This window comes from Runella salmonicolor, assembly GCF_024158025.1.
In the GTDB taxonomy this organism is placed as follows: domain Bacteria; phylum Bacteroidota; class Bacteroidia; order Cytophagales; family Spirosomataceae; genus Runella; species Runella salmonicolor.
In genome coordinates, this window is record NZ_JAMZEL010000007.1 from 230686 (window position 1) to 288356 (window position 57671).

At 43.8% G+C, this 57671-nt stretch carries 46 protein-coding genes (2 of these 46 only partly in view); 31 read left to right on the forward strand and 15 right to left on the reverse strand.

Going from position 1 to position 57671, the window contains the following annotated elements; genetic code table 11:
* The 10 genes from ftsA to NCI00_RS17750 all read left to right on the forward strand — a co-directional run.
* Positions 1 to 756, forward strand: the 3' portion of a protein-coding gene (gene ftsA, locus NCI00_RS17705; protein WP_166558260.1) for a cell division protein FtsA. 600 nt of this gene lie to the left of the window's left edge; 756 of the gene's 1356 nt are visible here — the last part of the coding sequence; its start codon lies off the left edge, out of view; its stop codon occupies positions 754 to 756.
* Positions 757 to 805: 49 nt separating this feature from the next.
* Positions 806 to 2308, forward strand: a complete 1503-nt coding sequence (ftsZ, locus tag NCI00_RS17710) for a cell division protein FtsZ (RefSeq protein WP_253529695.1) — start codon at positions 806 to 808, stop codon at positions 2306 to 2308.
* A 7-nt stretch (positions 2309 to 2315) separates the two neighbouring features.
* Entirely contained in the window at positions 2316 to 3017 is a 702-nt protein-coding gene (locus NCI00_RS17715; protein WP_253529697.1) for a DNA alkylation repair protein, read from the forward strand.
* Between the two features lie 141 nt (positions 3018 to 3158).
* A complete protein-coding gene (accD, locus tag NCI00_RS17720; protein WP_253529699.1) occupies positions 3159 to 4001 on the forward strand; it encodes an acetyl-CoA carboxylase, carboxyltransferase subunit beta in 843 nt (280 codons plus the stop codon).
* 82 nt (positions 4002 to 4083) lie between these two features.
* Positions 4084 to 5055 (forward strand): radical SAM protein, encoded by a 972-nt coding sequence (locus NCI00_RS17725; protein WP_253529703.1) that lies wholly within the window; start codon positions 4084 to 4086, stop codon positions 5053 to 5055.
* 101 nt (positions 5056 to 5156) lie between these two features.
* Positions 5157 to 5570, forward strand: coding sequence for an rRNA maturation RNase YbeY (ybeY, locus tag NCI00_RS17730; protein ID WP_253529705.1), 414 nt, complete (start codon positions 5157 to 5159; stop codon positions 5568 to 5570).
* A 108-nt stretch (positions 5571 to 5678) separates the two neighbouring features.
* Positions 5679 to 7541 carry a tRNA uridine-5-carboxymethylaminomethyl(34) synthesis enzyme MnmG gene (gene mnmG, locus NCI00_RS17735; protein WP_253529707.1) on the forward strand — a complete coding sequence of 621 codons (1863 nt, stop codon included), beginning with the start codon at positions 5679 to 5681 and terminating at the stop codon, positions 7539 to 7541.
* A 236-nt stretch (positions 7542 to 7777) separates the two neighbouring features.
* Entirely contained in the window at positions 7778 to 9403 is a 1626-nt protein-coding gene (locus tag NCI00_RS17740) for an Ig-like domain-containing domain (protein ID WP_253529709.1), read from the forward strand.
* A 558-nt stretch (positions 9404 to 9961) separates the two neighbouring features.
* The gene (locus tag NCI00_RS17745) at positions 9962 to 11800 is read left to right on the forward strand and encodes a tetratricopeptide repeat protein (RefSeq protein WP_253529711.1); all 1839 of its coding nucleotides are present in this window, start codon (positions 9962 to 9964) and stop codon (positions 11798 to 11800) included.
* A 40-nt stretch (positions 11801 to 11840) separates the two neighbouring features.
* The gene (locus tag NCI00_RS17750) at positions 11841 to 12362 is read left to right on the forward strand and encodes a phosphoglycerate mutase family protein (protein WP_253529713.1); all 522 of its coding nucleotides are present in this window, start codon (positions 11841 to 11843) and stop codon (positions 12360 to 12362) included.
* 32 nt (positions 12363 to 12394) lie between these two features.
* On the opposite strand, the gene mraY is transcribed toward NCI00_RS17750, so the two are convergent.
* The 3 genes from mraY to NCI00_RS17765 all read right to left on the reverse strand — a co-directional run bounded on the left by mraY (position 12395) and on the right by NCI00_RS17765 (position 16399).
* Positions 12395 to 13609, reverse strand: coding sequence for a phospho-N-acetylmuramoyl-pentapeptide-transferase (gene mraY, locus NCI00_RS17755; protein WP_114068227.1), 1215 nt, complete (start codon positions 13607 to 13609; stop codon positions 12395 to 12397).
* Positions 13610 to 13709: 100 nt separating this feature from the next.
* Positions 13710 to 14225: a hypothetical protein gene (locus tag NCI00_RS17760; RefSeq protein ID WP_253529715.1), complete on the reverse strand. Its 516-nt coding sequence runs from the start codon at positions 14223 to 14225 to the stop codon at positions 13710 to 13712.
* Between the two features lie 104 nt (positions 14226 to 14329).
* On the reverse strand, positions 14330 to 16399 hold the full coding sequence (locus NCI00_RS17765) for a ComEA family DNA-binding protein (protein ID WP_253529719.1): 2070 nt from the start codon (positions 16397 to 16399) through the stop codon (positions 14330 to 14332).
* A 243-nt stretch (positions 16400 to 16642) separates the two neighbouring features.
* Here NCI00_RS17765 and NCI00_RS17770 point away from each other — a divergent pair, with 243 nt between their 5' ends.
* Positions 16643 to 19216: a phosphoenolpyruvate carboxylase gene (locus NCI00_RS17770; RefSeq protein ID WP_253529720.1), complete on the forward strand. Its 2574-nt coding sequence runs from the start codon at positions 16643 to 16645 to the stop codon at positions 19214 to 19216.
* A gap of 100 nt (positions 19217 to 19316) precedes the next feature.
* Here NCI00_RS17770 and NCI00_RS17775 read toward each other — a convergent pair whose 3' ends face one another.
* The 5 genes from NCI00_RS17775 to asnS form a co-directional block, all read right to left on the reverse strand.
* Positions 19317 to 21065: a family 43 glycosylhydrolase gene (locus NCI00_RS17775; protein WP_253529721.1), complete on the reverse strand. Its 1749-nt coding sequence runs from the start codon at positions 21063 to 21065 to the stop codon at positions 19317 to 19319.
* A 29-nt stretch (positions 21066 to 21094) separates the two neighbouring features.
* Positions 21095 to 22015, reverse strand: a complete 921-nt coding sequence (locus NCI00_RS17780; protein WP_166558250.1) for an aspartate carbamoyltransferase catalytic subunit — start codon at positions 22013 to 22015, stop codon at positions 21095 to 21097.
* An 87-nt stretch (positions 22016 to 22102) separates the two neighbouring features.
* A complete protein-coding gene (locus tag NCI00_RS17785; RefSeq protein WP_253529722.1) occupies positions 22103 to 22966 on the reverse strand; it encodes a bestrophin family protein in 864 nt (287 codons plus the stop codon).
* A 46-nt stretch (positions 22967 to 23012) separates the two neighbouring features.
* Complete coding sequence (locus tag NCI00_RS17790; protein WP_114068221.1) at positions 23013 to 23333, reverse strand: DUF3467 domain-containing protein; 321 nt, start codon at positions 23331 to 23333, stop codon at positions 23013 to 23015.
* A gap of 95 nt (positions 23334 to 23428) precedes the next feature.
* The gene (gene asnS / locus NCI00_RS17795; RefSeq protein WP_253529723.1) at positions 23429 to 24880 is read right to left on the reverse strand and encodes an asparagine--tRNA ligase; all 1452 of its coding nucleotides are present in this window, start codon (positions 24878 to 24880) and stop codon (positions 23429 to 23431) included.
* A 221-nt stretch (positions 24881 to 25101) separates the two neighbouring features.
* On the opposite strand from asnS, the gene NCI00_RS17800 reads away from it, so the two are divergent.
* Positions 25102 to 25749: a response regulator gene (locus tag NCI00_RS17800; RefSeq protein ID WP_166558247.1), complete on the forward strand. Its 648-nt coding sequence runs from the start codon at positions 25102 to 25104 to the stop codon at positions 25747 to 25749.
* Here the strand turns inward: NCI00_RS17800 and NCI00_RS17805 are convergent.
* Both NCI00_RS17805 and NCI00_RS17810 read right to left on the reverse strand, forming a co-directional pair.
* Positions 25746 to 27563, reverse strand: coding sequence for a tetratricopeptide repeat-containing sensor histidine kinase (locus NCI00_RS17805; protein ID WP_253529724.1), 1818 nt, complete (start codon positions 27561 to 27563; stop codon positions 25746 to 25748). The genes NCI00_RS17800 and NCI00_RS17805 overlap by 4 nt on opposite strands.
* Positions 27560 to 29605 (reverse strand): tetratricopeptide repeat-containing sensor histidine kinase, encoded by a 2046-nt coding sequence (locus tag NCI00_RS17810; RefSeq protein ID WP_253529725.1) that lies wholly within the window; start codon positions 29603 to 29605, stop codon positions 27560 to 27562. Before NCI00_RS17810 ends, NCI00_RS17805 begins: the two co-directional genes overlap by 4 nt.
* A gap of 269 nt (positions 29606 to 29874) precedes the next feature.
* On the opposite strand from NCI00_RS17810, the gene NCI00_RS17815 reads away from it, so the two are divergent.
* The 11 genes from NCI00_RS17815 to NCI00_RS17865 all read left to right on the forward strand — a co-directional run bounded on the left by NCI00_RS17815 (position 29875) and on the right by NCI00_RS17865 (position 41144).
* The gene (locus NCI00_RS17815) at positions 29875 to 30948 is read left to right on the forward strand and encodes an MFS transporter (protein ID WP_253529726.1); all 1074 of its coding nucleotides are present in this window, start codon (positions 29875 to 29877) and stop codon (positions 30946 to 30948) included.
* Positions 30945 to 31130 (forward strand): hypothetical protein, encoded by a 186-nt coding sequence (locus NCI00_RS17820; RefSeq protein WP_253529727.1) that lies wholly within the window; start codon positions 30945 to 30947, stop codon positions 31128 to 31130. Before NCI00_RS17815 ends, NCI00_RS17820 begins: the two co-directional genes overlap by 4 nt.
* Before the next feature lie 61 nt (positions 31131 to 31191).
* Entirely contained in the window at positions 31192 to 31371 is a 180-nt protein-coding gene (locus NCI00_RS17825) for a hypothetical protein (RefSeq protein WP_253529730.1), read from the forward strand.
* Between the two features lies 1 nt (position 31372).
* A complete protein-coding gene (locus tag NCI00_RS17830; protein ID WP_253529733.1) occupies positions 31373 to 31678 on the forward strand; it encodes a hypothetical protein in 306 nt (101 codons plus the stop codon).
* Between the two features lie 143 nt (positions 31679 to 31821).
* The gene (locus NCI00_RS17835) at positions 31822 to 33141 is read left to right on the forward strand and encodes a hypothetical protein (RefSeq protein WP_253529736.1); all 1320 of its coding nucleotides are present in this window, start codon (positions 31822 to 31824) and stop codon (positions 33139 to 33141) included.
* Positions 33142 to 33193: 52 nt separating this feature from the next.
* Positions 33194 to 34999: an ABC transporter ATP-binding protein gene (locus NCI00_RS17840; protein ID WP_253529738.1), complete on the forward strand. Its 1806-nt coding sequence runs from the start codon at positions 33194 to 33196 to the stop codon at positions 34997 to 34999.
* Between the two features lie 193 nt (positions 35000 to 35192).
* Positions 35193 to 36881 (forward strand): trypsin-like peptidase domain-containing protein, encoded by a 1689-nt coding sequence (locus NCI00_RS17845; protein ID WP_253529740.1) that lies wholly within the window; start codon positions 35193 to 35195, stop codon positions 36879 to 36881.
* 91 nt (positions 36882 to 36972) lie between these two features.
* Positions 36973 to 37857 carry a serine/threonine protein kinase gene (locus tag NCI00_RS17850; RefSeq protein WP_253529742.1) on the forward strand — a complete coding sequence of 295 codons (885 nt, stop codon included), beginning with the start codon at positions 36973 to 36975 and terminating at the stop codon, positions 37855 to 37857.
* Positions 37833 to 38729 (forward strand): Stp1/IreP family PP2C-type Ser/Thr phosphatase, encoded by an 897-nt coding sequence (locus NCI00_RS17855; protein ID WP_253529744.1) that lies wholly within the window; start codon positions 37833 to 37835, stop codon positions 38727 to 38729. The genes NCI00_RS17850 and NCI00_RS17855 overlap by 25 nt, the downstream gene beginning before the upstream one ends.
* Before the next feature lie 33 nt (positions 38730 to 38762).
* Positions 38763 to 40517, forward strand: coding sequence for a serine/threonine protein kinase (locus NCI00_RS17860; protein WP_253529746.1), 1755 nt, complete (start codon positions 38763 to 38765; stop codon positions 40515 to 40517).
* Positions 40518 to 40529: 12 nt separating this feature from the next.
* Entirely contained in the window at positions 40530 to 41144 is a 615-nt protein-coding gene (locus NCI00_RS17865; RefSeq protein WP_253529748.1) for an outer membrane beta-barrel protein, read from the forward strand.
* A gap of 90 nt (positions 41145 to 41234) precedes the next feature.
* On the opposite strand, the gene NCI00_RS17870 is transcribed toward NCI00_RS17865, so the two are convergent.
* A complete protein-coding gene (locus tag NCI00_RS17870; RefSeq protein ID WP_253529749.1) occupies positions 41235 to 41936 on the reverse strand; it encodes an SGNH/GDSL hydrolase family protein in 702 nt (233 codons plus the stop codon).
* 53 nt (positions 41937 to 41989) lie between these two features.
* Here NCI00_RS17870 and aat point away from each other — a divergent pair, with 53 nt between their 5' ends.
* The 6 genes from aat (at position 41990) to NCI00_RS17900 (ending at position 48592) form a co-directional block, all read left to right on the forward strand.
* Entirely contained in the window at positions 41990 to 42625 is a 636-nt protein-coding gene (aat, locus tag NCI00_RS17875) for a leucyl/phenylalanyl-tRNA--protein transferase (RefSeq protein ID WP_166558232.1), read from the forward strand.
* A 144-nt stretch (positions 42626 to 42769) separates the two neighbouring features.
* Positions 42770 to 43258, forward strand: coding sequence for a (2Fe-2S)-binding protein (locus tag NCI00_RS17880; RefSeq protein WP_114068204.1), 489 nt, complete (start codon positions 42770 to 42772; stop codon positions 43256 to 43258).
* A 55-nt stretch (positions 43259 to 43313) separates the two neighbouring features.
* Positions 43314 to 45467 (forward strand): xanthine dehydrogenase family protein molybdopterin-binding subunit, encoded by a 2154-nt coding sequence (locus NCI00_RS17885; RefSeq protein WP_253529750.1) that lies wholly within the window; start codon positions 43314 to 43316, stop codon positions 45465 to 45467.
* Between the two features lie 191 nt (positions 45468 to 45658).
* Positions 45659 to 47452 carry an acyl-CoA dehydrogenase gene (locus NCI00_RS17890; protein ID WP_253529751.1) on the forward strand — a complete coding sequence of 598 codons (1794 nt, stop codon included), beginning with the start codon at positions 45659 to 45661 and terminating at the stop codon, positions 47450 to 47452.
* 136 nt (positions 47453 to 47588) lie between these two features.
* On the forward strand, positions 47589 to 48104 hold the full coding sequence (locus NCI00_RS17895; protein WP_253529752.1) for a uridine kinase family protein: 516 nt from the start codon (positions 47589 to 47591) through the stop codon (positions 48102 to 48104).
* An 83-nt stretch (positions 48105 to 48187) separates the two neighbouring features.
* Positions 48188 to 48592 (forward strand): Hsp20/alpha crystallin family protein, encoded by a 405-nt coding sequence (locus NCI00_RS17900; RefSeq protein WP_253529753.1) that lies wholly within the window; start codon positions 48188 to 48190, stop codon positions 48590 to 48592.
* 55 nt (positions 48593 to 48647) lie between these two features.
* On the opposite strand, the gene NCI00_RS17905 is transcribed toward NCI00_RS17900, so the two are convergent.
* Positions 48648 to 50213 carry an OmpA family protein gene (locus tag NCI00_RS17905; RefSeq protein WP_253529754.1) on the reverse strand — a complete coding sequence of 522 codons (1566 nt, stop codon included), beginning with the start codon at positions 50211 to 50213 and terminating at the stop codon, positions 48648 to 48650.
* 163 nt (positions 50214 to 50376) lie between these two features.
* On the opposite strand from NCI00_RS17905, the gene NCI00_RS17910 reads away from it, so the two are divergent.
* Complete coding sequence (locus NCI00_RS17910) at positions 50377 to 52134, forward strand: VRR-NUC domain-containing protein (RefSeq protein WP_253529755.1); 1758 nt, start codon at positions 50377 to 50379, stop codon at positions 52132 to 52134.
* 58 nt (positions 52135 to 52192) lie between these two features.
* On the opposite strand, the gene NCI00_RS17915 is transcribed toward NCI00_RS17910, so the two are convergent.
* From NCI00_RS17915 to prfA, 3 genes are all read right to left on the reverse strand, one after another.
* Entirely contained in the window at positions 52193 to 53317 is a 1125-nt protein-coding gene (locus tag NCI00_RS17915; protein WP_253529757.1) for an acyltransferase family protein, read from the reverse strand.
* A gap of 94 nt (positions 53318 to 53411) precedes the next feature.
* Positions 53412 to 53840: a (4Fe-4S)-binding protein gene (locus NCI00_RS17920; RefSeq protein WP_253529758.1), complete on the reverse strand. Its 429-nt coding sequence runs from the start codon at positions 53838 to 53840 to the stop codon at positions 53412 to 53414.
* 85 nt (positions 53841 to 53925) lie between these two features.
* Complete coding sequence (prfA, locus tag NCI00_RS17925; protein WP_253529760.1) at positions 53926 to 55002, reverse strand: peptide chain release factor 1; 1077 nt, start codon at positions 55000 to 55002, stop codon at positions 53926 to 53928.
* 283 nt (positions 55003 to 55285) lie between these two features.
* On the opposite strand from prfA, the gene NCI00_RS17930 reads away from it, so the two are divergent.
* Positions 55286 to 57671, forward strand: the 5' portion of a protein-coding gene (locus tag NCI00_RS17930; RefSeq protein WP_253529762.1) for a 3-hydroxyacyl-CoA dehydrogenase/enoyl-CoA hydratase family protein. 17 nt of this gene lie beyond the right edge of the window; the window shows 2386 of its 2403 coding nt (coding positions 1–2386); its start codon is at positions 55286 to 55288; the stop codon falls past the right edge of the window.

Consider the following 57671-nt stretch of genomic DNA (forward strand, 5'->3'; position numbering starts at 1 on the left):
GGTCTGGCTGTTCTGACAGAAGACCATAAAAATTTAGGGGTCGTGTTGGTAGATATTGGCGGCGGTACTACAGATATTGCCATTTATCACGAAGGTCTATTGCGCCACACGGTTGTTCTTCCTTTTGGCGGCAACCATATTACGAATGATATTCGGGAAGGCTGCCATCTGACACAGGAAAGTGCCGAAGAAGCAAAAACCACGTTGAGCGAAACAAATCCCAACGCCTGTAGCCTGAATACCCTGTTAGTAGTTCCCACTGCCGACGGTATTCCGCCGATTGAGATTGTAGCACGAAACATTGTTCTTATTGCACGGGCTCGTCTACGTGAAATCGCGGCTTTGGTCTTTGCTGAAGTAAAAAAAGCTGGCTACGAACATAAGTTGAGAGCAGGCGTCGTTTTGACTGGTGGTACTGCAAAAATCAACGGAATTGATTCTATTTTCAGAGAAGTGACAGGAATGTACGTCCAAATTGGAAAACCACAGAATTTAGAGCGAATCAACGGCCCATTACATGATTCGTTAATGAATGACCCTGCTTTTGCCACCGCCCTTGGATTGGCATGGTCGAGTATCAAACCGTTAGATAAAAGAGTGGTAAAAAGAAGTAAAACAGAGAAAGAACAAGAAAAAAAGAAAACAGGAGGGCTTTGGGGTAGTTTTGGAATTAAAGACCTGAAAATCAAGGATGTAGGCACATTTATATGGAAAGGTCTAATGCAAGATGATATGGCGGGGAAAGATTCTTACTAACACCAAAAATTTAATTTCGACCTCACCAATTGTTTCTCATTAAAAAATTATGGTTTTTGCAAGAAAAAACGTTTTTGACCACGGCTACGAGTACGTCATGGAAAATTCAAAACATTCAGAAGACGCACCGATTATCAAAGTAATTGGGGTAGGTGGGGGAGGTAGCAACGCCGTAAACCACATGCATGTGAAGGGTATTAAGGATGTCGGCTTTGTGGTATGCAATACCGACAAACAAGCCCTCATGCGCAGCACCATTGAAAATAAAATTCAATTGGGCGCTGACTTGCTGAAGGGACTCGGAGCGGGAACTGATTCAGCTACTGGACGAAAAGCGGCCGAAGAAAGCATTGAATACATCCGACAACTAATGCAACCACCCACTCAGATGGTATTTATTACCGCAGGGATGGGTGGTGGTACAGGTACAGGAGCTGCCCCTGTTATTGCGCAAGTAGCCAAAGAAATGGGTATGCTTACCGTGGCAGTTGTCACGGCTCCTTATAGCCACGAAGGGCGCAGTAAAAAGAACCAAGCACTTGAAGGAATCAATGCTCTAAAAAAGCACTGTGACACAGTTCTTGTCATTTTGAACGATGAATTAGCTAAGTTATACGGAAAATTGCCCATTTTACGGGCCTATGAGCACGCTGATAATATTTTATCTAATGCCGTGAAAAGCATTGCGGAGATTATCACGGTTCATGGGAGTGTAAACTCCGACTTCATGGACGTGAAAAAAGTACTTGAAAATGCAGGTACTTCGGTGATGAGTTCGGCTTCGGCCTCGGGCGAAAACCGTGCAGAATTGGCAATTGAAGCGGCTTTAAACTCTCCATTGCTCAATAACCGAGATATTCGCGGCGCTCAAAAAATTCTTATCACCCTTGCTTCAAGTACGGATGAAGAATACATGGCTACCCTTGATGAGCAAATGGCCATCACAAATTACATCGAAAGTCTCATTGGTGATGAAGCTGATATGTGTAAAGTGGGGGTTATTTTTGATGACACCCTCAAAGAACAACTCCTTGTTACGGTCATAGCCGCAGGCTTTGAAGACTCACATTTGCCTTTTAACTACGATTCTACAGGTTTTAAATCCATAAAAAAAGAGACTCCTCCAGTTGCGGAGCCTCCCAAACCGCCCGTTTCTGGAGTTGTAATAGACCGCCCTCAAGAAGGTACGTTGGAGACATCTACCCCAACAACGGCTTTTAATCCACCAGCGCCACCCAAACAAGAAATTAAGGTTGAAGTGAAGCCAACTGTTTCTCAAACGGTTGATTCGCCAGTGGTGCAAGAACCAAGCAAGCCTGAATACCAAGAAACGAATCAAGCCGCTAGTAAGCAACCTTTTATTGACAATCCAGAGCCACACGAGGATCCTTCTATTTTGCGGCAACTTGTTCAGGATATTACTAAAGGTAAGTATTCTGCAAGCGAACTCGAAAGGCCTGCTTATTTGCGTCAAAACGTGGTTTTACATCATAAACCCGCGCTACCTGAAGAAGCTTTTATTCCCATTAAATTGGACAAGCATAAGCGTTAAGAACTCCATGCTTTCACAAATAAAAAAAGATTTACAACAACTAGGCAGCCCCGAAAAGGCTGCCTTTCTTTGTCGCTTTTTCAAAACGGGAAAAGGCCAGTATGGCGAAGGGGATGTATTTATGGGAATTACAATGCCCGAAATCAGAGAAATCGTAAAAAAATACCCCACCCTAACCATCGAAGAATGGACAGAACTGCTTCACAGCCCTTACCATGAATTTCGAATGGCGGCATTGATTGGGCTCATGAAACGGTTTCAAAAGTCAAAAAAGGACGAAACAGCCCAACATATTATTTTTGAAATCTATTTATCAAACCTCGATTACATCAATAATTGGGATTTGGTTGATGTCACTTGTCGAGATATTATTGGAGCTTATCTGTTAAATAAAGACAGGAGCATTTTATACGATTTAGCTCAGCATCCCCACCTTTGGGCCCAACGCGTAGCGATTGTGTCAACTTGGTATTTTATTTCACGAAATCAATTTTCCGATACGATTCGAATTGCCGAAATTCTTCTTACGCATACCCATGACCTTATTCATAAGGCCGTAGGCTGGATGCTTCGGGAAGTGGGTAAACGTGATGAATTAGTGCTGGAAGAGTTTTTGGATACCCATGTAAAACAAATGCCCCGTACCGCTTTGCGCTACGCAATTGAGCGTTTTCCAGAATCCAAACGCAAGTATTATTTAACTCTTTGATGCATAGATAAATTTCTTAGTATCTTTGAGGCCGCTTTTGCGGCAGTTTTTGCGTTATTCGTTATTATTTTGCTGTAAATGAAGCATTTAACACCTCTAACGCTAGACTGTATATTTTAAACTGTTAACTGCTGACTTTTTATGTCTTGGTTTACCAGAAAAGAGAGAGGCATTCAAACGCCCACAGAAATGAAACGCGAAGCCCCTGACGGGCTTTGGTACCAGTGTCCTAGTTGCAAGCATGTGATGCATACACGAGAGCATAAACTCAATGCATACACCTGCGTAAAATGCAATTATCACGAAAAAATCGGTTCAGAAGCGTACTTCAGTATCTTATTTGACGAAGCCGAATACACTGAACTCGATGCCGATATGATTTCAGGAGATCCTCTTGAATTTGAAGACACTAAAAAATATCCGGACCGTATTCGTGATACTGTTAAAAAAACGGGCCTGAAAGATGCTGTACGTACCGCCTACGGCAAAATGGACGATATTGACATTGTGGTAAGCTGTATGGACTTTAACTTTATAGGCGGCTCAATGGGCTCGGTTGTAGGGGAGAAGATTGCGCGCGGAATCGACCATGCATTACAAAACAGAAAGCCGTTTCTGATGATTTCACGGTCGGGAGGTGCGCGGATGATGGAAGCAGGATATTCATTGATGCAAATGGCCAAAACATCAGCTAAATTGGCGCTGTTGTCAGAAGCCAAACTACCGTATATTTCTCTATTGACCGACCCCACAACGGGGGGAGTGACGGCTTCTTACGCCATGTTAGGTGATTTTAACATCGCAGAACCAGGTGCTCTTATCGGTTTTGCTGGTCCGCGTGTTATTCGTGAAACCATCGGAAAAGATCTTCCTAAAGGGTTTCAAAGCGCTGAATTTGTATTGGAGCACGGCTTTTTAGACTTTATTGTTGATCGAAAAGATTTAAAAGATAAATTGGCAAGTCTGTTGCGAATGCTGCAATAATTGATTTTTATGCCAAAGGCCGCAATAACAGAAGATGTAGTTGCGGCCTTTTTGCTTTTTATGCACTTTTTCATTTGAAATCATGCGCCTTGTTTCCCATCCTGTTTTATGCAATTACTACGTGACGTACCGTTGTAACGCCACCTGTAGCTTTTGTGATATATGGGAAAGACCATCGCCTTATGTTACGTTAGAAAATGCCAAAGCCAATTTTGAAGCGCTCAAAAAACTTGGGGTAAAGGTGGTTGATTTTACGGGAGGGGAGCCTCTTCTCCACCGTCAATTGGATGAGCTTCTCAGAGCCGCAAAAAAAGCAGGGTTATTAACTACCGTCACCTCCAACGGGTTGCTTTATCCCAAATACGCTCATAAACTGCGCGGACTGATTGACATGCTCCATTTTTCACTCGACTCCCCTGATCAGGAAGAGCATGATTCATCAAGAGGGGTAAAGTGCTTTGATAAAGTGATGGAGTCTATTCAAATTGCAAAATCATTGAATGAGCGTCCAGATATTTTATTTACGGTTTTTGAAAACAATATCCATCAAATTGAGCAGTTGTGGAAAGACATTTGTCTGCCCAATGATTTGGTATTGATATTGAATCCTGTTTTTGAATATAACAATGTGGGTTCTCAATTATCCTCTTCGGCGCTGCAAGAATTACGAAACTGGGGTAAAAAGCGCAATATTTATTTAAATGACGCTTTTATTCAACTCAGGATTGACGGGGGCAACCACGTGGATAATCCAGTCTGCCTAGCTGGCAGCACAACCATTGTCATTTCTCCCGAAAATAAGCTGGTGCTTCCCTGCTATCATTTAGGGTTAAAAGAATTCCCTATCGAAAATCAATTGGAAGAACTGTACCGGTCAGAAGAAGTTCAAAAATTGATTGCTCTTGAAGGCCGTCTTCCTGCTTGTGAAGGTTGTGCCATCAACTGCTACATGCAGCCTTCCTTTGCCGTAGAAATCAACAAATACTGGTGGAAAGCCCTTCCGAGTACGCTTAAATACAACTTCATCAAAGGTACCTGGAAACAGTTATTTTGAATCTTACCGTTCAGTTCCCTAATTTTGCAAATCTTTACTGGTTTTCAGGTAGTTATTAATTAAATATCTGGAAGTCATTTCTTCTATTTTACCTACATAAAATGATTCAATTTTTTATTGAAGATGTGGACTTTAAAGTTCCACAATCCCGCAAAACCAAATCTTGGCTTCAGAGCATCATTAAAGCAGAGGGCTTTTCGCTGAACCAACTCAACTATATTTTTTGTTCTGATGAATACCTTCTTAACGTAAATCGACAATACCTTGACCATGACTTTTATACCGATATTATCACTTTTGATAATAGCGAAGAAGAGGCGGTTGTCGAAGGAGATATATTCATTAGCATAGACCGAGTAAAAGACAATGCTCAAGAACTCAATAAGCCTTTCGAAGAAGAGCTTCGCCGTGTTTTAGCGCATGGCATTTTACATTTAGTTGGTTATGATGACAAGGAGGATGAACAGGAACATGAAATGAGAGCAAAAGAAGATTTTTACCTAACTTCCCCATAACTTACTATATATCAATACAATAACAAATGCTTCACGTGGAACGTTTTGACGATTTTCACAAAAACACGTGAAACAAACAAAAATCACAACATTTAAAACGAAAAATACATGTTTCCAAAATATGATGTTATTGTGGTTGGGGCAGGCCATGCAGGATGTGAAGCGGCGGCAGCAGCAGCAAACATGGGGTCCAAAGTTTTGCTCATTACAATGAACATGCACACTATTGCGCAAATGTCATGTAACCCCGCAATGGGGGGCGTTGCCAAGGGACAAATCGTAAGAGAAATAGATGCACTTGGTGGACAGTCTGGAATCATCAGCGACAAAACAATGATTCAATTCAGAATGCTCAACCGTTCAAAGGGGCCCGCTATGTGGTCGCCAAGATGCCAAAGCGATCGTATGCGTTTTGCAGAAGAATGGCGAATGACACTTGAACAAACGCCCAATGTGGATTTTTGGCAAGACACCGTTCGTGAACTTATTGTCAAAAATGGGGTAGTAGCAGGAATAAAAACAAGCCTCGGAATGGAAATCCAAAGCAAATCAGTAGTCTTGACAAATGGTACTTTTTTGAATGGATTGATCCATATTGGAGAAAAAAACTTTGGGGGTGGAAGGGTAGGTGAGAAGTCAGCAACAGGAATAACGGAGCAATTGATTGAATTAGGCTTTGAATCGGGGCGAATGAAAACAGGAACACCACCACGCATTGATGGGCGCTCGTTGGATTATACCCGTATGGAAGAGCAGCCTGGGGACGAGAATCCCGCTAAATTTTCGTACACCACCACCCCAAAACTTGAACACCAACGAAGCTGTTGGATTACCTACACCAACGAAGAAGTTCACGCTGCGTTACGCACAGGGTTTGACAAATCACCCATGTTTTCGGGTCGTATCAAAGGCTTGGGACCTCGTTACTGTCCATCGGTTGAAGATAAAATCAACCGATTTGCCGACAAAGACAGACATCAGATTTTTGTGGAACCAGAAGGATGGAACACCGTTGAAATTTACGTGAACGGTTTTTCTACATCTCTTCCAGAGGATGTTCAATACAAGGCACTACGATTGATTCCTGGGTTTGAGAATGCAAAAATGTTTCGTCCTGGCTACGCCATAGAATACGATTATTTCCCACCTACTCAGTTAAAATTAACCCTCGAAACCCACCTTATCAAGAATCTGTTTTTTGCAGGACAAATCAACGGAACAACGGGTTATGAAGAAGCTGCATGTCAAGGATTAATTGCGGGTATAAACGCTCATCAAAATACTCATGAGTTGGAGCCATTCGTTTTAAAACGCTCAGAAGCCTACATTGGCGTATTGGTAGACGACCTCGTCAATAAAGGGACCGACGAGCCTTATCGGATGTTTACTTCAAGAGCAGAATACCGTACTCTTTTACGGCAAGATAATGCAGACATTCGTCTTACAGAAAAGGGGTATAAACTCGGACTCGCGGCTGAATCCCGTCTCCAACGCGTTCGTGAAAAAGTGGCTAATACTGAGTTGATTTTAAAAGAACTCAAAACCATCAAAGCCCAACCCGAAGAAATAAACGAACAACTAGCGCAATTGGGCACTGCAACAATTCGGGAAAAACAACCCTTATATCAGTTGCTAAAACGACCCGATATTGAGATAGATGACATCAAGAATCTAAGGGGCTCCTTTGCAGGTTTCCTGAATCAATTCGATGAAGAAGCCTTGGAGCAAGCTATGATTACGGTGAAATACGAAAGCTACATTGAGAAAGAATACCTCATGGTAGAAAAGATGAATAGATTAGAGGACCTTGAAATCATCCCAAATTTTGACTACGACCGCGTATCGGCTCTGTCATTTGAAGGGCGTCAAAAACTCAAAAGCCTCCGTCCAGGTACGCTTGGGCAAGCATCCAGAATAAGCGGCGTCAGTCCGTCGGATGTATCAGTATTGATGATTTACTTGGGAAGATAAATACAGACATGTCGTTAAAAGATGTTAATAAAAGGTGGCCTTGACGGCCACCTTTTATTTTTGCAATACACCCCTAAATTTAACTTGAGGATTTAAAAGATGTTAATTTGCAAAGGCTTTAAAACCATTCATTCGTTGTATCAAAACAATCACACTTGTATAACATAAAAAAACTGTCTGCTAAAAGCATGATAAAGATAACTTACAAACCAGTTCTACATTCTCGCCATCACCTAATGAGAAATTTTCCATTCTACATTATACTCTATATCTTGGTAACCTCCTGCGCTCAGCCCATTTCTCCTACGGGAGGAAAGAGGGACACCGTACCACCAAACCTTATATCAAGCATCCCCGACAATAAGCAAACAAATTACAAAGGGCGTACAGTTGACTTAGAGTTTGACGAATACATTGTCGCGGAAAATTTACAGCAAAAACTCCTAATTACTCCCGATGCAGGGGAGTATGATTTTAAGGCTAGGCCAACGGGACTACAAATCAAATTTAAAAAATCACTTGACACGGCCACCACTTATTCCCTTTCCTTTGGCGATGCCATCAAAGATTTCAGCGAAAAAAATCCAGCCCGAAACCTTCGCGTTGTATTCAGTACGGGTGTAGGTATTGACTCTGCATCTGTCGGTGGGCAGGTAAAAGATTTACTCTCGGATAAGCCATTATTGGATGTATTGGTAGGCCTGTACCCAAATTCAGACACCCTGAATATTGAAAAAATGAAGCCAAGCTACTTCACACGTTCGGATAGCGCAGGCCGATACAGCATTGAAAATATTCGCCCGAATAAGTACAAACTATTTGCTTTTGACGATAAAAACCGCTCTTTAAGCTATAATCCAAGGGCCGAAAAAATCGCGTATTTAAGGGATAGCATCACAATTGTTGACTCTACGCAAATCTCAGGCGTTTCATTAAGGCTGTTTATGGCCAATAATACCCCCGCAAAAGTGCGAAATACGCAGCCTAGGGCCAATTATTACTCCATAAACTACGATAAAGGATTCCTTGAATACAAAGTAAAATTTAACAATCCAGAAGACTCAATTCCGCACTTTCAGGCGGGGACTAACGAGTTGAAGTTCTATAATACAAAGAATCGCAAGGACACCCTTGTAGCCAAAATAACGATTGTGGATTCCGTAGGATTGACCTTTGAACATACCCAAAAAATAAAATTTAGGGAAGCTAGGGGAGGAGGGAAGAACGCCGATACCAACCGTGAACCCTTTGAGATGAAGACAAATTTTCCCGATAACGGCGAAATAGAGCCTCGAAATTTTGCGCTAAAATTAACCTTTAATAAACCCGTAGCCGAAGCAAGGCTTAATCAAATACAGATTATTAGCGATAGCACAAAAGCCGAAGTTATCAAAATTACGGATTTTACATGGGCCAATAATCACGCTATTCTTTCACTTTCTCGACCTATTCTAGCCCGTCGAGAACTCAAAGTAATCATTCCCAAAGCCACTTTTTTTAGCGTAGAAAACGATACAATCCCTGCTAAAATTTATAAGCTCCCCATCATGGATGAAGAAAACTACGGCACATTGGAAGGTGAAATAAAAGGGGCTAAAAGTAAGTTTATCGTTGAACTGCTCGACGATAAGTTTGAAGTAGTTAAGTCAATCAGTAACAAAACTCCTTATGTTTTTTCCTATCTAAAACCCGCTACGTACACGCTGCGCATTATTGTGGATGAAAATGGAAACGGACAATGGGATACGGGTGATGTAAAAGCCAATAAACTAGCCGAACCAGTGTTTTTTCACAACGAAGCCGTTAAAGTGAAGAAAAACTTTGTAATGAGTGGTATAGACATCGACTTATCCACAAAATAATCCACATCATTCACACTCTGTGGAAAAGCTATTATATAGTTTGGTTCACTTTTTGACATAATGTAAAAAGTAGCTAGGTAGGTTTTAGGTTGTGAAACACCGATTTCACAAAAAACAGAATTGTGAGGAAAAGATGTGAATAAGTATGTGGATAACCAATAAAGATGTTTATAGGTAAGTGGATAAGTGGTGGAAAAACGTGTAGATAACATTTGGATAATGTGGAGAACTATTTATCAACAATACAAATGTGGGAATGTACCCCGATTTCCCACATCATTTCAAGCCGTTTTAAACATGTTAAAATGTGGAAAAATAATCATCCACAACGTGAACAAAATTATCCACAATCCACGACAAATTGTGAATAGTTGCAGATATGCCTGAAAAACAGTAATTTCAGTTGTGGATAAAAATAAAACGACGTGGATAAACCTACTACTTATACACATTTACGTTTTAACAATAAGTGGATAACGCGGGGATAACTTTCTTATCCACTTATCCCCGGTGCTAATGGATTATAATAGTTTAAAAATTAAATATATTATTATTAAAATGGGTGCAAGAAAAATGTGTACAACTCCGTATCGTTTGTGGATACTGTTTATTGGGGTCATTTTACTTTTGGTGTCTACACAAAGCCACGCCCAAAGTGATGCCGACTTAGCAGATGCATACTTTCAAAAAGGTGAGTGTGAAAAAGTAGCCCCACTCTATCAAAAAGTTTTGCGAAAAGATTTCAACAAAATCTATTTGCGGAGGTATGTGGGTTGTATGGTCAAACTCAAAAGTTTTGACGAAGCTGAAAAATTCTTTAAACGTCAGCAGAAATCGGATGAAAATGTGGGATACCTCTATACACTTTACTGGGGGCGAATGTTGGAGCAGATGGGGCAAGCAGCGCCCGCCGCTCAAAAATACCAAGAGAGTATTGCCCAAATACCTCCAAAAGATTTGAATGCATTCAAAGAATTAGCTGATGAATTTAGAGAAATAGATAATACGGATGCCGCCATCAACTCTCTGTTGAAAGCTAGAGATGTGGCCAAAAATGATAATTTGTTTAAAATGGAATTGGCGGCTTTGTACGCTCAAACTGGAAAAACAGAGCAGATGATTGAAGAATTGCTGAGCTTGGGCGTGGCGATTCAAAGCAAGGAAGTGATTCAAAACTATTTTCAAGATTTTCTGCGGGAAGAAAAAGATCAGGCAAAATTTGAAAAGATTCTGTACGAAAAAATCCAACGCCAGCCCAACGAGCCTTTCTTTGCCGAAATGCTGATTTGGTTTTTGACCCAAAAAAAACAGTTCAGTAAAGCTTTCATTCAAGAAAGGGCGTTGGATAGACGGTTTAAATACAACGGGACAAAAGTATTTGATTTAGGAAATTTGGCGCTACAAAACAAAGATTACCCGGCAGCCATTCAGTCTTTTGAATATGTCGTGAAAGATTATCCACAAGGACAACTCTATCCTTATGCCCGACGGATGATGATTGTGGCGCGAGAAGAACAAGTAAAAAATACATTTCCCGTGGAAATTACGTCGGTGAGACGCTTGATTGAAGATTATAAAAAGTTGTTGGGAGAACTTGGCCAAAACAACCGTACGCTTGAAGCGATGCGAAGTATGGCAAGTCTGTACGCTTTTTACTTGAATGAAAAAGATAGCGCCACCGTCATCTTGCAGAATGCCGTGAAAATAGGCCGGGCAGAAAGCGATTTTGTGGATAAATGCAAATTGGACTTGGGTGATATTTTTCTCTTAAAAAATGAACCATGGGAGTCGACACTGTTGTATTCGCAAGTTGAAAAATCGCAGAAAGAAACCCCGCTTGGCTACGAAGCCAAACTCCGCAATGCCCGACAATTTTATTATACAGGTGATTTTGAGTTATCAAAAGCCTTATTGGACATCCTGAAAATGGCCACAACGAGAGAAATTGCCAACGACGCAGGAGCACTGAGCTTATTGATTCAGGATAACACGGGTTTAGATACCTCAGAAGACGCGATGAAGGAATATGCAGCCATCGACTTGCTTCTTTATCAAAATCAAACACAGCTAGCGCTAGACCGCTTAGACGGGATGTTTGTAAGGTACAAAGATCACCCGCTTGCCGATGAAATTCTGTGGCTGAAAGCTCGGACCTACGCTAAAATGGGAGAAAATCAAAAAGCAGTGGATAACTTGCAGGTAATTGTGGATAAGTTTTCGACCGACATCTTGGGCGATGATGCCCTTTTTATGATGGCAGAATTGTATCAGAATCGCTTTAAAGACAAAGACAAGTCAATGGAGTTGTACCAGAAAATGCTCGAAAAATACCCCGCAAGTATCTATGCTGCCGATGCTAGAAAACGTTTCAGACAACTGCGTGGCGATACGCTTTAAAAATCGGTAATAAAAGATAGAGCAATCAATTTAGGGTGAAATGGCAAAAGTATCGTTAAAGGAAATATTGTTGGCAATCGGCATAATAGCCAGCTTGAATTCATGCTATACCTCAAAAATTTATATCGTACGCCATGCCGAGCGATTAGACGACAGCGCAGATACGCCATTGTCAGAAGGTGGACATCAGCGTGCAAAGGCATTGTCGGATAGCCTGTACAACAAAGGAATTGACTACATTTTTGTTAGTAAATACCAACGAAATCGCCAAACAGCACAACCTTTAACGGAACGTTTGGGGAAACAATATGAGATTTATGAACCCAAACCTGTCAGTGTCATTGTAGAACGGTTGGAAAAAATAAAAGGGAAAAATACCTTGGTTGTCGGCCACAGCGACACCATTTTAGAAATAGCACAAGGATTAGGTACGAAGCCGTCTATTCCTAAAATTGCACATGAAGATTATGATAATTTGTTGGTGGTGACAGTCAACAAAGGGGTGTTCGGAAAGAAAGTTACTTTGCAAGAAAAAACGTACGGCCAAAAAACACTTCCGTGAATTTTGGCCGTAAATATTTGATAATGAGTCGGTTATCTTAGTTTTAGAGTAACTAATGTAGCAATTGCTAAAATAATACCTACAATCCAGAAACGGGCCACAATTTTGGCTTCATGATAACCTTTTTTCTGAAAATGGTGGTGCAAAGGTGACATCAGAAAAATACGTTTGCCTTCTCCGAACTTCTTCTTGGTATACTTGAAATAACTCACCTGTAAAATAACGGAGACAAGTTCGACCAGAAAGATGCCGCACATGATAGGAATTAATAATTCCTTGCGCACAGCCAGTGATATAACCGCAATCACTCCCCCAAGCATCAAACTACCCGTATCTCCCATAAAAACCTGTGCAGGGTAAGAGTTATACCACAAAAAGCCCACACAAGCCCCCACAAACGCCGCAATAAATATAACCAACTCACCAGAGTTGGGAATGTACATGATATTGAGGTACTGCGAGAATTTGGCGTTTCCAGAGATGTAGGCTAAAACTCCAAGTGTCAGGGCAATAATGATGGATGTTCCTGCCGCCAAACCATCAATTCCATCCGTAATATTTGCCCCATTTGATACCGCTGTAATGATAAAAACGGCTACAATGGTATAAATTATCCATGTATAACTATCTGGTAATAAGCCGAATAATAGTGAGGAGTAATCAAACTCGTTGTTTTTTATAAAAGGTAAAGTAGTGATTGTCGGATTGATGACATCTGTATAACGCTGTACTTCACCAATGGCCGAACTGATAAGTGGCTTATCGTATTGCCTGATTTTAACATGTTGATTGAAAGATAAAGTAATCCCGACAATTAGCCCCAATCCTACCTGACCTACAACTTTAAACTTGCCTTGTAGCCCCTCTTTATTATTTTTAAATTTCTTTATGTAATCGTCCAAGAAACCAATAAGGCCAGTCCAAACGGCGGTAATCAGCAGGAGAACAATGTATACATTGGATAATTTGGCAAACAATAAGGCAGGAATAAGCAAGGAAGCCAAGATAATAAACCCGCCCATGGTAGGAGTCCCTTTTTTTTCCATTTGACCTTGAAGGCCCAAATCGCGGATTGTCTCCCCAATTTGTTGGTTGCGGAGAAAATTAATGATACGTCCCCCAAAAATCGCGGCAATCAATAATGAGGTGATGGTAGCACCAAGGGCTCTAAATGAAATATATTGGAAAACTCCGGCACCTGGGAAGTTGAATTCTTTGTCTAAATAAGAAAATAGGTAGTAAAGCATGATAGAATTTGTTTAGGCGTAAAGCCAAAATTGCCTATACGTGGCACGTTGGTGGCAAGTATAGGCAATTTTACTAAAATTCTAAAAAAAGAATGTGGAATTAATCATTTAAATGAAAAGCCCACTTTACTTCGTCGTAGTTACCCATATTCACTGGTATTTTCTTTGCTAATGAATTAGGAATCAGTACATAGCGATATTTTTGTTCTTCTGCGGGTGTAAATTTTCCTTTCAGTCCAATCGTTACTATACGCAGTTGGGAGGATTTAGGAACGGTATAGTCATAGCGTATTTCGGCGGTTGAGGTGTTTGTTGTAAATGGTAAAGGGCGGATGTTATCACCAATTTTTGAATAGACATATAACTGACTTTTTTCTAGTAGGTCATTGGTAAGTCGGTATTGATTAATTTCACAGGCTCTTGCGGGAAGTCCAAAAACACTGGTTGCAACCCATTGATCTGCGGCCACCCACTCAGAGGTAATAATATTAAAATTATCGAAATTGGCGAGTTGAGGGGGCGGTTGTACTTCATTAAAACTGGTACAATTAAGAACCCAAGCTAAAGACACTGAAATGGTTAAAGTTAAAACTGCAAATTTATATATATGCTTCATACGAGTGGGAAACTGATGATAAACAAGTACTTAGGTTTATAACCTTAGCGAAAAGGGTCTATCAAAAGTTATGCCAATCTTGAAGTAGATACCAGATTGCTTTTTTAAAAGCGGTGCCTGACCTGTAATTTTAGTTCTGAACGATGTGAAGCATCGATTTCATCAACATAAGAACTCAGTGTTTTTTGATTGGGCATATCGGTACGTGCAAATCGAATCCAAATATCGGTGCGAGCATGGGGAGTGTATCTAATAAGGAGAAAATTACGGAAACCATAGTCATAATAAGCAGGCATAGAAACGGCATAAAGTACGTCACGCTCAACGGCATATTGCCTAGAATCATAACTGTCGGTATTATAAATTGACAATCGAAGCAATGCCGAAATCTTGCCGAAATCAGCGTTTATTTCTTGTAACATCATCCAGCCTTTGTCTACTTTGAAATCTTTGTAGGCAAATGTGCTTCCTTGAAGACGGGTTCGAAAAGACCAAATTTTAGAGGCGTTGTACTCAGTATTCAAGATAAGTTGATGTCGATTAGTGTTGGTTACGAATTTCTGTTTGGATAGTTTAGAGGCAATATTGTGTTCTTTTTGTTCTTGTCGATAAATAGCGTAAAAAGCCCATTTTTTGCTGGGAGTCCATGTTCCCTGCACTAAAAAATCATAGCCGTAGGTGGGTTTCTTATCCACTAAATATCGAAACCACGGAAATCGATAAACATCAACATAAGCCCCAGCTTTAAGTTTCTTATGAATTGTATACTTACCGCCGATGTATACACCAGTTTCGTTGCTGTTACGGCTGCTTTCGCTAAACGCGTTTGAATAGAAGCTATGAAAGTTTTTATCAAAATGTCGAAATAAAAACGTCGCATCCCAACGTTTGCTAATACTGGCCAGAAGTCCTGCCACTGCCCCTACCCCGCCGCTTTGGGAACGTGCAACCTCGGCAAAAAGATTATAATTATGCCAAAGATAGTTGCCATGAACACCCGTTAAGAGATTCTGTATTCCTTTAAATTCATACTCATTCCGAACCGCCACTGCACGTTGAAGCGGCTGGCTAAAGTGGGTAAAAAGCATCGTACCGCCAATTTCTCCGCGAGGAAATTGATACAGTAAATGCGCTCCCGCATTTTGTTCAACGACATTGGCGCGGATGGCCAGCTCATTTGGAATACGGTGTAAACCATCAGTTTGTAAAGTACTGATTACCTCCTCGCCCGTCAAGTCGTTGGAAATACTTACGCTGCCGCTTCGACGTACTCTCGAATACAAAGCCGTTAATTGAAGCCTTTTGGTCAATGTATACGTGAAGGAAGTACCTCGAAAAAAGCCTGATTCTGTAACAGAAGAATAGGGCCGCGCACCTGTGGTAGGTCGTCGAATGGTATAAACGGTTTCCATGCCTTTTCCCAAAGAAAAACCCGCTGAGAAAATTAGTCCTTGCCCGATTTGTAGTTGATAATCACCGACAACGAGGTTTTTGATACGTCCTCTATTTTGTATTTGTGCATGAAAAGAGATAAAATCTGGCCCGTAACGGTGTTGAGAAGGTTGCCATCGAAAGGCTTCACCTTCATCTTTTTCCAGGGTAAAACCAAGACTAAAATTTCTACTTTTGCTATACCGATACCGGGCGTACCATTGTGTAGAACTTCCTTCAAAGCGTTGAGGCACCCCATCCCGCGAAATTGGAACATCGTTGGTAAAACCCCGTTTTTGTTCCAATGATTGTTCGGTTCTAATTAATAAATAGTGGTCGGTTGGATTCGTCAAATCGTTCCATAACAGTTTATTGTCAGGAATGACCGTAACAAAGGGCAGTATTTTATAAATCGTTGGCAAGTCGAATGTAGGAATGGCTTGCAACTCATAAATGGAGACCAACTTCCCTAATTGCTCACGATAGGCAAAAAAGCTATTTATTTGACGTTCATTAAGAAGATAAGTCGAGGATAAGTCGTCTCTGGTGCAGGTATTAAGGTCAAGCGGAGTGGTATATAGTTGAATCAGATTTTCGTATACTTCATTGTAGTTTAGGTCTTCTGACTGAATCGGAAGCAAATTTTGAACCACTGAATTAGGGTCAATTTCTCGTCGACGAAACTCCTGGGCGTGTGTTTGAGATGTTGAATAAGTAAAAAATAGTATGCTAACAATTGGCATACATAAATAGCTTACAATCAATCTATTGGTTACAAATAGGGCCATAAGCTAACAAATTGTAGTGAATAGACTCAATGCCTGTACATTCTCCTGCTTTGTTATTTGGAAGCTATTTTAGCCTGAAAGTCACGCTAATACTGGTTAATTATAAATATGTAAGCGATATTTAAGGTGTTTTCTTGAAAATGTACAATTTTTTTTCTTTCTTCGCTTCTCATTACCCACCTTAATAAATAACCCACAATGCCAAACGTTTATCAAGACGCTGTTGTAACGAAGTATAATATCTTCAACAGCTTGTTCCTGAGTCTACCGTTTCATGACATTTTTCGAACAGGAACACTCTTACCACTGCTTGTTCAGGCCAGCGAAGAGGGATTTGAAGCAGGAAACAGCCCGCAACAAATCATTGAGTCTTTTTTTGAAGAATATACCGAACATGCAACCGAGCACGAAAGGCGAGATATGCTTTTCAATTTTATCAAATTTATTGAGCGTCAGGTAGTTTTGTTTGATTCTGTAGAAGACGCTGGTTTTGACCAAACGCACGATTTGAATGGCCCAGGCTCCATTACGCAACTTCTGAACCGTGTAGACAGTGATGACCTGCGTGAAAAACTGCTCAAAAAATTGGATGATTTTTGCGTGAGAATCGTTTTGACGGCCCACCCTACCCAGTTTTATCCAGGAAAAGTATTGGGTATTATCACCGATTTAGAGGAAGCCATCAAGGACAATGATTTTGTAACGGTCAATAATTTGCTCCTTCAATTGGGCAAGACAGGGTTTATCAATAAAAATAAACCGACGCCTTTTGATGAAGCCTTGACGTTGGGATGGTTTTTGGAGAATGTGTTCTACGAAGCGATTCCCGCCATTATGAAAAAACTATTGAAAGGGCTTAATTTCCCCATCAATAAATGGCAGCACACTGAGCTTTTCCGGTTAGGTTTTTGGCCGGGTGGAGACCGTGATGGCAACCCGTTTGTCACTTCTGATGTGACCTTGCAAGTAGCCGACCGCCTGCGACAGATTCTGCTTAAATGTTATTGGCGTGATATAAAATACCTAAAGCGCCGGTTAACTTTTGATGGTGTGGAGGATTTTATTGCTACCGCAGAGAGAAAAGTTAATAATGCTATTTATTATCCTGAGCAGGAACATTATGCCACCGCCGAAGAATTGCTCAGTGATTTACAACAAGCCAGAGAAGTTCTGGTAAAACACCACGACAGCTTCTTTGTGGATTCGCTTGATGATACCATTCTAAAAATTAAACTGTTTGGATTCTTTTTTGCGAGTTTAGATATTCGTCAAGTAAGCCCAAAACATTCTTTGGCGTGGGAAGAAGTATTGACCAAAATTGAGAAACAGGTACCCGTATTTACGTATACCGATTATCAAAGTTGGGACGAAAAACGTAAAATAGACTTTTTGCTTTCGTTGCAGGTAGAGTTGACTGAGTCTGATTTCCATGACCCTATCACGCAGGATATTTACGGTTCAATGTTAGCGATTCGTGAAATACAGCGCCGCAACGGAGAATCAGGGGCACATCGTTATGTAATCAGTAACTGCGCCAGTGCTTTAAACGTGGTAGAAGTATTGGCGTTGATGAAAAACGTCTGGAAAACGACCGAAATCGGTGTTGACATTGTTCCGTTGTTTGAAACTGTCGACGATTTGGCGGGCGCGGCCGATGTAATGAAGCAATTGTTTGAGAACAAATATTACCGTGAACACTTGGCCCGACGTGGAAATCAGCAAACCATCATGGTTGGATTTTCGGACGGAACGAAAGACGGAGGCTACCTGCGCGCTAACTGGTCAATTTTTACGGCTAAAGAACAATTGACCAAAATCTCGCGTGAGTACGACGTCAAAGTTACCTTCTTCGACGGTCGCGGAGGCCCTCCAGGCCGTGGGGGTGGAAACAACCATGCATTCTATGCGTCGTTGGGTAAAGACATCGAAGACAAAGAAATTCAGCTGACCGTTCAGGGACAAACCATTAGTTCAAATTATGGAACTGTTCCAACAGCTATGTACAATCTGGAGCGATTGTTTACGGCGGGGCTTGAAAATCATCTTTTTATGGCTAAAAACACCAAAGACCAGCTTTCTGATGCCGATAAGGCCCTAATGGAAGAACTGGCTAACGTGGCGTATGAAGCCTACTTAGGATTGAAAAACCATAAGACGTTTGTACCGTATTTGGAGAAAATAACGCCGCTTCGTTTTTACGGACAAACCAAAATTGGGAGCCGCCCCGATAAACGCGGCAGTGGCGGTGGACTCAAATTTGAGGATTTACGGGCTATTCCGTTTGTAGGCTCATGGGCACAAATGAAGCAAAATGTTCCAGGTTTTTACGGATTTGGTTCTGCCCTCGAAACATTGAAGAAAAACGGTAAAATGGACGCGTTAAAGAAGTTATACAAGCGTTCGCTGTTCGTACGTACGCTCGTTGAAAACTCCATGCAATCACTGATGAAGGCGTATTATCCCGCTACAAAATACCTCAAGGAAAATCCTGAATTTAGTACGCTTTGGAACATGATGTTTGAAGAATACGAGCGAAGCATCAATCTGATGCTGGAGTTTTCGGGCGAAAAAGAATTGATGAATCAGAATCCCGTCACAAAAGAGTCCATCATTGTACGTGAGCGTATTGTATTGCCGCTGATGACGATTCAACAATATGCCCTCCAAAAGCTTCAATCGGCAGATTTACCTGCGGCAGAAGTGGATGTTTACAGTAAGTTGGTGATGCGTGCCATGTTTGGAATCATCAACGCCGCGCGGAATTCGGCGTAGTTAGTATTTACTCACCTTCCCGAAAGTTTCAAAACTTTCGGGAAGGTTTATTTCAGCCTTGGAAAGTTTTTAAAACTTTCCAAGGCTTTCCAAAAACAGATTATTCCACCTTCATCACTTCTGTTCTCTGACCTACTCCATTTTCATTAAAAGGCTCGATTGAAAAGTAGTACGTGGTACTCTTATCCATGGCTTTCAAGTAATACTCGTTTTTGCCGTACACCATAATGCTGCTGTACAGTTTATCGGGCGCAATGCCAAAGTGAATGTTATATCCCTGCGCACCGCTTTCTGGATACCATTTCAGCCACGCATTCCGTTTATCATCTTCTTGCCGCAATACAATAAATCCTTTTACTGATTTTGGTACATTTCCTTTCCCTTTTCCAAATACGCGCAACCCACTGATGGCAAATTTGCCCGTGGCCATGTGAATATTTTCCAGTTTGATAAAACGGGTTTCAACGGGCTTCGGCAATTCAACATAATCATGCGGAACATCGGTACGGTTTTGGCTTTTATCGACCAAAATTTGCCACTTTTCGCCGTCTAATGAGTGCCAAAGTCGATATTGGTGATAAATATTGGTGAATTTGCCAAGATACATGGAATCTACATCCTGATCAGCGTAGTTGATTTGAATGGCATTGACGGTAGAAATTGCGCCCAAATCGCTCTGAATCCATTCCCCTTTGTTGGCAGTAGAGGCGCTCCAATAGGTCTTGATGTCTTCATCAACGGCGTAATTGGCGGCAAAGCCGCTCAATGAAGAGGAAACCTGCACAGGTTTATTGTAATTGAGCAACATCCAGCCTGTAAAACGGCTTTTTAAGTGGTCGACCTTACCATTGGGCAATGTGTGCGGGTAATCGCCGAAAGTCGTGTTGGAATACATGATTCCTTCTTTATCAAAACCCGTTGGAAACAAAACCAAACGTCGTTCAAAGTTATTTTTAACCGTCACTACACCCGTCGTAATGTGCCACCAGTTTTCAAAATTGTCTTTGAAACTACCTCCGTGGCCAGCTCCTCTGATGAAACCGCCTGGTTTATAGCAAAATGGATTGTGTTTTTGATATGTAAAAGGCCCAAGGGGTTTATCTGAAACGTAAACCCCGTCGGCATAGCCGTTGAACTCCGTACCCGGCGCACCATATTGAAAATAATATTTACCGTTATGTTTATCAACCCAAGCGCCTTCGATGAAGGGTTTTAGGAAAATATTGTCATTGTAATCGCCAAAACGTTCCCAACCGTGTTGGTCATCATGGAGGCGAACCAATTCTTTCCGTTCACCGATGGGTTGTAATGTTTTAGGATTGATTTCCCACCCATAAAGCGGATAAGTATTGCTGGAGCCGTAGTATAAATAGAGCCGCTTGTCGTCGTCATAGAAAAATGCAGGGTCCCATGCGGCACCTTCAAATGCTGGCACGGCAATTTTCCAATCGTCAACGGTCGGATTTGTGCTTTTCCAAATGGCAAACTCTTTGGTGTGCGTGGAGCCGATTACGTACAGAGTGTCGCTCATGACCCACGCGGCTGGCGCGCAAAGTTCGTCGTAGACTTTGTTGTGTGGCAACAGGAATTTTCGACTTACAAAATTCCATTTTGACAAATCATCACTCCACCAATAGCCCCATTGATTGGTAGAAAACAAGAAGTATTTCCCTTTGAAATTGACAATCAGGGGGTCGGCGGTGGCGCGATGACGACCCGCTTCTGAAAAGTTGGGAATGGGGGTAAAACCATAATCCAAATTGATAGGATTGCAGTAGGTTTTGGACTGAGCCAAGCTCCAATTTGCCCAAAGAATGCAGCAAATAAAGCTGAAAAAGAACTTTTTCATGCGCATAGGTTTTATCTGGGCGGCAACGACTATTGTTGCGCCAACAGATAAAGCACGGCCATTCTTACAGCTACTCCGTTTTCAACTTGATTTAAGATAATGCTTTGACGGGAATCGGCCGCGTCGGAAGTAAGTTCCACACCTCGGTTGATTGGCCCAGGGTGCATCAGCAGAATCTCGTGGTCGAGCTCATCGAGCATTTTTTTGTTAATGCCAAAATACAACGAGTATTCGCGTAAGCTTGGGAAGTATTTTACCTGTAAGCGTTCCAACTGTATACGCAGTACGTTGGCCACATCGCACCATTGAAGGGTTTCTCTGACGTTGTGACTTACTTGTACCCCTAATGAAGATATATATTTGGGAATGAGCGTTGTGGGTCCACAAACCCGCACCTCAGCGCCTAATTTTATAAGGCAGAAAATATTGGACAACGCCACGCGTGAATGCAGAATATCGCCGATGATGGCGATTTTTTTGCCCGCTAAATCTCCAATTTTTTCTCGAATAGAAAAAGCGTCCAACAATGCTTGCGTAGGGTGTTCGTGCGTACCGTCGCCAGCATTGACTACGTTGGCGGGAATCCGTTGGGACAAATAATGAGGCGCTCCGGGGCTGCTATGCCGCATGACAATCATGTCGACTTTCATCGCCAAAATGTTGTTAACGGTATCCAAAAGCGTCTCCCCTTTTTTGACAGAACTGCCCGAAGCAGAAAAATTGACTACATCGGCCGAAAGCCTTTTTTCGGCCAGCTCAAACGATAATCGTGTTCGGGTAGAATTTTCAAAAAAAACGTTGGCGATGGTTACATCTCGGAGCGAAGGTACTTTTTTGATGGGGCGATTGATGACATCTTTAAACTGAGCAGCGGTATCTAAAATACTGTAAATGTCTGATTCGGTGAGGTTTTTGATGCCCAAAAGGTGCCGTACAGAAAGTTGTGACATAGTCAGAAGCACTAAGAAAGTTTTGCAAAGGTACAAAACCCTGCAAGTTTGCGAAATAGTAAGCCATAAAAACCTTGAAAAACGGAATTAAAGTATCTCTTCAAGATTGTCTTTGATGGTTTCGTAAATAATATCTGTCGGTAAATCATTGGCATCTGTTCCGAAAGGATCTTCGATTTCTTCGGCAATGACCTCAATGCTGGCAAAAACGTAGAAAATTATGGCAACGATAGGAATGGCCCAATACTTAAACTCAATGACAAAGCCGATGGGCATGGTAAAAACGTACAGAAAAATCACTTTTTTCAAAAAGAGACTGTAAGCATAAGGAATTGGAGTACGTTTGATGCGCTCACAGCCGCCTAGGTTGTCGGTGAAAGATTGAAGTTCGGAATTTAAAACAATGAGCTGGTCACCCGAAATACTTTGGTTATGATACAAGTTGTTGATTTCCTGATAAATAGCCCCCATGATTTGATTAGGAACGTGTTTTTTTTGTTTATAGAAATCAGTATCATAAGGGCCAGTTTGGGCTAGTTTTTTGACGTGAACCCCCGTACGTAAATGCTCTTTGGCGGCAAATATATAATTGATAATCAATACCCTGAATGTTTCCCTTTTGACGCTGTCTTTGGGTAAAAACGCGTGTAATTTGAGGGCTAAATTGCGGGAGTTATTAACAAAGCTCCCCCATAATTTGCGCCCTTCCCACCAACGCTCGTAGGCGGTGTTGGTACGAAAAACGAGCAGCATCGAAAGCACAAAACCTACCAAAGAGTGAACAACGGTCGTGTTTTTGAAAGATGCATGAAACACATCGTTTTCAACGTAAGCCACCACGCCCGTGTAAGCGGCTACGCCAGCAATGCCAGGCAGTAAAAACCGAAATGTATCACTGCGGTGAAAAGCAAAAATCAGTTTCCACCAATCTTTAGGATTGTACCCGATCATAATTCAGCGTATTTGTATTCAGGAAAAATTCTGTGGACGTTTGATACTAGGCTTCTCCCATCGGTCCACCGAAGTTCATAAAAGGAATGTCAGGGTCTTCTGAATGGCGAATATCGCCGTAGTTTTCTTCGTACTTACGGATGTTATCTTTGAGGGCGGCTAGTAATCGCTTGGCGTGCTCGGGCGTCAAGATAACCCGGGCTTTTACTTTGGCTTTCGGAACGCCGGGCATCATGCGAATAAAATCCAAGATAAATTCACTGTTTGAATGGGCAATCATGGCCAAGTTTGAGTAGACACCTTCGGCCATTTCTTCCGAAATTTCGACGTTGATTTGCTGTTCGGGCTCGTTTTTATTGTCAAGCATAAGGGTATTTGGTTTATTGTTGGCAAAAATAACTAAAAAAGCACCCTCTTGACGAAAGTGCTTTTTGTTTATCAATAACTTCTGAAAAGTTGGGTCTAAAATTCTGCCGATTTTGGGGTACGAGGAAACGGAATCACGTCGCGGATGTTGGTCATGCCCGTCACGAAAAGAATCAAACGCTCGAAGCCCAGGCCAAAGCCAGAGTGCGGAGCAGTTCCGAATTTACGGGTTTCTAAAAACCACCACATTGATTCTGGCTCGATGCCCACTTCATGCATACGGGTGATTAGCTTATCGTAGTTTTCTTCGCGCTGCGAGCCGCCGATGATTTCGCCGATACCCGGAAACAACACGTCCATTGCACGTACAGTGGGGCCGGGTTCGTTGGCCGTTTGCTCGTTTTGTTTCATGTAAAACGACTTGATGGCCCGTGGATAATTGGTCAGAATGACGGGTTTCTTGAAGTGTTTTTCGACCAAAAACCGCTCATGTTCTGATTGTAAATCCACGCCCCATGCCACTTCGTACTGAAATTTTTTCTCTTTAAACGGCTTGGATTTCATCAAAATGTCAATCGCTTCGGTATACGTAATGCGCTCAAACGCATTTTCAACCACGAAACGAAGTTTTTCCAACAAAGGCAAAGAACGCTCGTTTTGAGGTTTTGATTTTTCTTCTTCTTCGAGGCGTTTTTGTAAGAAATTCAAATCATCTGCGCAGTTTTCGAGGGCGTAGCGGATAACGTATTTTACAAAATCTTCGGCCAAGTTCATGTTGTCTTCTAGCTCGAAGAAAGCCATTTCGGGCTCAATCATCCAAAACTCAGCTAAGTGGCGCGTAGTGTTGGAGTTTTCGGCGCGGAAGGTGGGTCCAAACGTATAAATTTTAGACAATGCCATGGCACCTAATTCCCCTTCCAATTGTCCTGAAACGGTCAAGTTGGTTTCGCGTCCGAAGAAATCTTCTTTAAAATCAATATTGCCTTCGTCGGTACGCGGCAATTTATTCAAGTCTAAGGTCGTTACACGGAACATTTCTCCCGCCCCTTCAGCATCAGATGCGGTGATGATGGGGGTGTGTAGGTAATAAAAACCGTTGTCGTTGTAATATTTATGAACGGCAAACGCCAACGCGTGACGAATACGTAGAATCGCGCTGAAGGTATTGGTTCGGGGACGCAGGTGCGCAATTTCCCGCAAAAATTCCAACGAATGCTTTTTGGGTTGCAACGGATACACGTCTGGGTCGGCTGTACCATACACGAGCACGTCGGTGAGCTTCACTTCCACGGCTTGCCCCGAGCCGACGGATTCAACCAAATTTCCCGTTACTTTCAGACACGAGCCAGTAGTTATCAACTTGAGTGTTTCTTCGTTGATTTGGCCTGGCTCGGCTACGGCTTGGATATTATGAATGGTAGAACCGTCGTTGAGGGCAATAAAAATGGCGTTTTTGCTCTCGCGTTTGGTACGTACCCAGCCTTTGACAACGACTTCGCTGCCGACGTTGGCTTCTGAAAGAATCTGTTTAATCTGTATCGGACCCACGTTTATAATTTTAGTAGTGATTGCTTTAATTGTCGTGTTGTAAGCATCTAAAACACTCTTAGACGTAGTTTTAGGTTCTTTCAGAACGACAAGAATGAATTAAAGGCTGCAAAATTAGGGTTTTAAAGTGGTTCGGCAAAGAAGGAACCATTTTGAAATCAAGGTTTTGGGTTTAACGAAATCTTCTTTTACATTTGAATAACCCTAACGTTTTATGGAAAATGTCTATTCGAGTACTCATCACCGACGACCACCAGATTGTATTGGATAGTCTTTCGCTGCTTATTTCGACCATTTCTGATATGGAAGTGGTTGGTACGCTCAACGATAGTCGCAAAGTAATGGGCTTTTTGGAGACCCACGAGGTAGATATTTTGGTGACTGATTTAAGTATGCCTTACCTTACTGGCGTGGCGCTTACGTTACAGGTCAGGGATAAATTTCCCGATTTAAAAATTTTGATGTTAACTGTATCCGAAGATGCCGATAACATTCGTCAGGCATTTCAGGCGGGTATTTCGGGCTATGTCATGAAAAAGGCCAATCGGGCAGAGTTGGAAAAAGCGCTGACGACCGTTGCTCGCGGCGAAAAGTACTTTAGCGAAGCCGTCATGAAAGAGTTGTTGAGCCCAGCAGCGGTGGCTTCTACCCCTTCGAACGAAGTGCCTGGCGAGCCAATTGCGGTTACGGCGCGCGAATTAGAAATCATTCGGCTCATTGCGCAAGAACTTTCCACCTCCGAAATCGCCGAACATCTTTTTATCAGTGTAGGCACGGTTGAAACCCACCGCCATAATATTCTTCGCAAATTGGGCGTAAAAAATTCCATCGGAATCATTAAGTACGCCGTCAGGCATAAATTGGTTTAAACGGGAACTTCGATCGTAACTTTGGTGCCTGTCGTAGGCTTACTGTCAATCAGCCAAGTTCCGTTCAACGCTTCTACGCGGGCACTGATATTGCGTAGGCCCACGCCCGTGGCTTTTTCAATGTTTGACATGCCCCTGCCGTCGTCGCTGACGGTCAGGCTTATTATTTCATCGTTTTGTGAAATACTTATCCAAACTTGTTGTGCTTGGGCGTGTTTGAGGACGTTATTGACCAATTCTAAGGCAACGCTGTACAATTGATATTCAATTTTGGGATTAAGGCGTTCGGTTATTCCGTTGGCGACTAAATGAAAAACAGTCTTAGCATTGCCGTTGAGTTTTTCGGTCAATTTTTGCAATGCTGCTACTAACCCCTGTGTTTCGAGTTCGGTCGGAAGCAAATTATGCGAAATAAGCCGTACATCGGCATACACATCTTCGAGGGTTTGGAGAAGGCCCGCGTGGATTTTTTGGTCAGCTTCGGGATATTTTGAGGTATCAAGGGCTTCCAAACGCCAGCGTAATGCGGCTATTTTGGTGTTTAGATTGTCGTGAAGTTCTGACGCAACTCGCTTTCTTTCAATTGTTTGTCCTTTCAAAAGTGCTTCTTCAATTTCGCGGTTTTTGGTTTTTAGTTGTTGATTCTTTGCCTTTAGCTTACGGTTTGACCAGAAAATAAAACCAGTCAACAATACACCTAAGACAGAAAGCCCGATTAGAAAATTTCGGGTTTGAATTAACTGTTCTTTTTCTAAATCGGTGATACGCAATCGCTGTTTTTCGGCTTCGTATTTAGTTTGAAGTTCGGCGTAGGCTTTCTGGACCGAAAATCGACCTAAACTGTCTTCGTGTGTTTTATGAAGTTCGTAGTATTTGAGGGCATTTTTGTAGTCGCCTATGTGCTTGTAAGTTTGATAAATGTAATTTTCGGCCCGCGATTCCATTTCTTTCCAACCTGATTTTTGGGCATATTCAAGACTAGCTTTGCGGTATTCGAGGGCTTTTTCGTACGATTTTTGTTGTTCATAAATGTCGGCTAAATCGGCGTAAGTCGCAAAAATGACGACACGGTTGTTGTACTGTTTGGCAATGCGTAAGGCGTTGTCGCGGTAGTCATTGGCTTTTTTTTCGTCACCTAGTTTCATGTACACATTGGCCAGACAATGCGGATTATCGGCTTTTAGCGTTGGGCTGGTGGTGTAGGGAATGTTTTTTTCTACTTCTTTATAGTAAAACAGGGCTTTTTTGTAATTCCTGACACCAAATGAATCATAGTAATTATAGTCGCCCAGAAAATCGTAAATCCAGCACAGATTGTTTTTGTTTTTAGTGGCTTTGGCATAAGGTAGGGCTTCATTCAGCATCTCAAGGCATTTGTCTGTCAATCCATTATTGTTCAAAACAAAAGCGGCCAATACGTAAGCGTACGCCAGTTCAAACGAATCGCCTCCTGCTTTTTTGAGGAGTTGAATGGCGTTGGTGTAATGCTTGAGCGCTTCGGTATAATTTCCCTTTACGTCGTTTTGTTTTCCCAAAGCCCGTTCATGTAAACCTAAGCCTTTGGGCCAATTGGTTTTTTTTGTAAAACGCTGTAACGAATCCAAAAAAAACTGATTACGAGAATCGCCCATGTTAAGTGAGCGTTCGGTCAGTAAGCTCAAACTCAGAATAATGTTGGTATCGCGTTGGATAGAAGCCTTTTTTGTGGATAAGTCGTTTATGTGGTGGATAAGACTGTCTAGCAGCGGGTTTTGGGCCTGCATAAAACCCAAGGAAAAGGGAAAAAGAAGAAGGAAGCATACGGTTTTTTTCATAATAGAATAGGTATTTCAACGCTCACTTTGGTGCCAGTTTCGGGCGAACTGTCAAGCGTTAACTTTCCAGCTAAAACATCCACTCTGTTTTGTAAATTTTGCATTCCCATTCCGTCCGATTGACTTTCGGTGGGCATTCCAACGCCGTTGTCGCTGACGGTCAGCGAGAGTTGGGTTTCGGTTTGGCTCAAACTTATCCACACTTCTGTGGCTTGGGCGTGTTTAAGTACGTTATTGACCAATTCCAGTGCGATGTTGTAAAGCTCATGTTCTACCTGCGACGGAGGGCGCGTTTGGCCTGCATCGGCTACAAAATGAAATTCGGTTTTGGTGTTTACGTTCAGTTTTTCCACCAATTTTTGTAAAGCAGAGACCAGTCCGTGGGTTTCTAGTTCGGCTGGGAGCATATTGTGCGAAATTAGCCGAACATCAGCATAAACATCATTGGCCATGTCAATCAACCGACTGTGAATCTTTTGGTTAAAAGGGTTAAAGTCTTCGGCTTGCATGGCTTCCAAATGCCATCTGACGGCGGCAAGTTTGGTGTTGAGGTTGTCGTGAAGTTCGGAAGCCACTCGTTTGCGTTCAATTTTTTGTCCTTTGAAAAGCGCTTCCTCTATTTCTCTATTTTTGGTTTTGAGTTCTTCATTTTTGGTTTTTAACCTACGATTGGACCACAACACAAACACAAACCCTAATACTCCCAAAAGAGAAAGCCCAATAAGAATGTTGCGCGTTTGAGTAAGTTGCGTGTTTTCAAGGGTTTGAATGCGAAGTTTGTTGGCTTGCTGTTGTTTCTCAAATTCATAGGTCATCGAAGAAACGGTAATTTTCTGGAGCGCCTCGTTGTTGAGAATACTATCTGACTCGGCTTTATAGTTTTTAAAATGAAAAAGAGCCTTTTGAGATTGCCCCAATGACTCATAGGCTTGGGCCAGTTGACGGTGGTATTCGGCCATTTCCTTGCGCAGTGGTGGCTCCGAACCTGCCGCCCATTCCAGCCCAGTTTGTGCGTACGAAATCACTTTTTGGTATTGTTTAAAAACCAAATAAATCTTGCCGAAATTGATTTGTGAAAGGTGATCCAAGGATTCGTTGGAGTCTATTTGGCTTTTGTATAAACTGTCGGCAGCACGGGTGTATTTAAGTGCTTTTTCGTATTCTTTTAATTTAAAATACGCCCCGCCAATTCGTCCGTACGCTCTTGGCAACCACTGAGTTGCTTGCGAAACCTCGTGGATTTTGGCCGCGCGTTGATACGAATCCAGTGCTTCTTTGTATTTACCCTGATTTTCAAAAATCTCGGCGCGTTGGCTAAAAATGTACGCACGTAGGCGTTCGTCATTGAGTTTTTGGGCAATAACTTCGGCTTCTTTGAAGCAAGCCAAGGCGTTTTCGTAGCGGCCCATTTCGCGGTAAAAACTCCCTAAATTGGGAATGGTAGAGCGCAAGGCCATCAGGTCATTGGTTTCTTCCTGAAGTCTGCGCGCCTTGAGCATCAAGTCTATGGCGGCGGCGTATTTACCGTCGCTGATGAGCAAAATAGCCATTTCGGCATACACGGTACCTTGCCAGACTTTATCATTGGTTTCAATAAATAATCGTAAGGCCTGGTTAAGCAGTTGGTTCACCTGTGGTTGTTTCTCGAAAAAACTCTCATACAGTTGGGCCCGACGAAAATACACTTGCCCTTCCAATGATTTATCAGGAAGAGATTTTGCAATTTTTAAGGTAGCGTCGAGGTGGGCGTAAGCGGTGTTTAGGTCGGTAAGGTATTCATTTTCAATTCGAACCAATTGTAACCTTGCTTTGGCTTCGCCGCGTAAATGATGAAGTTTTTGCGCTAGTAGCACTGATTGATTACAGTACATCTTTCCCAATGAATCGTTTCCCTGAAGCCAAAAAGCCCGTCCTAGGTCGTACAAAACGTTTACTTTATGGGTATCCGCCGCTGTTTTTGCCAATACCCTTAGCAGGGAATCGGTTTTTTGGGCGTGAGCCGAAAAGCAAAGACAGCAAAAGCAAAACAAACATTTCTTCATCGACTTCCATTGATTGTAGAATAGGGAAAATAAGTACAAAACGTAATCATTTCCAAGCCGATAGCCCAAATATATAGGTTTTCCTATAGCTAAAATACAGGTAATTATGGATGTTTCAGTGCTGAGTTGTGGCGGCGGGATTCCTGAATGAAAAAAGAAATACAAAAGGTTGATACCATGCATTTCAGTTGGGTAAATTTGCTTAAATACAGCATTTATCTGATATTTGATAACAACTTGATGCCCAAAGTAAAACTCCGCCTAAACTAATGTTTTTCGCAAAAAAAAACGTTCTTTTTCAACACTGTCAACCTACGGTCTTGGCCTTAGGGCTTGGGCATGGTTTTTCGGATGCGGCGGCGGGATATTTGATGGGAGGCTTGGCGCATCGGGCCAATTTTGGGGAGCTTGCAGGAGTAGTGATGCTCTACAATATATTGGCTTTTGGCGGTCAACTTCCCGCTGGTATATGGCTGGACCGAATCGGTAAGTTTCGGGCTGCTTCGGTGATTTCATTGGTGGTCATGATTGCTGCACTTTTTTTTTCAACGACAAATGTTTGGTTTTTTACGGCGTTGGCGGGCATTAGTTCGGCTTTTTTTCACGTGGCTGGTGGCGGTACAACGTTGATGAGTTTTCCCCAAAAGTCGGTTTTTGTGGGTATGTTTTCGGCATTTGGGGTTTTGGGGTTGGCCTTGGGCGGATGGGCGGCGGCTCTGCACTGGCAGTGGGTTATGTATTTTCTGATGGCAGGATTAGCCTTAATAATGTTTTTTTTGAGTTGGGCAAAATTCCCGGACGCTCAAAAAAATGACACTCACTGGAAAGAACAACCGCTGCTCGATACGCACGATTATCTCATGATTTTGTTGCTGGCGGCCATTGCTATGCGGTCGGCGGTCTGGAATTTTGTTCAGTTGGTGTATACGCATCAATACGAATGGCTGTTTTATACCGCCTTGGCCGCCATGATTGGAAAACTCGCGGGAGGCTGGTTGGCCGACCGCATTGGAGCGAGATTGTATACCCTGACGGCCTTGGCGATTGCAGTGCCTGCGTTGTCGTGGGGGTATCGGAAGTTGTTCTGGTTAATGCTCGGAACAGGTTTGTTACAGTCGGTTACACCCGTGAGCGTGACGGCATTGCAACGGATTTTTCCAAAATTACCCGCTACCATCAGCGGGGCAACGTTTGGTTTGGCTATTGCCTTGGGGGGAGTGGTACCTTATTCTTCGATGCTGTCAGAGATTTATTTTTTACCTCAATTAATTTTGTTAGGCCTGTGCGCTTGGGGATTATATTTCTACGCGTTCAAACTTCATAAAACCCTTTACAATTCATGAAAAAGTTATTTTTTCTGGTTGCGCAATTTATGGTATCGTCGGTTTGGGCTGATGAGGTTGGAAATTATAATCAATCGAGCCAATCCAGTGATAGTAGTATAGAATTGTTGTTAGTGGCAGGAGTGGTGGCCATCGCTGCGTTATTTTATATCCGCTATCGTCGCGCTCGAAACAAGCCTTGATTGTTGGAGTCTATATGCTTTTAATGTGTTGGTTATTAAATATTTATCTTGAATATCCTCTATGAAAAAGCTTACTTTATTTCTTTTTTTAATGGTTGCTTCTAGCGTTGCTTTTGCAGACCTTGTGGAAGTACCGACCAGCTCGCCAGCGCCAGTTTCTGATGTATTATTACTGGTTGGTGTTTTGTCTATTGCCGTGTTGCTGTTTGTGCGGTATCGCCGAGCCCGCCAAAAGCATTAATATGTGGATTCATCTTCTCAAAACGTGGCTGATTGAGATTCCCATCCTCTGGCTGTTTTTGCGACGTACCGACCGCCTGACGACTATTGTTGGGCTGGGTGCGCTAATCAACGTATCTACTTGGACGTTTCTTGTCTACTATTATTATCAATTCGGGGGTAATATTTATTTTTTAGAGCTACTCGTTGCACTCATGGAGGGCCTGTGGATAAGGGCTTTATGGAAAGTGAGCTGGTCAAAAAGCTTCCTCATTGGACTAGTTGCCAACGCGGTGAGTTTTGGGCTTGGCTGGTCGGGAATGATTTAATTTTTGCTTCTCTATAGGAAAACCTGTACGTTCTAAATGTATGTTTTCCTGTATTCTAAATGTAGGTGATTCCGGATTTACGGGTATTGGGTTTTGAAAGAACTTTGTATCGTTCAATCATAACGATAAAATTGCTTTCACTCATGGAATCCAACGCTGCGCCAATAGAGCATTCTAAGCCTCAAATTCATTCAACTAATGCCCATGATGAGGGCTTTTTTGCGGTTTTGTTTGATATTACCAAAAAACACACGCTGCTTTTTACATTCTTCTTTCTAATTCCTTTCATCGTATTGCTCATTTCTTTGGGCTTAAAGTGGTATTATATTTTTTACGATACGATGCATTATTTGTCTGATTTTCAATCTGTCAACGGTAATTGGACTGACCCGCAAAATTATTTCAGCCCGGGTATTGATAAGTACATTCGTGAGTTGGACATCGCTGGTTTGGTGGGTGGAATTGTCGGGATTTTTATTGGGTTGTTTTTGACGGTTACTACCGAGAAAATAAATCGGCAAAAAGAACGCCTCAATCAACAAGAAATGGACCACATTAAAACCCAAACCGGGTTGTTGGTCCAGGCGACCAAGTCGCTGAACGGCATCATGATGGAAGTGAGCGGCAAGGTCAACGAGAAAGTGCAGCTCATGGAAGGTACCAAAGATGTGTTGGAAGGTATTGATAAAGTAATAGAGCTTTCAAAAATGCAGGGAAATAGCCTATTGGTGCTGTCTAATACGGCCAAAATTGAGGCGATTTCCCCTTTTCGGATGGACTTGGTGGCCAAACATGCCGATTTAAAACCCCACGAACTGCGTCACGCTACCCAATTTGACTACGCCCGACGCGCCGAAGCGCTATTGCGAGATTGTACCGATGTTGAAAATAAACTCAAAGAAACGGCCATTTATCTGCAAAAAATCGGCAGCGGTGCCCGCGTAGAATTTGTAACACTCAATGATCAAAACGAAGGTTCAAGCCACGCTTTTCTAAAATATTTAGGCAAAATATTCAACGAACATGTGTCGGTCGAAACCTACCGAAGCGGTAGCAATTCGGCGCTGGCCGTTAATGAAACCGTACCCCACCACAACCGTTTTATGATTGCCATGAACGGACAAGACGAAACGGATGCACAGTCGCTTTTGATTCGCCAACTCTACAACCAACATTCGCAGGCCATGCGCGAAATGCTGGACTTGGGAGTCCGCGTTACCAAAGTCAACAAAACATTACCCATTCAATTGTTCATAAGCACTCCCCGTGAAAACACCCCTGGTATTCAGAAAACCTTGTGTGTGTGTATTTTAGGGAGCGGCTCCAACTCCAGCGGCCGCCCTTCCAAATTGACCGCATTCCTCACCGACGACCCGCACATTGTGTCTTCTATGGTTGAGCTATTTTATGATTACGAATCAGACGCCACGCTCAACACCCGTGAGTTTATGCAGAAATTGTAAAATTAGTACGGGGCCGCTCGTCTTATCTCCTCACTTCTCACCCCTAAAGTTCATGTCGACCGTCACCCTTATAAAAAAGCTTTGGCCGTTTGTGCAAAAGTATCATCAGAGTTTAATCGGTGCTTTTATTCTCACGGGAGTAGGCGCTTTATTGGCCCAAGTAACCCCTTTGGTGATGGAATATACCGTCAATACCGTTCAGGAAATTATTGACAAAAAAAACCAAACCCATGAACAAATCGCTTGGATAGTGGGCGGGCTAGTGTTGGTTTTGTTTGCCAAAGAAATTATCAATTTGCTGGTACAATTGGGGCAAAAATTCTTGAGCGACCGCCTGCGGTTTCGCTTAGCGGCCGATTTACACAACTATAGCATCAAGCGAATGGTGTCGTATCATTTGTCTTTTTTTGCGCTTTCTCAAAACCAAATTGGCAAGCTTGAAAAACGCATCGACAAAGGCATCGAGAGTCTGACCAAAACCGTCAAAAATTTGTTTGTCGACATCGTGCCCATGTTTGCCAATGCGTTGTTGGCTTTGGCTCTGATGTACAAAAAAAACATTTGGGTGGGCGTATGTGCTACCCTCATCATGCCACTTTATGCGCTCATCAGTCGGGAACAATCCAAACGTCAGAAACTTATTCGACGCAATATTCAACAGTTTCGTGAAGAAAAAGCCAACACACTTTTTAACCTTATTGAGTCTATTTTTGTCGTAAAGTCCTTTGTTAGAGAAGAATACGAGACAGGTCGCCAATGGAAACTAACCCAACAACTCTCCGACAGCGAAGTAAAACACCACCGAACCAATTATCTTTTTGATGGCCTCAAAAGCATTGCGGAGCAGTTGGGCGTGGTAATGGTTTTTGTGGTCACCATCTACTTTGTCCTGAACCAACAAATGACCATCGGGGCGATTTTGCTGCACTTGATGTTGTTCAACAACGTTTCGGCGCCCGTGCGGCACCTCCACCGCATTTATGATGAATACAGCGAAGCCCTCACTTATGCCGAAGGTTTTTTTGATATGATTGAGAACAACTCATATCTCGAAAACAGTCAAAGCAAAACGAAAAACCATTGGAATCTTGTGCATAAATCTTTTTCGGGAACATTTGAAATGAAAGCCGTTGATTTTGTTTATCCCAACGGAAAGCAAGCCTTGAAAGGGGTAAATCTGCATTTGGAAGCAGGAAAAACAACGGCATTGGTGGGTTTGTCGGGGGCAGGAAAAAGTTCAGCCATGAATTTATTGGCGGGCTTTTATTCCCCCACGAATGGAGAAATTCTGCTTGATGGAAAACCCTTGACGGTATACGACCCGCACTGGATTCGTCGAAATGTGGGTTTGGTGATGCAGAAAAACCATATTTTTTCGGGTACCATCGAAGAAAATATTCGTTACGGAAAATTGGAAGCTACCCCAGACGAAATCGTATCGGCGGCTAAGCAAGCGAGTCTGCACGAACAAATTTTACAGATGCCCAATGGGTATCAATCTGAAGCCAAAGCGCTGTCGGGTGGGCAGCAGCAGCGGATTGCTATTGCGCGTTTATTCCTCAAAAATCCTCCCATTATCTTCTTGGATGAACCCACGGCAAGTTTGGATGCCATCACGGCGGAGCAAATCAAAGACAGCATCGATGCCATCAAGAAAAATCGTACCGTATTGATTATCTCGCACAGTATCAGCCAAATCATGGACGCTGACCAAATTTATGTGATGCAGGAAGGTGAAATCATTGGTAAAGGCAGCCACGAAACGCTGTATGCGGCAGGGGGGCTTTACCGCGAAATCATCGATTCCAACGCCCGTACCCTCAATATCGGGCGGCTTGCCGCCACGGTTTTGGGCTAACTACAGGTTTTCCTATACTTCAAAATACAGGTTTCCCTTACCCAAAATGTAGGTGTTTCCGGATTTACCAGCGTGGCTTTTTGGAGGAACTTTGTATCGTCAGAAGCGAGGCAACAAAAGCACTGAAAATAAAGCAACTTCCTGATATTCAAAAAGAAATAGTCATCGTAAAAATCTGAAAAACATTACAACAATGAACGCTACCGTCAAACAATTCGTCATTCGTCACCTTGTGGGAGCCAAAGCAAATCAAGTGGAAGAATTTGATTTTAACGGCCACAACGAACTTACATTTGGCCGTTCAAACGACAGCGATATTCAGTTCGATCCTGAAATTGATACGGTCGTTAGCCGTGAGCATGGCAAAATCGTCAAAGAAGGCCCTTTGGCTTTTGTGTTGATTGACAACAACAGCCGCAACGGAATTTTTGTCAACAAAACACGCGTAAAAGGTCAAACTCCCATCGAGCCAGGCGACGAAATCCAACTCGGAAATAATGGCCCCGCTTTTATTTTTGACATTGACCCGCGTCCCGCCGAATTAATGCCCGCCACTCGATTGGTAGAAGTCGTTAAACCTACCAATGAATTTGTTCCGTTGGAAGTTTCTGAATCAACACCCATCAAAACGGGCATTGGCAAGCAGACGTTTGAACGGGTAATCAACACCGAACGCAGCAAATCTCGTCGTACGCTTTGGGCTGCTATGGCCGCCGCTTTTGTGATTTTTGGCTCTTTAGGATTCGTGTTCTGGAATTCGACCCGAGAAGACCAAGCAGAGATGGATGCTAAATACAATCAGGCGCTCCAAAAACAACAAGAAGAAGCCCGAATCCAAATGGTGGCATTGCAGGAAAAAGTAGAGCAGGGCAAGCCGATTTCTACCGCCGCTATCGCTTCCGCCAATACCGATAAAGTAGTAAAGATTTTTATTTCGTGGGAACTGTACGAAGTGCAAGAAAACGAGGAGTTGTACCATGAATACCGCCCCGATGCGCAAGGTACGTTCCGTCCGCTGTTTGTGCAGACCCAAAACGGCATCGAGCCTTATTTGGTTACCAAGAAAAAATCATTGGTGGGCTTACCCGTGGGCTCTACCGGAACGGGCAGCGGATTTGTAGTAAGCTCCGACGGTCAGATTTTGACCAACCGCCACGTGGGCGCTGCTTGGAAAACGCGCTACTCGGGCTTTGCTTGGAACAACTTCCCGGGCTTTTTGGTGCAGGGGCTTGATAAAACGGGACAGCCTGTATTAGCCAAACAACCCACCGTGGGGGCCGAACAAATTTTTGGCTGGGTTCCTTCGGAAGCTACCATGGTGGATGGTCGGCCAGCGCAGGTAGAAGGCCGCAACAAATACTTAAAAGTGGTCTTTGCCAACACCTCACAGCCGTATGAAGCCCGTCTGATTACGCCTTCACAAAGCCATGATGTGGCGCTTATCAAGGTGGATGTCAACAATCTGGCTCCCGTGACGCTCAAAGATAATTACGGTTCGGTAAAAGCGGGCGAAGAAATTATCGTGATGGGCTATCCTGGCGGCGCTCCGCAGCAGCGCGTAGTTCGTAAATCGAACGACCCGTTCAAACCCAATGCTGAGGTATTTGAAGTGGCTTCGCCCGTTACTTCGCCGGGCCACGTGCAGCAAGTGGTGGCCAGCTCCGCAGAATTTACGACTAAACAATCGGGTTTCGGCGACAGCTACCAACTGGATTTGAACGCCACGGGCGGCGGCAACAGCGGGGGGCCGATGTTTGACGAAAAAGGAAACGTCATCGGGATTTATTACGCGGGTGGTGGCGACGCCCGGCAGGGAATCATCTCATTCGCCATTCCCATCAAGTACGGAATGGAATTGTTGAAAACGCCTAAAAGTGAATAATTAGCAGCTTATTAATCCATGCTTTAAGGGTGTAATTTTCTGATAATTAGATTCTTTGTTCGACAAAATCAATCATCGAAAATCCAATAAAATGCAATTAGGCCAAAACATAAAAGGCTACGTTTTAACGCAATGGCTCGGTTCGGGAGGAATGGGCGAAGTGTATCAAGCACAACACCAGACCTCTCGCCGCCCCGCGGCGGTGAAAGTCCTCTATCGAGCCGACCAAGCCGCCCGCTTTCGTAACGAGGCCTACATTCAGGCTTCTGTGCAACATCCTCATATTGCGGCCCTCTACGAATACGCGATTGAAAATGGTACGCCCTGCATTATCATGGAATACGTCGAAGGAATTACGCTTGAAAAACTCATCAAACGACAAGGGCGATTGCCCGAAGCGTTTGTCTGGAAGGTAATGGAGCAGATAGTGTTGGCGGTGGTTTATTTGCACGAACGAAACATCATCCACCGCGATTTGAAACCGGGAAACGTAAAAGTAAACCGTGAGAGTTTTGCCAAATTGTTGGATTTTGGAATCGCCAAATCGACTTATACGCCCAAACTCACGCAGGAAGGATACATCGTCGGAACGTCGCATTACATGGCTCCTGAGCAGTTTCATGGCAAAGTAAGCATTCAGTCTGATTGTTGGTCGTTAGGGGTTTTATTCTACGAAATGCTGACGGGGCATTTGCCTTTCGACGGTCGCAGCGAAACGGAAGTTCGCTTAAAAATCGAACGAGGACAGTACACTTCCCCCGATTTATTGGTTCCACACTTGACAAAAAGAAGCAAGCGTCTCATTCATAAGTTGTTGCGAATCAATAGCACCAATCGAATGACGGCGACGGAACTGCTGCAAGAATTAAAAAGCCCAGCAGACAACGGATTTTCGCTTGCAGAATGGGTGGATACTTTCACAGATTTTATGGAAAAAATCCCCGTAAAACGTTGGCTAAGAACAAAAAATCATTGACCTACACCGAACCTCTACGTGCCATGTTCTGGAAAAAATGGTTATCAAATAAAGCAACTGACGCCTCCCTGTCAGAATCTTTCAGCGACTTACGGGCCGTGGTGGTATCGGATGTAGGTTGTGTGCGTACCAACAATGAAGACGCGGCGCGGTTTGTGCGTCCAGCAGATTTGTTGGTACGGTCATCAAAAGGTTTTCTGGCGATTGTGGCAGATGGCATGGGAGGGCACGCCGCGGGAGAAATCGCTTCTCAAATGGCAGTGGAAACCATTGCCAAAACGTATTACCAACGGGAAGAAACACCCGAAGAAAGTTTGTTTCTGGCATTTACTAAAGCCAATCGTGCCATTTGGCAGGCGGCAAGCCGCAATGCACGTCAGCGCGGCATGGGCACAACCTGCACGGCGGTGGTGGTGTGCGATGCTAAATTGTACATTGCGCATGTAGGTGACAGCCGATTGTATCTGCTAAAAAACGGCCAACTTTTACAATTATCAACTGATCATACGTATGTTCAAATGCTTGTTCAGCAAGGAGTTATTGCTCCTTTGGAAGCCGAAAAACATCCAGAACGAAACGTACTCACTCGCGCCATGGGTACCCACAACAAAGTGGAAATTGATGTCGAAGCCATGACCCATTCCCTCGAAAGCGATGATCGTCTGTTGCTCTGTACCGATGGTTTATACGACTATCTCACAAATGATGAAATTGCGCAACTGATGCTTATGCCCACCTTAAATGAATCGGCGCAGCAGTTGGTAGAAGCCGCCAAACAACGCGGTGGCCACGATAATATCACCGTGTTGTTGATTGAGCGTCTCTTTTCAGAAGCACCGCAAGCTCTCCGACCAACGGAAGAAATTGCTTGATATACAAATAATTAACCGTTACTGTTTACTAAAATGATTGGCCGAACCCTACAAAACTATCACATCGAAGAACTCCTCGGCGAAGGAGGTATGGGGACGGTGTATCGTGCCACCGATACGTTTCTTCGTCGTCCGGTAGCCATCAAAATGCTGCATCCACATTTGTTGCGCGACGCTACTTTCATGGAACGGTTTCGGAATGAGGCCGTGCTTTCTGCTCAACTTAACCATCCAAATGTGGCGACCTTGTACAATTTTCTTCAAGTTCGGTCCGACAATGTGATGGTGATGGAGTTGGTGGACGGAATGACTTTAGAGCGTTTGGTGTCTAAGCAAGGAAAATTGCCATTAGAAACGGCCATCAGGATTGTTATTCAGGCACTTGATGGGTTGCAACACGCCCATTATAAAGGGATTTTGCACCGAGACATCAAACCCGCAAATTTGATGCTCACCCGTGAAGGAACGGTTAAACTGATGGATTTTGGCATTGCGCGAATGGTTGGCAGTCAGCGCCTCACCCGGGTAGATAGGGTGGTTGGTACGTTGGAATACATGGCCCCTGAATTATTGAATGGCGCGGAGCCGTCAGTACAGTCGGATTTGTACGCCGTTGGGGTATTATTCTACGAACTATTGACGGGAAAACTGCCTTTTGAGCCCGCGACTGATACAACCCTCATCAACCAAATTTTGACTAAAAAACCCATTTCGGCACGAACACGGGTGGGTGAATTGCCCAAACAGATAGACGAAATTTTGGAGGTACTGCTTCAAAAGAAACCAGAAAAACGCTTTTCTAAAGCCTTAGAATTACGTCAGGCCTTGGCGTTGGTGGTAGCACCTGGGCCGATTAACCTCCAAATTTTTGATACTACTCCCAAGCCTTTACCCTCCACTCGTTTGGCCGATGTTAAGACTGACAAACCACAGGTAGCACCTACGCGGTTGGCGGGTGCCGATACGCAACCTAAGAAGCAATCTGGAACGCAACAACTCAAGGCTAATCTGTTGAGTTTGGAAGGGTTGATATTGTTGGGAGCTATCGTGATTGCGGCGGGGATTGTCGGATTTTGGCTTGTTGGCATTGATAAAAAAGACGATGACCGTAAAGAACCACCCTTTGGTCTGGTTCAAAAAGACACAACAAAAATGGTAGTCAGCCCAGCGGTTGAAAAAAAACGGGACAGCCTTCCTACAATTGCCCAAGCGGAAGTGGTAGTGCGTTTGCCACCTAAACAAGAATCAGTCCTTCCGATTGATAAACCCTCAAAGCCCGTTGACAATACTCCTGCCAACCCAGTAAAAAAGAAGGTACCAGTCGACGAAAAACCAGAAGATAAAAACCCCATAAAGGAAGAGCCTAAGCCGGTTGAAAAAGAAGAAAAGCCCAAAGAGCCAGAGCACAAAGCACCCGTTCGAATGGCAACGGTTGAAGTAAGAAATGAGCCTTTTGCGGTAGAGTTCGCCCAAACAATTTCATCGGACGCGGCGGCGGGGCAAATCGTTTGGCTGAGAGCGGTGTCATCTGTTCAAATAGATGGTTTAACGGTGGTGTCAACAGGAGCTCGGGTGCGGGCCCGCGTTACGTCGGCTCGACCTGCTTCCAATTCACAAAAAGCGCTTTTAGCCGTTCAATTTGAAGCTGTTGAAGCGGTCAATAATCAATGGATAGCCATCAAATACCCCGAATACAGCGATAAAGCCAGCGATGAGGTGGTGTTTCAGCAAGGCCGCCGCATCAACAATCTACGTACCACTCGTACCACCCTTACCGTTCCATTCTAACCTTTTAAAACAATGCTACGACAGATAATTCTATTGCCTCTCTTGTTTCTGACCACCTCACTTTTATTACGTGCGCAGGATATTCAGTCCAATACCGAAGGCTTAAACGTGCATTTGTACGGCAGTCTTGTTCAATGGTCGTCCACGTTTTTTGACCAACTAGATGAATCAGATCCAAATGGAATAGGAGCTGGGGTTCGTTTGGGATATGGTTTTAACCAGCGTTTTGAAGCATTTGCCCAATATGAAGCCCAAACCCTAAAATTCAAGTCAGAATGGGACATCAATCAAATGGCAACGCTAGTTGCTGGCATAAGGGCCAATTTTGGCGGAACATTGCAAAAAGTGCGCCCATTTGTAGAAGGTGGCTACGCATTGACAAACCTGAGAATAAAGCCCGTTTTATTGAATGCTCGATTTTACGAGTTTCAGTTGAAAGGCCCCGGGGTATGGTTGGGCGGTGGCGTAAACTATTTTATCACCCCTCAATTGGCTATAAATGGTCGGATTGGCGGTACTTTTGGGAAGTTTAACAGTTTTTTAGCAAACGGTCAGGGGTTTGAAGACCGCCCCGATGTGCGCACTTTCCGGGCGTCTTTGGGGATAGTTTATTTTTTTAATCAATAAAAGTGACTTTTCTTAATTCAATACGTATATAAGGAGAGATTCAAAATCGTTTTAGGATATTTCATTTTCCTGTAACACATTTTACCCTACTTATTTATTTACCCGATTTTGTGCCGTTGGTAAGGCAAATTCAGCCCACTGACGGTACATTTTTCCCGAAAAATGAAGCCCGTCATCCGCAATAAGTGAGGCATCGTTGCGAGCCGTACGCGAGAGTGGGGTTATATCAATAAATACAATCCCTGATTTTTCACATTCCTCCTTGGCAGCATTGTTAAATGCATCAATTTCTGTGGCAATTTTGGCTTGGTCGCTTCCTTTGGCAAATGGTGTTACGCCCCAATCGGGGGTTGAAAGCATAAAAACGCGTCCGATGTTTCCACCCGCAAATCCAATGGCTTGTTGAAGAAGTTCGCGCAACTCTTCTCGGTATCGCTCAATGGATTGGCCACGGTATTGGTTATTTACCCCAATCAAGATAGAAACCAAATTGTAAGGGCCTTTAGGATTTCTGCCTTTAATACCCTCCATCAGGTCGGCTGTTGTCCAGCCCGTTTTGGCGATAATCTCTGGATCGGCGATGTTTATGTTGTTTTTGCGCAACAAATCACTCAAAATGACGCTCCATCGTTCTTCGGGCGTTACCCGTTCACCAATGGTATAAGAATCCCCCAGGGACAAATAACGGTATTGCCCGGGGACGAGTGTAGGCGCTGGAGTCTGGTCGTTGTTCATAGGAGATTCGGCGGCACAAGCCATCATCAAAATTAGAATACTTATCGTCCATTTCATCGCTCGTTGACGTTTTTATTGTATTTTTGGGGTTGAAATACGGGTGGTTTTTTATGAATTTTTTGTCGGCCGACGATCTTATTTATGGGTACATGAATGGAATTTTTCCAATGGCCGATGCCGATGGTACGCTTTATTGGTACTCGCCAGACCCTCGGGCCATTATTCCGCTTGATACCTACAAACCTTCCAAATCGCTGCGTCCCATCCTCAATAAACAACAATTTGAGATTCGAGTGAACGCTGATTTTGAGGGTGTAATGAAAGGTTGTGCTTTGCCCAGACAAGACGAAGAATCCACTTGGATTTCTGATGAAATCATCAGCGCCTATTCTGAGTTGCATCGAATGGGTTTTGCACATAGCGTCGAAACCTACGAAAATAACGAACTGGTGGGTGGTTTATACGGTGTTGCCATTGGCGGTGTTTTTTTTGGAGAATCCATGTTTCACACCGTAAGCAATGCCTCCAAAGTCGCTTTTCATTATTTGATTGAAATTCTTAAACAGCAAAGTTACGATCTTCTGGACACGCAGTTCATCAATGACAATGTACGTAGATTTGGGGCCATTGAGATTCCCAAATCAGAATATATAAAGCTGTTAAAAAAAGCCCTTCTTAAAAAAGCCCATTTTGTCGAAACCGATATTAAGCATCTTTTTCAAAATCCGTTCGGAAAAACAAAATAACGACCTTGAATCTACGGGCATTTCAGGCGGGTTTTATGTATTTTGGGTTTGGAAAATTGTGCTTTCATCCGTAAAACTTGGTTTTGCCCCATATTCTCTTAAACTTTACTTAAAAATAAACTCCAATAGAACCTTTTTGAAGCTATGGCCGCGATTTCTTTGAATGTCAACGGAAAAAACTTTTCCCTTGATATTGACCCCAAAATGCCGCTCCTCTGGGCAATCCGCGATTTTGTAGGACTAAAAGGTACCAAATTTGGCTGCGGAATTGCGCAGTGTGGTGCCTGTACCGTTCATTTAGAAGGCAAACCTACCCGTTCATGTGTGCTTCCTGTGCAGGCCGTAATTGGTAAAAAAATTACGACGATTGAAGGCCTCGGCACCGAAGAAAATCTGCATCCAGTACAACAGGCGTGGATTGAGGAGCAAGTGCCGCAGTGTGGTTATTGCCAGTCGGGCCAAATCATGGCGGCAAGTGCTTTGTTGAAAGAAAAAGCCAACCCTACCGATGCCGATATTGATTCTGCTATGCGCGGCCATATTTGTCGTTGTGGTACGTATGACCGTATTCGTAAAGCGATTAAACGAGCGGCAAAAGATACGCCTAAAGCCGACGTAACTGGCGGAAAATAAACCACAACTTGCACATCAACAGTGATGTGTCATTAGGCAAAAAAAAGACAAAAAAATGAGCAATCGTAGAGATTTCATAAAAACACTTGGCTTATCATCGGCGGGTCTGATGATGGGCCTTTCGGCTTCCTCTAAGCCAACGGTCATTCATTTAAACGGAGCAGGGCCATCCGCATTGGCCCTCGAAATCAATCCATTTATTGTGATTGAGCCAAACGGGAAAATCATTTTGATTAATCCGCGACCTGACATGGGTCAAGGTTCCACGCAGGCTGTACCGTCGCTGTTGGCTGAAGAGCTTGAAGTGCGCCTCGACCAAGTAACTATTTGGCAGTCAGATGGAAAAGGAAAGTACGGCGACCAAACCTCGGGCGGAAGCAGCAGCGTGCGTGCCTTATGGAAGCCAATCCGTCAGGCAGGAGCTGCTGCCCGGGAAATGCTGGTGAAAGCCGCCGCTCAGCGCTGGAGCGTTCCTGAAAGCGAGTGTTATGCCAAAGAAGCCAAAGTTTTCCACAGACCGAGTGGAAAATCGTTGACTTACGGAGAAGTAGCCGACGAAGCCTCAAAATTTGAAGTACCTAAAAACCCCGCACTCAAAGAGGCCAAAGACTTTAAGATTGTAGGAAAATACGCCCCCCGACTCGACGTACCAGCGCGGGTAACAGGCAAGGCCGTTTTTGGTATTGACGTTGAAGTACCTGGAATGGTTTATGCCGTCATGATTCACAATCCCCATATTTTTGGAAAAGTAGTATCGATTGATGATACAGAAGCACTCAAAATCAAAGGGGTACAAAAAGTTTTGAAGTGTGAGCGCCCAATGCCTCACCGCACGGCCGAAGCCGTGGCAATCATCGCAGATAATTATTGGGCGGCCTTATCGGCCAAAAAAGTGGTAAAAGTCCAGTGGGACAACGGAACAGTACCCCATACCTTAACTACCGATGCTTATTTCAAAAAATGCGCGGAAGCGGCTACCAAAGAAGGCCTAAAAGGTGAAGAATCGGGTGATTTTGCAGCGGCATTTGCGGGTGCAGCCAAAAAATTGGAAGCACTTTATGAAACTCCGTTTTTGGCACACGCACCAATGGAGCCAGAAAATGCCATTGCGCACGTAAAAGAAGACGGTACGGCGGAAGTTTGGGCGCCGATTCAAGGGCCAGATTGGGCCTTGCGCGACTTGGCTGGGTATCTCAAAATCAAACCCGAACAAATAAAAATAAACGTAGCGTTGTTGGGCGGAGCCTTTGGCCGTAAAGCTTACCATGATTTTTTGTTGGAAGCCTGTTTTCTTTCGAAAGAAGTGAAAAAACCAGTCAAATTGGTTTGGACGCGCGAAGATGACATCACCCAAGGGCCATACCGCCCCGGTATGATGGCGCGGATGCAGGGAGGGGTTGATGAGAAAGGCAATATTGTAGCCTATCACCACCATCCTATTGGAGAATCTATTCAGTTTCAGGTATTCAAAGCGCCAAATGATAAGCCAGACGATTGGATTTGCGGGGAATTGAGCCAAAAAGAACAAAAATATACGATTCCAGCCTTCAAAGTGTCGTTTACGCACGTCGATACTGAGATTCCGATTGTGTGGTGGCGCTCCGTATATGCGTCCAATTTTGGGTTTAGTCAGGAAGGGTTTTTGGACGAACTTATCCATTCGGCGGGCAAAGACCCATTGAAAGCGCGTCTGGAAATAATGACCGATGAGCGATTCAAAAAAGTGCTCGAAACATTGGGAGAAAAAGCCAAATGGGGCGAAAAACTTCCCGCTGGACACGGAAAAGGCATCGCTGTTTTTAAATCGTTTGGTAGTATCAGTGCGTGTTGCATTACAGTAGCCAAGCACGGAGCGGGCGTAAAAGTGGAAAAAGTGGTGTCGGTCATTGACTGCGGTCATTACGTAAATCCGGACAATGTGAAAGCCCAAACTGAAGGCAATATTGTGATGGGTATCACGGCGGCGGTTAAAAAAGGAGTGACGTTTACGCACGGGCAAGCCGACCATACCAATTTCCATCAATACCATGTAATGCGTTTTAACGAAATGCCGGCGGTTGAGATTCATATCATAGAAAGCGGCGCCGAACCAGGTGGAGTAGGTGAGCCAGGATTGCCTCCGATAGCTCCGGCGCTGGCCAATGCCGTTTTTGCCGCAACGGGCAAACGCATCCGAAAATTGCCGTTTGATTTGAATACGTTGGCGTAGGAAACGGAACACTTTCCAAGTCTTCAAGACTTGGAAAGTGTAAGTGTATGGATATCATACCAAAAGCGGCTTTCGGGCCGCTTTTTTTGTGGGTCTGTTTATCTTGTAAAGTTTTTATATATCTTTGCAATTCGGTATGCTTGCATACTAATAAAACCTAATTGCTGAACCTTCTAACTGCTTAACTGTCAATGGCCCAGTACTATAGCCGTCGTAACCTTAATTTTCTTCTCTACGAAGTATTTAATGCTACCGAGTTAACGCACTACCCCTACTACAGCGCTCATGACCGCGAAACGTTTGACATGACGATTGATGCCGTCACCCAGATAGGCGATACTATCATGTTTCCGCATTTTCGTGATTTGGACCGAAACCAGCCAGAACTGAAAAATGGCAAAGTGACCGTTCACCCCAAAGTAGGCGAATACCTCAAAGCAATGGGCGACGCGGGACTGATTGGCACGGGCTTTTCTTTTGAAGACGGCGGCCAGCAATTGCCCGAAATAGTTAATTCTATTCTTGGGTTTATTTTAATGGCAGCTAACAACGGCATGATGTACACTGGCCTTACTTCGGGGGCGGCCCGGCTGATTGCCTCGTTTGCTTCGGAAGAATTAAAACAAACCTACGTAGAAAAAATGCTGGGCGGAAAATGGCAAGGCACGATGGCCCTGACCGAACCTCAGGCAGGAAGTTCATTATCTGATATTACGACCTCAGCTACTCCGCAGGCAGACGGCTCTTACCGAATCAAAGGCCAAAAGGTCTTTATTTCGGCTGGAGATCATGATCAGTGCGAAAATATCATTCACCTGATGTTGGCACGGATTGACGGTGCGCCCAAAGGTACCAAAGGCATTTCTCTTTTTATAGTACCCAAATACCGCCTTGACGGCACCGAAAATGACGTAACTTCTACAGGAATCTATCATAAATTAGGTCAACGGGGTGTTCCTGCCATGCACCTGACCATGGGTGACCGCGATGATTGTCACGGCTGGTTGGTGGGCGAACCGCACCGAGGGCTTAATTACATGTTTCAGATGATGAACGAAGCCCGCATCGGCGTAGGAATGACGGGCGTGGCAATTGCTTCGGCCGCGTATGGGGCTTCGTTGCAATACGCCAAAGAGCGTCCCCAAAGCCGTCGATTGAATGAAAAGTCGGCCTTGGATAGCCCTCAAATTCCAATCATTCAACATCCAGATGTAAAACGAATGTTGCTGCTGCAAAAGGCAATCGTGGAAGGTTCACTATCACTTTTGATGGAAACTGCCCGCTGTACCGATATTGCTCACGCGAGTGAAGACCCCGAAGAGAAGGAAAAATACCATTTGATGCTTGAATTGCTGACGCCAGTGGCAAAAACCTATCCGACCGAAATGGGAATGGTGGCCGTGAGCAATGGACTACAAGTGCTAGGAGGATATGGTTTTACGGAAGATTTTCCGTTGGAACAGCTTTACCGTGATATTCGTATCACGCCGATTTATGAAGGAACCACTGGCATTCAGTCGCAAGATTTGCTTGGTCGTAAGATGACTATGAAAGGCGGTAAACCTGCGCAATATCTTTTTGGGGAAGTGGCCAAAACCATTGCCGAAGCAGAAAACCACGAAACCCTGAAACCTTACGCCCAAAAATTGAAGGCTGAATTGGCCCGTTTGCAGGAAGTAACGATGGCTTTGATGCCCTTTGCCATGCAGGGCGATATTGAGCGATTTTTGATGGATGCGACCCTATACATGGAAATGTTTGGTATCAGTACCGTGGCGTGGCAGTGGCTGAAGCAGGCCGTTGTGGCGCAGCGCACCATTGTTACACAAAATCCTGACGGCGAAGAGCTGGCGTTTTACGAAGGAAAAATTCATACGATGAAATTCTTCTTCCATTATGAAGTCCCCAAAACGCTTGGATTGGCGGTGCGTTTAAAAGACAACGAAGTATTGACAATTGCCACTGAAAAAGAGGTGATTTTGTAACGATATGGGGTTCATACCCAAAAAATTTTATCATCAACTAAAAACCGAAGCAACAGTCCCGACATTTGTCGGGATTTGTTGTTTATAAGGGAGTTTGGGTTTATGTTTGCGCCTGAACCCTCACTCATCACCTACCATGATTATTGGCATTGGCGGACGTAGCCGATCTGGAAAAACGACGTTTGCCGAAACATTGGTTTGGCATTTTCGTGCTCAAAACAAACGGGCACTCGCTCTGCACCAAGACGATTTCGTTAAAATTCTTCACGACATTCCCCTCATTCGTGACCGTACAGATTGGGAAACGCCAGAATCCATTGATTTTGAGTTATTAAGGAGAGCTACTGCGTTTTTGCATCAGGATTTTGAGGTACTCGTTATCGAAGGGATTTTAGCATTTGCTGATGATGATTTGAATGCGTTGTATGATTTTTGCTTTTTCACGCATATTTCAGAAGAAACGTTTCGTATTCGTAAAGCCGCCGATACACGCTGGGGCGAAGAGCCTGTTTGGTATATCAATCATATTTGGGAAAGCTTTTTAAAATATGGGCAACCTCCCCAAGAGTTGAAGAACCTGATGGTCATAGATGGGGAAAAACCGTATCAAATGGGGGAAATAGAGGAATTTTTGCGCCATTTTGACAAATAATTTTATTATAAATGGCCATTTTGTCATAAAAGTGGGCTTGGTACGCTGTTTGAGAATTTAAAAGCAACTAGCCAAGTAGCAAAATGAAAGCAAAAATTCAAATTCCGCAAGAAATTCTGACCGCAATAGATTACGCTAATACAACCAATGGTGGAATGAGTGAACCTAATTTGTCCATCACTCAAGACGAAAAGGGGTATGAAGTACGAATCAAAGCGGCTGGTTTAGGCCCTGATAGTTTTCAGGTAGATGTGCTGAACAATCGTTTGTGGGTATATCATTTGTTGCCCCTCTTTGCAGACCGCCCCGACGGGATGGATAATCTGCAAACTGCCCGTACGCTGGGCAATTTGTTTTTGCCTAATGACGTCAACGTTGACAAAATCGTGGCGCATTATGAGCAGTCAACCCGTGAACTTAACATAACCTTACCCTATAATCATCCGACGCGTAACTTCCGTCGACACATTGATGTGTATATTGAGTAAGGTGTTCATTGTCAATTAACTACGAGGTATATCTCGTAGTTAATTGACGCGAATATTATTTTTTCAAAATCTTAAACTCTACCCGACGGTTGATTTGCTTGCCTTCGTCCGTATCGTTGGAGGCTTTGGGTTTTGACTCTCCGTAGCCTTTGCTTTGCACGCGGTCGGGCTCAATTCCTTTTCCAATAAAATACTCTCTCACTGAGTCAGCTCGGTCTTGAGAGAGCTTGATGTTAGAGGCATCGCTTCCTACATTGTCGGTGTGACCACCTATTTCCAATACTAAGCCTGGATTTTCGTTGAAGGTCAGCACCATTCGGTCCAATTCTGGATTAGATTCGGGGCGTATTTCGGCTTTACCCGTATCAAAAAACAAATTATTCAAGACTCCGACGGCGTTGATTTCGATGGGGACCAATTTTAGGTTTGTCCCTGCAACTTCTTTATAATCAGTTACATTCGTTAAATCAATGTTTTGTGCTTCGGCAATAAAGTCTTTCGCAACGGCTCGTACGCCATATTTAATCCCTTTGGGAAGGACAATTTTATATTCGCCCGTTCGGGGATCGGTTTGTGCGGTGCCTACTTCGGTACCGTCGGCCAGGTTTTCATAAATGATGCGTGCGTCAATGGGTTTTCCTGTTTTGGTGTCCAATACCTTGCCGCTCAACAACACCACGGGATCGGGTGCGGGCACAATGGAAGGCTTACTGGGCTCATCGGATTTAATCTTGATTTTTACAATATCTCCTTTGCCGAGCGTATTTTTTTTGGAAACCATATAGGCATAATCGCCCGCCGCGGCAATAGTGTAATAGGCGTCATAGCCGTCGGTGTTGATGGCTGGGCCTAAATTGACGGGCTTAGACCAAACTTTCCACGTTTTGTCAATGCGCTTGGTGTAATAAATGTCATTGCTCCCCTGCCCACCAGTGCGGTCGCTAGAAAAATACAAGGTGGCTCCATCAGCGGCTAAAAAAGGTGTGGTTTCGGTAAAATCGTCGGTATTTACGTCAAGGCCCAAACTCATTGGCTTGGTCCACGTGCCGTTTTTTTGTTGAAAGCTTACATAAATATCATCTTTGGTACTTTTCTTTTTCTCGCTAAATGCCATCACCAGCGTTTTACCGTCGTTTGATAAAAATCCGCACATATATTCCCCTTTACTCATTCCTTCTAGCCCCGCAATATTGAGTTTTTGGGGGGCCGACCAACCATTGGCCGTGCGTTTGCTAAACGAAAAACCACGGGTTTGGTAAGTGCCTTTTTCATAAGCACCCATGATAAGTAATGTATTACCGTCGGGAGTGATGCTGTAAGCGCAATTGTATTCTTCTTTGTTAATAGGCGCAGTCATGCGACGAGCCAAACCCCATTGGTTATTGACGAGTTCAGAAAACCAAATATCTTGGCTACCTTCCAATCCATGTGCGTTTTGGGGATGGCTTACCCGCGCAAAAAACAATGTTTTACCGTCTGGAGAGATAACTGGATTGATTTCATTGTATTCAGAATTAACAGAATTGCCCAGATTTTCTACCTTTGGCTGGCTAAAGGCAATAAATGAACAAGAAAGTGAGTGAATGAGTAAATAATAAAAGGCCGTTAGCTTTGGATTCATCACAAATGAAAAGTTAGGGAATAACATCACCGCAAAGAGCGAATTTCGTACCATTTTAACGAATTTGCAGATAAAATTGATATTCAAATTGTTTTTACTGTAAAACTTCCCCTTTGACTGGTAGTAACCTTGTGTATTTCCTTAAAAGTTGAACGGACATTATATGGAATCAATCCCCTCACGTGAACCTGCGGCGCCCACCGAACTGCCTCCCAAATACTATTTGGATTACTTCCTGTTTTTGGTGACGTTTGTAGAAAGGCTGTATGGTGATATTCTAAATACCAATGAAAAAGAGTTTATCCGAGGTTTTCGGGCGTTATCCGAAGATGCGCAATGTCTGTTTGTGCGTTTTAGTAATCGGCGCGGGTTGTTTTTTCGGACGAGTAAGCTGAAATACAACGAAATAGAAGATATTCCTGCCGCTTTGTATGAGTTGGAAGACACAGGTTTTATCAAAGAACTGAGCGCCCAGCACGAAACCTATGCGCTGGAAATCCTCAATTTATTTACCAAAGAAGAATGGATTAAGCTGGCCCCGCCCACCGAACTCTCGCTCAAACCCCTCAAAAAACCTGACTTGATTCGCTATTTGAATCATACTTATACGTTTGGTTTGTTGGTAGATCAAATCAATTCTGGAAATATGTCTGACGGTTTAAAACCGTCGGACATATTTCCAGATACCGTCATTAAAGTAGGGTTTGAGGTGGAAGTAATGATGCTAAAATTCCTGTTTTTCGGTAATCGACACGCTGATATGACGGAGTTTGTGGTGCGTGATTTGGGCAAAGTAAACTTTGAACGCTACCGCGACGATGCCTACACGGCCCGGTTTCCTACGCGCCAAGATGCCGAAGACAAGCTCATGGTGTCGCTGACGGCGGAGCAATTCTACGAAATGCAGGAAGCCGCGACCCCTCCTGAGGAAATTTTTGACTGGTTTATGAACTGGCAGGCGTCGATTCATACGCTGGGAGAGGTGGCACAATCAGGATACATAAAATTGATTAATCGGATTGGGATGTATTTGGAGCGGCAAAAATTGCCTGAACAAGCCCTGACAGTCTACCAACTGACCGACCATATTCCTTCGCGGGAGCGGCGGGTGCGATTGCTGCATCGAATGGGCTATTTGGAAGAAGCTATTGCTCTCTGCGAAGCCATTGCCCAAGACCCTCAAAATGCCGACGAGCGCTTTTTTGCCCTTGATTTTCGGGAAAAAATAGCCAACGCCAAGAAGCGCGTCAAGAAAAGTGTGACGCGGTTTTTGCAGGATTCGGAAAGTGTACAGATTTCGATTGATTTTAAATATCGGGTAGAACAGGGGGTGGTGGAGCACTTTATCAACAACGGTCGCGTGGCGGTTCATGCCGAAAATTACCCTTGGCGTGGACTGTTTGGGCTTATTTTCTGGGATATTATCTACGATACCAACGTTCAAGCCATTCACCATCCGTTGCAACGAATGCCTTCTGATTTTTACCAACCTGACTTTTACCGCAAGCGTGTTACACAAATTCGACAACGGTTGTCGGAGTTGGAAACCTCCGAAAAAATAGCGCAGATATTGGAAAGTACCTTCATCGAAAAATTCGGCATTGCCAACGTATTGGTAGATTGGAACGAAGTATTGTTGGAATTGGTAAAACTCATGGCGCTGAATTTAACACCGATGCAACTACGGGCAATTTTGCTCGAAATGGCGACCAACCTCCGTGAAAATACGCGCGGTTTTCCAGATTTGATGGTTTGGGATGAAAAGGGTTTAGAACTCATCGAAGTAAAATCTCCTACCGACCATTTATCCTCTCAACAACTCCACTGGATGCATTTCATGGCTGATTTAGGCGTAAAAGCAAGGGTTTTACGAGTCGAATGGGAAATGCCAGCCGCGTCTACAAATCATCAGGCCATTTAAATAACAAGCCCCCTCTCCTTGGATAAGAAGAGGGGGCGAGCGAAGCGAGGAGGTGAGATTACACCTTCAAAAATACCTTTTTCTTATACAGGAACCACAGCATCAGCCATTCTACAATAACATAACCAATGGCGTAGAATACTTTTTGGTAGGGTTCAGAAAAATACTTGACAATACCCCGAAAGAGACGTTCGGATGTATGTTCAAAATCAATAAAGTGTTGCGCCATGTAAATCAAAATGGAATTCATGCCGATAACTGCCAATACCCAAGCGTAACGATTCCACCCCTGTACGTCGATGAGCCAGTAAAAAATGGATAAAAGAATGAGGCTCCATCCGCCCACCGTCATCACAAATGAACTAGTCCACAGGTTTTTGTTGATGGGAAAAACATAATCCCAGAGTTTTCCGATAATCAGAAAAAGAATGCCCGCTACAAACAAAAACAATACTTTTTGGGTACGGGATGTGGAGCGTTCGTCGGCACGGAGTAGATTTCCCGCAAAAATCCCCAATAAACCCGTTGCAATGGCGGGAATGGTAGAAATGAGTCCTTCGGGGTCGTGAATATCTTTGTGCAGATGGCCTGGAATAATTAAACGGTCGAGGTAGCTGACGGGATTACACTCCATGGTCATAAGCCCGGCACCGCATCCCGGCACGGGAACCAACATCACAAAAGCCCAATATCCAAGCAGTAGACTTACAAACCAGATGTATTGGGTTCGGGTACTTGTATACAGATAAATAATTTGGGCAAACATCCCTGCCAGACCGATACGCGCCAATACGCTCGGGAATCGCATGTCTTCCAAAGGTCTGATTTGTAGACCATTGTTATAGATAACTCCCAAAATAACCAAGGTCAAACCCCGTTGAATTACTTTACGTAACATTTTTCCTTTGTCATCCCCGCGTTCAAGACGAGTGCCCAACGAATAAGGAGCCGAAACCCCCGACAAGAAAAGAAACAAAGGGAAAATAAGATCGTAGGCGCGAAAACCGTTCCACTCGGGGTGGGAGAGTTGCTCCGCCATCACAATGGCGACCGACCAGCCAGTAGCTTTGGCCAAAAGGTGAAAGATTTCTTCGCCGCCAGTAATCCAAAACATATCAAAACCGCGCAGGGCGTCCAAAGACAATAGCCGATGCGGCCGGGTATCGGTAGAAGGTTGACTCATAGGTTAAGGGTAGATGAGTAGTGAGTATTTAGATAAAGGTTGAAGGAACGGTTATTTAACTTTACTCAAAAGCTGGGGTGATGTACTATCGGCGTTATCCTTCAAATTTTACCCTTACGTGTGAACCATCACAATAGGGCTTGTTTCCAGAATGACCACAGCGGCAAAAAGCCGTTACCTGCGATTTTTTGGTTTCATTGCCTGCGGTATCTTTCACTTTCAAATTGCCGTATACCAACAAAGGTCCGTTCGACAAAATTTCCACTACTGTATCGCCTTCCAGTTCTACGGGGCCTTCTATTTCATTGTTCATAAAATAAGATAGCGCTCCCGAAGGACATTTTTTTATCTGTTCCACAATGGCTTCGGTAGTGCCGCCTTCGGGCGTGACCCACGGGCGTTTGCGAGGGTCAAAAACTGTGGGTAGTCCTTTAAAACAAATGGTGGAGTGAATGCACATGTGGGGTTGCCACACGACCGTCACTTCACCATTGTCGTATTTTTTGGTAATCTGCTTTTCCATTTTCGTTGGCGATAGATTTTAGAAGGTATTGGGTTGTGTTAAAAACAAATCTAACTAAATCCTCCTAAATCAAAAAATTCAACGATTAGGCTGGCATTCCTTCTTTCATGCGCTCGGCATTTTCAGCAATCCGCAGCTGTTCAATAAAATCGCCGATTTCACCGTCCATCACTGTTGGTAAATTATAGACGGTGTAACCGATGCGGTGGTCTGTTACGCGGCTTTGGGGATAATTGTAAGTCCGGATTTTATCCGAACGGTCACCGCTGCCTACCAGACTTTTACGTTGAGAAGATACCGCGTCGTTTTGTTTCTTCAACTCCATTTCGTAAAGTTTTGAACGCAGCATGTTCATGGCGCGCTCGCGGTTTCCGTGCTGACTACGCTCTACCTGACACACCACCACAATGCCCGTTGGTTTGTGGGTCAACTGTACTTTGGTTTCTACTTTGTTAACGTTCTGACCACCAGCACCTCCCGAACGGGATGTGATGATTTCGATGTCAGCAGGGTTAATTTCTACTTCTTCAACGTCTTCTACTTCGGGCATCACGGCCACGGTAGCCGCCGAGGTGTGTACACGGCCCTGTGATTCCGTGACTGGAACGCGCTGTACGCGGTGTACGCCTGATTCAAATTTGAGTTTTCCGTAGACGTCTTCGCCAGTCACGCTCGCAATGATTTCTTTATAGCCGCCCGTACTTCCTTCCGTAAAGTCCATAAGTTCCATTTTCCAACCCATACGGTCGCAAAAACGCTGGTACATCCGGAACAGGTCTCCCGCAAAAATGGCCGCTTCGTCGCCGCCGGTACCGCCTCTGATTTCGAGGATTACGTTGTGGCTGTCGTTGGGGTCTTTCGGGATGAGCATTTCTTTGAGCGTTGCTTCAAGTTCATCGGCTTGTGGCTGAAGCTCAATAAGTTCAGCTTTAGCCATGTCACGCATGTCTTCGTCACTCTCCGTTGCAATCAAGTCCTTTGCTCCGTCAATATCGCTCAATACTTTTTTGTAGGCTTGATATTTCTGAACAATCTTGTCCAGGTCTTTATACTCTTTGCTTAATTTTGAGAAGCGTTTTTGATCAGCCATGGCTTCAGGTTGCACAATTCGCTGTGCAATTTCATCAAAACGCTCTTTTATGGCCTCTAACTGTTCTAACATTGGTCATTAATGGTTAATCGTTATCCGATAACTTGCATGAGTACTAACGGATTCAAACCACAAAGTTACGATTTTAACTCCATACTTGGATGGAATTTGGCTCACAGACGCGGCACTTTAGCTTAGCTCGTATATCTCGTAAACGCTCTATCACCTAAATCTTAATTTTTTAGACTATTTTGAGAGACAATTTTTAACAATGGTATGCTTGCATACTTTTTTTTTTTACTTTTGAAGGGCAAAATTCATCCGATTATACATTTACTAATTCATAATTACATAAATGAACCGCAGCATTAAAAAAGTAGCCGTATTAGGCTCGGGCATTATGGGGTCGCGCATTGCGTGCCACTTTGCTAATATTGGCGTAGAAGTATTGTTGTTAGACATTGTTCCTAAAGAACTTAACGCCGCCGAACAAGCCAAAGGACTGACCTTAGAGCATCCTGCCGTGCGCAATCGCATTGTCAATGAGGCATTTCAAAATACCTTGAAATCCACGCCAGCCTCTTTATACAGCCCTAAATTTGCAAGTCGGGTCAAACTCGGGAACTTTGACGATAACTTAGCCGAAATCAAAAATTACGACTGGGTACTGGAAGCGATCGTAGAGCGGTTGGATATCAAACGATCATTGTTTGAAAAGGTCGATGCGTTGCGCAAACCCGGCACCCTCATTACATCTAATACGTCTGGAATTCCGATTCATTTAATGTCGGAAGGGCGCAGTGACGATTTTCAACAGCATTTTTGCGGAACGCATTTTTTCAATCCGCCGCGTTATCTGCGTTTGTTTGAAGTAATTCCTGGGCCAAAAACAAATCCACAAATCCTTGATTTCCTGCTGCATTATGGTGATTTGTTTTTAGGAAAAACGACTGTGCTCTGCAAAGATACGCCCGGATTTATTGCCAACCGGCTTGGTATTCATGCCTTGGTTGAAACGATTCGTATTGCCGCTGAAATGGGCTTGACGGTAGAGGAAGTTGATAAATTGACTGGGCCAGTGGTAGGACGTCCAAAATCGGGTACCTTCCGTTTGTCGGATGTAGTGGGTTTGGATACGACGGTCAACGTGTGCAACAATCTCGTACAGATGCCGCATGATGAGTCGCGCGCGGCGTTTGAATTGCCACCTATTATGGCCAAACTCATGGAAAACAAATGGCTGGGTGATAAAACGGGGCAAGGTTTTTATAAGAAAACAAAAGACGAAAAGGGCAAAACCGTTATTTTGGCGCTCGACCTCGCTACGTTGGAATACAAGCCTTCCGTGAAGGTGAAATTTGCGACGTTGGAAGGGACTAAAACCATTGACGACCTCAAAAAACGTTTCGGCGTATTGCTCAAAGGCACCGATAAAGCGGGTGAATTTTATCGTCGCACTTTTGCGAGTGGGTTTCGCTATGCTTCCAACCGCATTCCTGAAATTTCGGATGAACTTTACCGCATCGACCAAGCCATTTGTGCAGGATTTGGCTGGGAAATGGGCCTTTTTGCTACTTGGGATGCCATTGGAGTAAAGAAAATGGTTGAAATCATGGAATCGCTCGACGCCAAGCCAGCACAATGGGTCTATGATATGCTGGCGGCGGGCAACGAAAGTTTTTACAAAGTCCAAAACGGGCAAAAGCTGTATTACGATATTCCTTCGCAGTCGTACAAAGCCATTCCGGGGCAGGAGGCATTTATTATTCTCGAAAATAAATCCCAAAATATCATCTGGAAAAATGCGGGGGCGTCTATTTATGACTTAGGTGATGGCATTGCGGGCGTAGAGTTCCATTCCAAAATGAACACCTTTGGCGCCGAAGTAGTCGAAGGTCTCAACCGTGCCTACGCCGTAGCGGAAAAAGACTTTCGCGGATTGGTGGTAGGAAATGATTCCAACGAAGCGTTTTCGGCGGGAGCCAATTTGGCCATGTTGTTCATGTTTGCAATTGAGCAGGACTATGACGAAATCAACATGATGATTGCTCAATTCCAGCAAACCATGATGCGGGCGCGGTATTCATCTATCCCCGTCGTGACGGCCGCGCACTCGTTGGCATTGGGCGGCGGTTGCGAATTGAACTTACATGCAGATAAAGTAGTAGCTCATGCCGAAACCTACATGGGACTGGTGGAATTGGGCGTTGGCCTGATTCCTGCTGGGGGCGGTACCAAAGAAATGGCGCTGCGGTGCTCTGATTTGTACCAAGCCGGCGACCCTGAATTGAATATACTGCAATCGGCGTTTATGAACATTGCCCAAGCCAAAGTTTCCACTTCGGCGCAGGAAGCGGTAGAAATGAACTACATCAAAGCCGACCGCGACCAGATTGTGCTGAACCGCAGTCGCCTGATTGCTGAAGCAAAGCAAGCCGCCGTTGACCTAGCCGAGAATGGTTATACCCAACCTAAGCACCGCACCGACATCAAAGTGCAGGGAAAAACGGGCATTGCGTTGTTTAAAGCAGGTATCGGAAGTATGCGTATGGCGAATTACATCACTGAACACGATGCCAAGATTGCGGATAAATTGGCCTACGTTATCTGCGGTGGAGATTTGAGTTATCCACAAAATGTTACCGAACAGTATCTGCTTGACTTAGAGCGAGAAGCCTTCCTGTCGTTGACGGGCGAAAAGAAAACCATGGAGCGGATGCAGGGGCTGCTGACTGGAGGCA

Coding starts and splice junctions, on each gene's coding strand:
- NCI00_RS17825 (WP_253529730.1), top strand. CDS start 31,192: ATGAAAAAGCTTACTTTATTTCTTTTTTTAATGGTTGCTTCTAGCGTT.
- NCI00_RS17740 (WP_253529709.1), top strand. CDS start 7,778: ATGAGAAATTTTCCATTCTACATTATACTCTATATCTTGGTAACCTCC.
- NCI00_RS17770 (WP_253529720.1), top strand. CDS start 16,643: ATGCCAAACGTTTATCAAGACGCTGTTGTAACGAAGTATAATATCTTC.
- ybeY (WP_253529705.1), top strand. CDS start 5,157: ATGATTCAATTTTTTATTGAAGATGTGGACTTTAAAGTTCCACAATCC.
- NCI00_RS17880 (WP_114068204.1), top strand. CDS start 42,770: ATGGCCGCGATTTCTTTGAATGTCAACGGAAAAAACTTTTCCCTTGAT.
- NCI00_RS17715 (WP_253529697.1), top strand. CDS start 2,316: ATGCTTTCACAAATAAAAAAAGATTTACAACAACTAGGCAGCCCCGAA.
- NCI00_RS17860 (WP_253529746.1), top strand. CDS start 38,763: ATGATTGGCCGAACCCTACAAAACTATCACATCGAAGAACTCCTCGGC.
- accD (WP_253529699.1), top strand. CDS start 3,159: ATGTCTTGGTTTACCAGAAAAGAGAGAGGCATTCAAACGCCCACAGAA.
- NCI00_RS17805 (WP_253529724.1), bottom strand. CDS start 27,563: ATGAAAAAAACCGTATGCTTCCTTCTTCTTTTTCCCTTTTCCTTGGGT.
- NCI00_RS17785 (WP_253529722.1), bottom strand. CDS start 22,966: ATGATCGGGTACAATCCTAAAGATTGGTGGAAACTGATTTTTGCTTTT.
- NCI00_RS17910 (WP_253529755.1), top strand. CDS start 50,377: ATGGAATCAATCCCCTCACGTGAACCTGCGGCGCCCACCGAACTGCCT.
- NCI00_RS17840 (WP_253529738.1), top strand. CDS start 33,194: ATGTCGACCGTCACCCTTATAAAAAAGCTTTGGCCGTTTGTGCAAAAG.
- NCI00_RS17900 (WP_253529753.1), top strand. CDS start 48,188: ATGAAAGCAAAAATTCAAATTCCGCAAGAAATTCTGACCGCAATAGAT.
- NCI00_RS17920 (WP_253529758.1), bottom strand. CDS start 53,840: ATGGAAAAGCAGATTACCAAAAAATACGACAATGGTGAAGTGACGGTC.
- NCI00_RS17915 (WP_253529757.1), bottom strand. CDS start 53,317: ATGAGTCAACCTTCTACCGATACCCGGCCGCATCGGCTATTGTCTTTG.
- ftsZ (WP_253529695.1), top strand. CDS start 806: ATGGTTTTTGCAAGAAAAAACGTTTTTGACCACGGCTACGAGTACGTC.
- NCI00_RS17870 (WP_253529749.1), bottom strand. CDS start 41,936: ATGAAATGGACGATAAGTATTCTAATTTTGATGATGGCTTGTGCCGCC.
- NCI00_RS17780 (WP_166558250.1), bottom strand. CDS start 22,015: ATGTCACAACTTTCTGTACGGCACCTTTTGGGCATCAAAAACCTCACC.
- NCI00_RS17845 (WP_253529740.1), top strand. CDS start 35,193: ATGAACGCTACCGTCAAACAATTCGTCATTCGTCACCTTGTGGGAGCC.
- NCI00_RS17745 (WP_253529711.1), top strand. CDS start 9,962: ATGGGTGCAAGAAAAATGTGTACAACTCCGTATCGTTTGTGGATACTG.
- NCI00_RS17815 (WP_253529726.1), top strand. CDS start 29,875: ATGTTTTTCGCAAAAAAAAACGTTCTTTTTCAACACTGTCAACCTACG.
- NCI00_RS17760 (WP_253529715.1), bottom strand. CDS start 14,225: ATGAAGCATATATATAAATTTGCAGTTTTAACTTTAACCATTTCAGTG.
- NCI00_RS17775 (WP_253529721.1), bottom strand. CDS start 21,065: ATGAAAAAGTTCTTTTTCAGCTTTATTTGCTGCATTCTTTGGGCAAAT.
- NCI00_RS17835 (WP_253529736.1), top strand. CDS start 31,822: ATGGAATCCAACGCTGCGCCAATAGAGCATTCTAAGCCTCAAATTCAT.
- NCI00_RS17820 (WP_253529727.1), top strand. CDS start 30,945: ATGAAAAAGTTATTTTTTCTGGTTGCGCAATTTATGGTATCGTCGGTT.
- NCI00_RS17885 (WP_253529750.1), top strand. CDS start 43,314: ATGAGCAATCGTAGAGATTTCATAAAAACACTTGGCTTATCATCGGCG.
- NCI00_RS17905 (WP_253529754.1), bottom strand. CDS start 50,213: ATGAATCCAAAGCTAACGGCCTTTTATTATTTACTCATTCACTCACTT.
- NCI00_RS17765 (WP_253529719.1), bottom strand. CDS start 16,399: ATGCCAATTGTTAGCATACTATTTTTTACTTATTCAACATCTCAAACA.
- mraY (WP_114068227.1), bottom strand. CDS start 13,609: ATGCTTTACTACCTATTTTCTTATTTAGACAAAGAATTCAACTTCCCA.
- NCI00_RS17865 (WP_253529748.1), top strand. CDS start 40,530: ATGCTACGACAGATAATTCTATTGCCTCTCTTGTTTCTGACCACCTCA.
- NCI00_RS17810 (WP_253529725.1), bottom strand. CDS start 29,605: ATGAAGAAATGTTTGTTTTGCTTTTGCTGTCTTTGCTTTTCGGCTCAC.
- NCI00_RS17800 (WP_166558247.1), top strand. CDS start 25,102: ATGTCTATTCGAGTACTCATCACCGACGACCACCAGATTGTATTGGAT.
- prfA (WP_253529760.1), bottom strand. CDS start 55,002: ATGTTAGAACAGTTAGAGGCCATAAAAGAGCGTTTTGATGAAATTGCA.
- mnmG (WP_253529707.1), top strand. CDS start 5,679: ATGTTTCCAAAATATGATGTTATTGTGGTTGGGGCAGGCCATGCAGGA.
- aat (WP_166558232.1), top strand. CDS start 41,990: ATGAATTTTTTGTCGGCCGACGATCTTATTTATGGGTACATGAATGGA.
- NCI00_RS17750 (WP_253529713.1), top strand. CDS start 11,841: ATGGCAAAAGTATCGTTAAAGGAAATATTGTTGGCAATCGGCATAATA.
- NCI00_RS17725 (WP_253529703.1), top strand. CDS start 4,084: ATGCGCCTTGTTTCCCATCCTGTTTTATGCAATTACTACGTGACGTAC.
- NCI00_RS17890 (WP_253529751.1), top strand. CDS start 45,659: ATGGCCCAGTACTATAGCCGTCGTAACCTTAATTTTCTTCTCTACGAA.
- NCI00_RS17850 (WP_253529742.1), top strand. CDS start 36,973: ATGCAATTAGGCCAAAACATAAAAGGCTACGTTTTAACGCAATGGCTC.
- NCI00_RS17895 (WP_253529752.1), top strand. CDS start 47,589: ATGATTATTGGCATTGGCGGACGTAGCCGATCTGGAAAAACGACGTTT.
- NCI00_RS17830 (WP_253529733.1), top strand. CDS start 31,373: ATGTGGATTCATCTTCTCAAAACGTGGCTGATTGAGATTCCCATCCTC.
- NCI00_RS17790 (WP_114068221.1), bottom strand. CDS start 23,333: ATGCTTGACAATAAAAACGAGCCCGAACAGCAAATCAACGTCGAAATT.